General features: G+C 36.3%; 51 protein-coding genes (2 of these 51 cut by a window edge). 18 read left to right on the top strand and 33 right to left on the bottom strand.

The window, feature by feature from the left end:
* The 11 genes from BELBA_RS00550 to BELBA_RS00500 all read right to left on the bottom strand — a co-directional run.
* A protein-coding gene (locus tag BELBA_RS00550; RefSeq protein WP_014770801.1) for an NADP-dependent malic enzyme crosses the window boundary here: on the bottom strand, positions 1-2170 show its 5' portion. It extends 95 nt beyond the left edge of the window; the window shows 2170 of its 2265 coding nt (coding positions 1-2170); its start codon is at positions 2168-2170; its stop codon lies off the left edge, out of view.
* 19 nt (positions 2171-2189) lie between these two features.
* Positions 2190-3299, bottom strand: a complete 1110-nt coding sequence (locus BELBA_RS00545; protein ID WP_014770800.1) for a DUF4837 family protein — start codon at positions 3297-3299, stop codon at positions 2190-2192.
* Positions 3300-3375: 76 nt separating this feature from the next.
* A complete protein-coding gene (locus BELBA_RS00540; protein ID WP_014770799.1) occupies positions 3376-4779 on the bottom strand; it encodes a transglycosylase SLT domain-containing protein in 1404 nt (467 codons plus the stop codon).
* 12 nt (positions 4780-4791) lie between these two features.
* Positions 4792-6222, bottom strand: a complete 1431-nt coding sequence (gene gatA / locus BELBA_RS00535) for an Asp-tRNA(Asn)/Glu-tRNA(Gln) amidotransferase subunit GatA (protein WP_014770798.1) — start codon at positions 6220-6222, stop codon at positions 4792-4794.
* Positions 6223-6234: 12 nt separating this feature from the next.
* Positions 6235-6441 (bottom strand): twin-arginine translocase TatA/TatE family subunit, encoded by a 207-nt coding sequence (tatA, locus tag BELBA_RS00530; RefSeq protein WP_014770797.1) that lies wholly within the window; start codon positions 6439-6441, stop codon positions 6235-6237.
* 114 nt (positions 6442-6555) lie between these two features.
* Complete coding sequence (locus BELBA_RS00525) at positions 6556-7803, bottom strand: murein hydrolase activator EnvC family protein (protein ID WP_014770796.1); 1248 nt, start codon at positions 7801-7803, stop codon at positions 6556-6558.
* Positions 7804-7807: 4 nt separating this feature from the next.
* On the bottom strand, positions 7808-8545 hold the full coding sequence (gene lolB1, locus BELBA_RS00520; protein WP_014770795.1) for a lipoprotein insertase outer membrane protein LolB1: 738 nt from the start codon (positions 8543-8545) through the stop codon (positions 7808-7810).
* The gene (locus BELBA_RS00515) at positions 8538-10268 is read right to left on the bottom strand and encodes a tetratricopeptide repeat protein (RefSeq protein ID WP_014770794.1); all 1731 of its coding nucleotides are present in this window, start codon (positions 10266-10268) and stop codon (positions 8538-8540) included. Before BELBA_RS00515 ends, lolB1 begins: the two co-directional genes overlap by 8 nt.
* Before the next feature lie 195 nt (positions 10269-10463).
* Positions 10464-10898, bottom strand: a complete 435-nt coding sequence (gene dut, locus BELBA_RS00510) for a dUTP diphosphatase (RefSeq protein WP_014770793.1) — start codon at positions 10896-10898, stop codon at positions 10464-10466.
* A gap of 28 nt (positions 10899-10926) precedes the next feature.
* Positions 10927-12444: a lipopolysaccharide biosynthesis protein gene (locus BELBA_RS00505; protein WP_014770792.1), complete on the bottom strand. Its 1518-nt coding sequence runs from the start codon at positions 12442-12444 to the stop codon at positions 10927-10929.
* 23 nt (positions 12445-12467) lie between these two features.
* Positions 12468-13253, bottom strand: coding sequence for an enoyl-CoA hydratase/isomerase family protein (locus tag BELBA_RS00500; RefSeq protein WP_014770791.1), 786 nt, complete (start codon positions 13251-13253; stop codon positions 12468-12470).
* A gap of 224 nt (positions 13254-13477) precedes the next feature.
* On the opposite strand from BELBA_RS00500, the gene BELBA_RS00495 reads away from it, so the two are divergent.
* From BELBA_RS00495 to BELBA_RS00460, 8 genes are all read left to right on the top strand, one after another.
* Positions 13478-14932 (top strand): NADP-dependent isocitrate dehydrogenase, encoded by a 1455-nt coding sequence (locus BELBA_RS00495; RefSeq protein WP_014770790.1) that lies wholly within the window; start codon positions 13478-13480, stop codon positions 14930-14932.
* A 373-nt stretch (positions 14933-15305) separates the two neighbouring features.
* A complete protein-coding gene (locus BELBA_RS00490; protein WP_014770789.1) occupies positions 15306-16880 on the top strand; it encodes a type I restriction-modification system subunit M in 1575 nt (524 codons plus the stop codon).
* A 28-nt stretch (positions 16881-16908) separates the two neighbouring features.
* Positions 16909-17292, top strand: a complete 384-nt coding sequence (locus BELBA_RS00485; protein WP_014770788.1) for a GxxExxY protein — start codon at positions 16909-16911, stop codon at positions 17290-17292.
* Positions 17293-17312: 20 nt separating this feature from the next.
* Positions 17313-18488, top strand: coding sequence for a restriction endonuclease subunit S (locus BELBA_RS00480; RefSeq protein WP_014770787.1), 1176 nt, complete (start codon positions 17313-17315; stop codon positions 18486-18488).
* A gap of 5 nt (positions 18489-18493) precedes the next feature.
* Complete coding sequence (locus BELBA_RS00475) at positions 18494-19918, top strand: AAA family ATPase (RefSeq protein WP_014770786.1); 1425 nt, start codon at positions 18494-18496, stop codon at positions 19916-19918.
* Between the two features lie 3 nt (positions 19919-19921).
* Entirely contained in the window at positions 19922-20929 is a 1008-nt protein-coding gene (locus tag BELBA_RS00470; RefSeq protein WP_014770785.1) for a virulence RhuM family protein, read from the top strand.
* Entirely contained in the window at positions 20926-24144 is a 3219-nt protein-coding gene (locus BELBA_RS00465) for a type I restriction endonuclease subunit R (RefSeq protein WP_014770784.1), read from the top strand. The genes BELBA_RS00470 and BELBA_RS00465 overlap by 4 nt, the downstream gene beginning before the upstream one ends.
* Positions 24145-24409: 265 nt before the next feature.
* Positions 24410-24880 (top strand): hypothetical protein, encoded by a 471-nt coding sequence (locus tag BELBA_RS00460; RefSeq protein WP_014770783.1) that lies wholly within the window; start codon positions 24410-24412, stop codon positions 24878-24880.
* A gap of 90 nt (positions 24881-24970) precedes the next feature.
* Here BELBA_RS00460 and BELBA_RS00455 read toward each other — a convergent pair whose 3' ends face one another.
* Positions 24971-25441: an NUDIX domain-containing protein gene (locus tag BELBA_RS00455; RefSeq protein ID WP_014770782.1), complete on the bottom strand. Its 471-nt coding sequence runs from the start codon at positions 25439-25441 to the stop codon at positions 24971-24973.
* 184 nt (positions 25442-25625) lie between these two features.
* On the opposite strand from BELBA_RS00455, the gene BELBA_RS00450 reads away from it, so the two are divergent.
* The 5 genes from BELBA_RS00450 (at position 25626) to BELBA_RS00430 (ending at position 28882) form a co-directional block, all read left to right on the top strand.
* The gene (locus BELBA_RS00450; RefSeq protein WP_014770781.1) at positions 25626-25808 is read left to right on the top strand and encodes a DUF3784 domain-containing protein; all 183 of its coding nucleotides are present in this window, start codon (positions 25626-25628) and stop codon (positions 25806-25808) included.
* 24 nt (positions 25809-25832) lie between these two features.
* Positions 25833-26348 (top strand): GRAM domain-containing protein, encoded by a 516-nt coding sequence (locus BELBA_RS18955; RefSeq protein WP_014770780.1) that lies wholly within the window; start codon positions 25833-25835, stop codon positions 26346-26348.
* 71 nt (positions 26349-26419) lie between these two features.
* Entirely contained in the window at positions 26420-26887 is a 468-nt protein-coding gene (locus BELBA_RS20295) for a DUF4221 family protein (RefSeq protein WP_014770779.1), read from the top strand.
* Positions 26868-27593: a DUF4221 family protein gene (locus tag BELBA_RS20290; protein WP_041779163.1), complete on the top strand. Its 726-nt coding sequence runs from the start codon at positions 26868-26870 to the stop codon at positions 27591-27593. The genes BELBA_RS20295 and BELBA_RS20290 overlap by 20 nt, the downstream gene beginning before the upstream one ends.
* Positions 27594-27676: 83 nt before the next feature.
* A complete protein-coding gene (locus tag BELBA_RS00430) occupies positions 27677-28882 on the top strand; it encodes an ATP-binding protein (RefSeq protein ID WP_041779449.1) in 1206 nt (401 codons plus the stop codon).
* Between the two features lie 431 nt (positions 28883-29313).
* Here the strand turns inward: BELBA_RS00430 and typA are convergent, their stop codons facing one another.
* The 6 genes from typA to BELBA_RS00400 all read right to left on the bottom strand — a co-directional run bounded on the left by typA (position 29314) and on the right by BELBA_RS00400 (position 34624).
* A complete protein-coding gene (gene typA, locus BELBA_RS00425) occupies positions 29314-31119 on the bottom strand; it encodes a translational GTPase TypA (RefSeq protein ID WP_014770775.1) in 1806 nt (601 codons plus the stop codon).
* Positions 31120-31439: 320 nt separating this feature from the next.
* Positions 31440-32129 carry a hypothetical protein gene (locus BELBA_RS00420; protein ID WP_014770774.1) on the bottom strand — a complete coding sequence of 230 codons (690 nt, stop codon included), beginning with the start codon at positions 32127-32129 and terminating at the stop codon, positions 31440-31442.
* Positions 32126-32797 (bottom strand): hypothetical protein, encoded by a 672-nt coding sequence (locus BELBA_RS00415; RefSeq protein WP_014770773.1) that lies wholly within the window; start codon positions 32795-32797, stop codon positions 32126-32128. The genes BELBA_RS00420 and BELBA_RS00415 overlap by 4 nt, the downstream gene beginning before the upstream one ends.
* Positions 32794-33504 (bottom strand): hypothetical protein, encoded by a 711-nt coding sequence (locus BELBA_RS00410; RefSeq protein ID WP_014770772.1) that lies wholly within the window; start codon positions 33502-33504, stop codon positions 32794-32796. The genes BELBA_RS00415 and BELBA_RS00410 overlap by 4 nt, the downstream gene beginning before the upstream one ends.
* On the bottom strand, positions 33501-34184 hold the full coding sequence (locus BELBA_RS00405) for a hypothetical protein (protein WP_041779162.1): 684 nt from the start codon (positions 34182-34184) through the stop codon (positions 33501-33503). Before BELBA_RS00405 ends, BELBA_RS00410 begins: the two co-directional genes overlap by 4 nt.
* 95 nt (positions 34185-34279) lie before the next feature.
* Entirely contained in the window at positions 34280-34624 is a 345-nt protein-coding gene (locus BELBA_RS00400) for a PadR family transcriptional regulator (protein WP_014770770.1), read from the bottom strand.
* 207 nt (positions 34625-34831) lie between these two features.
* Here BELBA_RS00400 and BELBA_RS00395 point away from each other — a divergent pair, with 207 nt between their 5' ends.
* A complete protein-coding gene (locus tag BELBA_RS00395; RefSeq protein WP_014770769.1) occupies positions 34832-35746 on the top strand; it encodes a glutaminase in 915 nt (304 codons plus the stop codon).
* 62 nt (positions 35747-35808) lie between these two features.
* On the opposite strand, the gene BELBA_RS00390 is transcribed toward BELBA_RS00395, so the two are convergent.
* The 3 genes from BELBA_RS00390 to BELBA_RS00380 all read right to left on the bottom strand — a co-directional run bounded on the left by BELBA_RS00390 (position 35809) and on the right by BELBA_RS00380 (position 40060).
* On the bottom strand, positions 35809-38397 hold the full coding sequence (locus tag BELBA_RS00390) for an OmpA family protein (protein ID WP_014770768.1): 2589 nt from the start codon (positions 38395-38397) through the stop codon (positions 35809-35811).
* A gap of 4 nt (positions 38398-38401) precedes the next feature.
* Positions 38402-39562, bottom strand: coding sequence for a hypothetical protein (locus tag BELBA_RS00385; protein ID WP_014770767.1), 1161 nt, complete (start codon positions 39560-39562; stop codon positions 38402-38404).
* 195 nt (positions 39563-39757) lie between these two features.
* The gene (locus BELBA_RS00380; protein ID WP_014770766.1) at positions 39758-40060 is read right to left on the bottom strand and encodes a thiamine-binding protein; all 303 of its coding nucleotides are present in this window, start codon (positions 40058-40060) and stop codon (positions 39758-39760) included.
* Between the two features lie 273 nt (positions 40061-40333).
* Here BELBA_RS00380 and BELBA_RS00375 point away from each other — a divergent pair, with 273 nt between their 5' ends.
* Positions 40334-41359 carry a DUF4407 domain-containing protein gene (locus BELBA_RS00375; RefSeq protein ID WP_014770765.1) on the top strand — a complete coding sequence of 342 codons (1026 nt, stop codon included), beginning with the start codon at positions 40334-40336 and terminating at the stop codon, positions 41357-41359.
* 64 nt (positions 41360-41423) lie between these two features.
* Here BELBA_RS00375 and BELBA_RS00370 read toward each other — a convergent pair whose 3' ends face one another.
* Genes BELBA_RS00370 through BELBA_RS00360 form a run of 3 tightly spaced genes read right to left on the bottom strand, consistent with a single transcriptional unit; the run spans position 41424 to position 43370 of the window.
* Positions 41424-42176, bottom strand: a complete 753-nt coding sequence (locus tag BELBA_RS00370) for a DUF5995 family protein (protein ID WP_014770764.1) — start codon at positions 42174-42176, stop codon at positions 41424-41426.
* 4 nt (positions 42177-42180) lie between these two features.
* On the bottom strand, positions 42181-42903 hold the full coding sequence (locus BELBA_RS00365) for a VIT1/CCC1 transporter family protein (RefSeq protein WP_014770763.1): 723 nt from the start codon (positions 42901-42903) through the stop codon (positions 42181-42183).
* A 38-nt stretch (positions 42904-42941) separates the two neighbouring features.
* A complete protein-coding gene (locus BELBA_RS00360; protein WP_014770762.1) occupies positions 42942-43370 on the bottom strand; it encodes a nuclear transport factor 2 family protein in 429 nt (142 codons plus the stop codon).
* A gap of 102 nt (positions 43371-43472) precedes the next feature.
* Between BELBA_RS00360 and BELBA_RS00355 the strand changes: the two genes are divergently transcribed.
* Complete coding sequence (locus BELBA_RS00355; RefSeq protein WP_014770761.1) at positions 43473-43700, top strand: hypothetical protein; 228 nt, start codon at positions 43473-43475, stop codon at positions 43698-43700.
* Between the two features lie 3 nt (positions 43701-43703).
* On the opposite strand, the gene BELBA_RS00350 is transcribed toward BELBA_RS00355, so the two are convergent.
* Together BELBA_RS00350 and BELBA_RS00345 are read right to left on the bottom strand one after the other, a co-directional pair.
* The gene (locus BELBA_RS00350) at positions 43704-44120 is read right to left on the bottom strand and encodes a DUF779 domain-containing protein (protein WP_014770760.1); all 417 of its coding nucleotides are present in this window, start codon (positions 44118-44120) and stop codon (positions 43704-43706) included.
* Between the two features lie 277 nt (positions 44121-44397).
* The gene (locus tag BELBA_RS00345; RefSeq protein ID WP_041779160.1) at positions 44398-45924 is read right to left on the bottom strand and encodes an aldehyde dehydrogenase family protein; all 1527 of its coding nucleotides are present in this window, start codon (positions 45922-45924) and stop codon (positions 44398-44400) included.
* A 206-nt stretch (positions 45925-46130) separates the two neighbouring features.
* Here BELBA_RS00345 and BELBA_RS00340 point away from each other — a divergent pair, with 206 nt between their 5' ends.
* Positions 46131-47051 carry an AraC family transcriptional regulator gene (locus BELBA_RS00340; RefSeq protein WP_014770758.1) on the top strand — a complete coding sequence of 307 codons (921 nt, stop codon included), beginning with the start codon at positions 46131-46133 and terminating at the stop codon, positions 47049-47051.
* A gap of 601 nt (positions 47052-47652) precedes the next feature.
* On the opposite strand, the gene BELBA_RS00335 is transcribed toward BELBA_RS00340, so the two are convergent.
* The 7 genes from BELBA_RS00335 to BELBA_RS00305 all read right to left on the bottom strand — a co-directional run bounded on the left by BELBA_RS00335 (position 47653) and on the right by BELBA_RS00305 (position 55719).
* Positions 47653-48480: a ZIP family metal transporter gene (locus tag BELBA_RS00335; RefSeq protein WP_014770757.1), complete on the bottom strand. Its 828-nt coding sequence runs from the start codon at positions 48478-48480 to the stop codon at positions 47653-47655.
* Between the two features lie 253 nt (positions 48481-48733).
* Complete coding sequence (locus BELBA_RS00330; RefSeq protein ID WP_052307652.1) at positions 48734-51151, bottom strand: TonB-dependent receptor; 2418 nt, start codon at positions 51149-51151, stop codon at positions 48734-48736.
* A gap of 128 nt (positions 51152-51279) precedes the next feature.
* Entirely contained in the window at positions 51280-52542 is a 1263-nt protein-coding gene (locus BELBA_RS00325) for an NAD(P)/FAD-dependent oxidoreductase (RefSeq protein ID WP_014770755.1), read from the bottom strand.
* 132 nt (positions 52543-52674) lie between these two features.
* Complete coding sequence (locus BELBA_RS00320; protein WP_014770754.1) at positions 52675-53211, bottom strand: hypothetical protein; 537 nt, start codon at positions 53209-53211, stop codon at positions 52675-52677.
* A gap of 18 nt (positions 53212-53229) precedes the next feature.
* The gene (locus BELBA_RS00315) at positions 53230-53706 is read right to left on the bottom strand and encodes a nucleoside deaminase (protein ID WP_041779159.1); all 477 of its coding nucleotides are present in this window, start codon (positions 53704-53706) and stop codon (positions 53230-53232) included.
* 211 nt (positions 53707-53917) lie between these two features.
* Positions 53918-54646: a LytR/AlgR family response regulator transcription factor gene (locus tag BELBA_RS00310; protein WP_014770752.1), complete on the bottom strand. Its 729-nt coding sequence runs from the start codon at positions 54644-54646 to the stop codon at positions 53918-53920.
* Positions 54646-55719, bottom strand: a complete 1074-nt coding sequence (locus tag BELBA_RS00305) for a sensor histidine kinase (RefSeq protein WP_014770751.1) — start codon at positions 55717-55719, stop codon at positions 54646-54648. The genes BELBA_RS00310 and BELBA_RS00305 overlap by 1 nt, the downstream gene beginning before the upstream one ends.
* Before the next feature lie 358 nt (positions 55720-56077).
* On the opposite strand from BELBA_RS00305, the gene BELBA_RS00300 reads away from it, so the two are divergent.
* On the top strand, positions 56078-57671 hold the 5' portion of the coding sequence (locus BELBA_RS00300) for a TonB-dependent receptor (protein ID WP_014770750.1). The gene runs 920 nt beyond the window's last position; 1594 of the gene's 2514 nt are visible here — the first part of the coding sequence; the start codon lies at positions 56078-56080; its stop codon lies beyond the right edge, outside the window.

Below are 57671 nucleotides of genomic sequence, written 5' to 3'. Positions count from 1 at the left end.
TCATTCCCAAAAGAACAGGGCCAATTGCTTCAGCATTTCCTATTTCGGAAAGCAATTTGTAAGCGATATTTCCAGAGCTCAAGTCAGGGAAAATTAAGGTGTTTGCTTTTTTGCCGATCAAAGAACTAAACGGATAATTTTCTTTTTGAATCTCTTCATTCAAAGCAACATTGGCTTGCATTTCACCTTCGATGATTAGCTCAGGATATTTTTTCTTCGCAAGCATGGCTGCTTTGGCTGTTTTTGTGGCCGTTTCTCCTTTCGCCGATCCGAAATTGGAGTAAGATAGTACGGCCACTCTAGGTTCAATATCAAAGAATTTCACGCCATTTGCGGTCAATCCTATAATTTCCACTAACTCATCTGCTGTTGGATCAAGATTTACAGTAGTGTCAGCAAAGAAATAAGGACCTTTATCGGTATTCATGATATACATCCCCGCTACTCTATCAATACCTGGCTTGACACCAATTACATGTAATGAAGGCAAGATGGTTTTTGGGTAGTCTTTGGTTAATCCTGAAATTAATGCATCAGCTTCACCAAGTTCTACCATCATGGCTCCAAAATAATTTCTATCTCTCATCAAGCGAACAGCTTCTTTTGGAGTGATGCCTTTTCTTTGTCGTTTTTGATAAAGTACAGCACCGTATTCTTGCAATTTATCAAAGCTTTTGTAAGTGTCAATTATGGTTGCTCCATTGAGATCTAGCTTATTTTCCTCAATTAATGCCATGATTTTGTCTTCGTTACCCAAAAGGATTGGAATAGCGATTTTCTCATCACGAATCATTTGTGCGGCCTTAAGTATTTTGACATTGTCAGCTTCAGCAAAGACAACACGTTTTGGGTCTTTTTTCGCTCTAGAGATAACTCTTGACATTAACCTTTGGTCGATTCCGATTCTTTCTTGAAGCTCTAGCTCATAAGCATCCCAATCCGTGATCATGGTTTTTGCAACCCCAGACTCCATAGCAGCTTTTGCAACAGCAGGAGCAATTGTTGTGATCAATCTTGGGTCAAATGGTTTTGGAATAAGGTAAGTAGGCCCAAAAGCTAGTTTGTTGTCTCCATAAGCTTTATTCACAATTTCAGGCACAGGTTCTTTTGCTAATTTAGCGATTGCTTTAGCTGCAGCCAATTTCATTTCTTCATTGATTGCAGTTGCTCTGACATCTAATGCTCCTCTAAAAATGTAAGGGAACCCAAGTACATTGTTTACTTGGTTAGGGTAATCAGATCTGCCGGTAGCCATGATAATGTCTTCTCTGGCTGCTTTAGCCATTTCATAAGGAATCTCAGGGTCTGGATTGGCAAGCGCAAATACAATTGGATTTGGTGCCATTACTTTGATTTGATCACCTGAAACAATATTTCCGGCTGATAAACCTAAAAATACGTCTGCTCCAGATAAGGCGTCTGTGAGAGTTCGGATATCTCGGTGCGTAGCAAATTCACTTTTAATATCATCTAGGTCAGGTCTGTCCATGCGGATTGCACCTTCTTTGTCGCACATGACAATATTCTCTCTCTTAACTCCTAGAATCATGTAGAATCTAGTACAAGAGACAGCTGAAGCACCTGCGCCATTTACGACAAGTTTGATGTCTTCTATATTTTTTCCAACAACTTCAAGTGCATTTAATAATGCTGCTCCAGAAATAATAGCCGTCCCATGTTGGTCATCATGCATGACAGGGATTCTCATTTCTTTCTTGAGTGTGGTTTCAATCTCAAAACATTCTGGAGCTTTGATGTCTTCTAAATTAATTCCACCAAAAGTTGGCTCTAAGGATTTTATTATCTGTATTAATTTTTTTGGGTCTTTCTCGTCAATCTCGATATCAAAGACATCAATACCCGCAAATTTCTTAAAAAGCACTCCTTTACCTTCCATCACAGGTTTGGAAGCCTCTGGCCCTATATCACCTAAACCCAAAACAGCTGTTCCATTAGATATTACTGCTACTAAATTCCCTTTAGCAGTGTATTTATAGACATTTTCTTTATCGGCTTCAATTTCCTTACATGGTTCTGCAACTCCTGGTGAATAAGCTAGCGCCAGATCCAATTGACTTGATAAAGGTTTGGTCGGAATGACTTCAATTTTCCCCGGCTTTCCCTGAGTGTGGTAATTTAAAGCGTCCTCTTTTCTGATTTTAATCGGCATAAAGGTTTATAGTTTGGTCTTAATTAACTTGTAGCGATTGCTCTGGTAAAATATCTGTTGCCAAAAGTAGCGTTTCAATTTCTCTAATCGCTTCTCTATGACCTTGGTTTGGAAAGTATACAAAACCCTCCATGTAATAGAGTTTTCCTCTTTTTGCATCTACGATTACGTAAGCAAGAAATGACCCTCCCATTGAAATGTTGGCAGTTTTCCATCCCCCGCGAATTTCAACCGCAAAGTTATCATTTATATTGAAGTTATTGAATACCGGTGTAGGATCTACTTTTTCGATTACCAAATAAGAGTCTTTGTTATCGGGATCTCCAAAAATATGTTTTTGAGTGATTTGATCTCGTAGTTTGATTACATTTTCTGGGAAAACTTGCTCTTCAGAGGTGTAATCTGTTTCGTAAAAGAAAAGACTAATGTCTGCTCGATCTGTCCTTGGTGTTGGCTGTCTTAACCATAAAAAATCATCCTCAGCTTTTGCAATTTGATAAGATGCAGGAACATTGATCGCTAGTCCCAATTTTTCTCCAGCAACTCTAGCTACTGAGCTTTTTCTATTTAAGATATTCTTTTCAAGTCGACCTCTTTCTCTTACTTGAAAAAGATTTTGAAGCTTATTTTTATTCTGTTTTAAATTTTTGATCAATTCTTCTTCATTATTCCCGAAAAGGTAGATCAACTCCTGACCGACTGCAAATTCATCTTCACTTCGTAGCATGTAGAGGTTTGGATCTTCTGCTGCTTTTTCTTTGGCTTCTTTACTGAATATTTTGTTAATATTTTGACTTCCAGCTTTTTTGTCATCGAAAGTGGTGACATACACGATGTTAGTTGCCATCTTTAGAATTCTTGTCATCGCACGAGGATCTACACGTTTGATCGAAAACATGCTTTCATCTCGAATTAAACCTTCTACATCTTCTAAAAAAACATCTTGCAGAGCATCGCCAACGGGACCTTGCCACTTGGTAGAATCTATCGCTAAAATAATTTCTCCAATTGCTCCTCTTGCTTTTGGTTTAGTGGAGTTTGAATCTTTGCCGTAGTCATCACAAGACCAAATTGTACCTGCTGATATTAAAATGATTACTATCGATAATAGATTTGTCAATGATTTCATAATATTTATGGGGTTGTATAGGGCTAATTTAAATAATTAGTTGAATAATGAAAAAGATTTTTACTATTTAATTAGTTTATCCTATAATTAATTTTTGACCTGGCTTTATCTGATTTGAATTAAGATTATTTAATTTCTTAATTTGATCTATTGATATCCCACTCAATTTTTTAGAAATAAGCCATAAAGAGTCTCCAGGCTGTACAGTATAAACTTTTGATCCGCTATCATTAGTCGCAATGGCTTTTTCTACATTGGAAACCGATGCGTTGGAATTATTAGAATAAATTTGGAGGGATTGTCCAATCCTGATTGTGTTTGAGCTCAGGTTATTCCAGTTTTTGATATTGGTAACAGTTGTACCATGTCGTTGAGCAATGCTACCCAAAACATCTCCTGATCTCACTTTGTAGCTTACAAGTGTACCGGGACTTGCGCTATTACTGGAGCCTGACTCTTCAATTTTTGCAGTTCTTAAAGCAACTATTCTTTCGTTTGTAAGTGCCACATCTTCTTTAAAAGACTGGAAGTTCTCTGCAAGCAATGCTGCTTTTGCAACTGGGACTTTCAAGGAAATATGTTTGTGAGAGGAAGGAATTAATCTGTTTTTGATTGAAGGATTTAGCTGTTCTAAATCTTCGACACAAATACCTGCTACAGCCGCCAACTGCTCCAAATCTAATTCCTGATTGAATTTGATTTTTTCATAATTCATCGCATAGGTTGGCTCTTCTAAATACAAATTGTGTTCGTGTGTATTTCGAAGGATATACATCATTGCTTGGAATTGTGGGACATAACTTCTTGTCTCACGTGGCAAATAATCATAAACTCCCCAGAAGGTTTTTTTTCCACCGGATCTACGTATAGCTTTTCTGACATTTCCAGGACCGCAATTATAAGCCGCTAAAGCTAATTCCCAATTTCCAAACATGTTGTAAAGGGATTTTAGATATTTTGCTGCTGCATCTGTTGATAATTCAGGGTCCATTCGGTCATCTATATCAAGATTTGCTTGGAGATTGTACATTCTGCCAGTAGCTGGCATGAATTGCCATAGTCCCATCGCACCCACTCTTGATTTTGCTCTTGGATTCAAACCTGATTCTATGATTGCCAAATATTTAATATCGTCTGGCATATTGTGCTCAGCTAAGACTTTTTCAAAAAGTGGAAAATAGATTGCCTCACGTTCCATCACCATCCTTGCATAATCTCGATTTCTCACAACAAAGTAATTGATAAAAGAAAAAATTCGATCATTGAGTTCAAAAGGCATCTCAGTTTCCATTTCTTTGATTCGCTCTGCGACCTGATCGTAAGTGAAATCAGGGATGTAGTCAAATTGATAAATAGCCTGAATAGTTTCCTCTTGGATACCTTGTTCACTAATTCCAAAAAGTTCTTGACCATGAAGCATAGAATAGCTAAACAAAACCGTCATTATGGTAAGGGAAATGTATGCGATTGTATTTTTCATAGTCAAGTTATTTTATTGGCTGCTTGTTGTATTTAAATAATTGGCGAAAGCATAAAGCTCTGCTTCTTTGAATGAATTCGCCATTATTTGTAATCCAATCGGCAATCCTTTACTGTCAACACCGTTTGGTATTGATAAAGCAGGTACGCCTGAGACAGAAGCTTGTACTGTGAAAAGATCTTCAAGATACATGGCTACTGGATCATTACTATGCTCACCAAACTTAAACGCTGTCGAAGGTGTAGTCGGCATAATAATGTAGTCATATTTGTTTAATAAATCCTCTGTAAATTCTTTAATTAGTCTTCGGACTTTTTGAGCCTTAGTGAAATAAGCATCATAATAGCTTGCACTTAAGACAAAAGTTCCAAGCATAATTCTCCTTTTTACCTCCTCACCAAACCCCTCTGTTCGGGTCATTTTGTACATGCTTTCAAGATTATGTGCATTCGGAGTTCTGTATCCATATTTTACACCATCAAATCGAGACAAGTTTGAGCTCGCTTCTGCAGTTGTTAAGATGTAATAAGTAGGTAGGATATATTTGAGTAAAGGGAAATTCACCTCATCTACTTGATGTCCTTCATTCTTCAATCGATCTAAAACTCCAAGAGTATTTTCTTTAATTTCAGCTTGCAAAGCAGGAGATTCGATTGTTTCCTTCAAGTAAGCTACTTTTACTCTTTTATCAAAATGCAATAATTCGCTGTAGTGAGGAACTGGCTTTTTGGAAACTGTACTGTCAAAATCATCAGATCCAGCCATGATTTCCATCACCAAAGCATTGTCAGGGACATTTTTTGAAAAAACTCCAATAGTGTCAAAAGATGAAGCATAAGCAATCAATCCCCATCTAGATACTCTGGAATAAGTTGGTTTGATACCAACCAAACCTGTGAAAGCAGCGGGTTGTCTCACTGATCCGCCAGTATCAGTTCCAAGAGATACGGTACATAAATTAGCTTGAACTGCAACAGCGGATCCACCAGAAGATCCTCCTGGTACACGACTTTCATCAGCTGCATTGAGCACTTTTCCATGAACAGAGTTTTCATTAGAGCTGCCCATTCCAAATTCATCACAATTCAGTCTCCCAATAATAATTGCATCTTCATCAATTAATCTTTGGACAGCTGTGGAGGTAAACTGTGATTCAAAGCGCTCAAGAATTTTGCTTGATGCATTTACCGTATGTCCTTGGTAGCAGAGTACATCTTTGATACCAATGACCATTCCAGCTAATCTACCAGCACTCCCGGAAGAGATTTTTTCGTCAACCTTGGAGGCTTGAGCCAAAGCAGAATCTGTATAAACTTCAACGAAGGCGTTTAAGTGCGCCTTCGTCTGAATGTTATTGAGATAATAATTAACTATCGCTTTACAGTCGGTTTCCCTGTTTGCTAGCGACTTTTTTATTTCGTCAAATGAAAGGAATTTTTCCAATGTTTGATTTTTTTAGTCTTTCTTCTTTTTGTCATCCTTCAGACCATCTTCTAGGTCGTTTTGGATTTCTTTTGTTGCGTCCTTGAATTCTCTAATACCTCTACCCAATCCTCTCGCTAATTCAGGGATTCTTTTGGCACCGAAGAATAATACAATTACCAAGATGATTAGAATCATAGATCCTGGACTCATTCCTCCGATAAAACCTAATGCTGTCATGATCTTATTATTTAGATTTTGAATATGATACAAAGATATAACAGTACTACGCTAACACAAAGTATTAGCGTCCTGTTATTCTTCTTTTTTTATAAATATACAAATAATTATTGTCTATTGTCCAGCAAGCCAGGTGGACGGATTCATTGGTTGCAAGCCTTTCCACGTTTCAAAATGTACTTCAGCTACACCATCTTTGTTGGTATATACTTGGCCAAGGACTTGTTTTGCTTTTATCTTATCGCCTGTTTTGATTGAAATCACTTTCAACTTGCTATACATTGTGTAATATTCACCATGTTTGACTACGATAGTACCACCATAGCCTGGGATAGTTCCTACTTTGATGACTTCACCATCGAAAACTGATCTGACATTAGAATTTGGAGCGGTTTGAATATCTACACCGTCGTTGTCTTCAACTATTCCTTTTAAAGTAGGGTGTGGATGTGTACCAAATTTTTTAGAAATGAACCCAGTCTCTACTGGCCAAGGTAATTTGCCTTTATTTCCTGCAAATGAACTTGATAAAGCTGCCGCCTCAGGTGTTAATGGTATGCTACTTCCGGACGCTTTGGTAGCTGTAGAATTTGATTTTTTAGCCTCTGCCTCAGCCCTTTTTATCTCATCTTCAATAGCCCTTTTAATCAAATTGTTTAGGTTTTCTTGTTGTCTTTTAGCTTGAACTATCTTTTTTCTAAGGTCGATTTCTTGACGGTTCAAAGAGCTTACAATGGTTTGCTGTTCTACTCTAGCTTGTGCAAGCTGTCTTCGTTGCTCTTCTTCTTTATTGATTACCTGTTGCTTTTCCAGTCTTTTTTCTTCCAAGCGTACTCTTTGACTTGCTAAATCTTCTGAGACTATTTTTATTTGTTCTACCTGTTTTTTTCGAGCATCTGTGTATTGCTTGAGATACTTCAAGCGCATATAAAATTGCTTAAATGTACTTGAACTAAAAATAAATGTAGTGATAGTCATCCCTTGGTTCATTTTGGATGAAGTGTAAACCATATTGGAATACTCTATTTTTAAGTTACTCAGATCATTTTCAAGTGATTTTATTCTTTTCTCAGTTTCGGCTATTTCTGTATCAATCAAAGTCACTTCTCTACTCAATGTTCTGATGTAAGTTACCCGAGTTTCTAATTGCTTATTGACAACACTCAACTGTCCTAAAGATGTTTTTTTTGAAGCTGCAGTTTGTTTTAGAATCTTATCAAATTCCAAAAGCTTCTTTTGCACTTCTGCTCTTTCCTTTTCCAGCTGCTCTCTCGATTTTTTTGTTTGAGCAAACGCATCACTCAAAAAGCTGGAATAAAAAATCCCAAGAATCATAAAAAGAAGAAATGCAGTTTTTTTCATTTACTTAAAACTGAAATGGGAAAGTTATTGGTGTATCTGATACGCTAATATTGGAAAGGTCAATATGAATTATTGAGTTTTGCATTTCTCCGTCAATGGAAAATGAAATTTTGTAAAGAGATGCATTTGGAAAAGGTTGATTGTTTACATCTTGAAAACTTGCATAATTTGCCAACAAAGCGCCCTTTTCATCCATAGAATTGCTCGTAAGCTCTTCTACTTTCCCGTGCTTTGTACTGACTTTTGAGTGATAACGTATATTTTCTCTAGTTTGGGTAAGTTCGAAGAATTGTCCAATTCTGATTAATCTGTCTCTATAGCTAAATTCCTCAGGTACATTTGCATAAAGCAAATTTTGAAATAGGCTTAAAGACAGATTTAGTCCGAATCGATTTTCAAACTCCACATAACTCATGTTGATGTCTTGCCCGTTGATTCTGTCTTTGATGCGAATCTTATCCTTAGTGATGATTCCTCTAAGTGCCTCGATTCCTAGTCCTGGGGTTACACTAAACCAAATCACACTGTCTCGTTTAGCACGAAGATTTAAAGTACCCCTTGTGGTCTTGCCACTTGGTTCTTCGATGACAATTCTTGCACGAGCATTCATGTAAGAAAAATTAAAGTAAGCAGGTTCAAATTCCTGCATGACTTCGTCTGAGATATAAAGATTTGGTTTTTTTGCACAACCAGAAGCTAGTAGAAAAAGAAGGATAAAACTTCCTAAAAGTATCCTAGTCATAATATCTTTGATCCTTTATTTTTTTGAATAGTAAATCTGTGGTTTCCTCTCCACCCTCTGCTTTTTTCCAAAAGCTAATTGCTTCATTTCTATTGCCTAAATGATAGAGAATATCACCATAGTGCTCTAACATGATCCCACTAGGAGAGGCTTCAGTTTTTAAAGCTTTTTCCATAAAAATTTTAGCATTTTCATAATCCTGCAATTGGAAAAGAACCCATGCATGTGTGTCGAGATAAGTGGCATTATCAGGATAAATCTTGACTAATTTTTCTGACATGGATTTTGCTTTTTCAAGGTCTTTTTTTGAAAGAGAAAGGAAGTAAGCATAATTATTTAACACATGTTCGTCATTAGGTCTTTCTTTCAGGACTTTTTCATAAGACTCATACGCTTCTTCTTTTTTGTCCAAGCTGTGATATACATCGCCTAATTGTCCATATATCAATAATTCAAGCTGTTTATTTTTACTTTGATTGAGTTTGAGAGATTCATTGAGCGATTCTGCAGCTTCTGTGCCTTTTTCTAAAGCAGATTTGGCTGTTCCATCAAAATACCAGAACTCTGGTCTTTCTGGAAATTCATCAACAGCTATGATGGTGTACTTTTCTATTTCTTCAAAATCACTACCAGTTTCAAACATGATGGTAATTATTCCCTGAAGCACTTGAGCATTGTTTGGATTGATTGCCGCAGATTTTTTATAGTACTCTAAAGCAGCAATTTTATCTTCATTGAAAAGTCTTCTGTCACCAATTACGGTCAAAACATTGGGATCATTGGGATTACTTTTTAACATGCTTGCCTCAAGTTCGTCTAAGAGGCTTTCTCTTTTTTCTGTTTTTATTTCTTGAAGCACATCTGAGAATGCTTGTGCTTTGACTAATCCATCTAAATCAGGGTTTGAGAATGCTTCCAGCATTAAACTCTCTGCAGTTTGTAGCTCCCCCAAATCTTTGTAAAGAGCATAAGCACCCATTTGTAAATCGGGCTGATTTGGATAAGTTTCAAGTGAAGTTTCGATTACTTTAATAGCATCTCTGGTCTTCCCATTGTTGAAAAGAATTTCTACTAACGCTAATACATAATTTGAATTTCCAGGATTTGATGAAATCAATTTTTCACCTTCTTCGATCGCTTTTTGAAGGTTGTTTTTTCGAAGGTAAATCCTTTGTTTTTGTGTCACAAGTTGCTCTACCACACCATAATATTCTTCTGCCCGATCCAAAGCGTCAAGGGCTAAGTCAAATTCATTTGCACTAAGATATAGAGAGGCTAATTCTAAGATGTAATTTTGATTTTCACCAGAGCTTTCCATTAAACTCTCAATGATTTCAGCTGCCTTGAGTGGTTGATTTTGCTTGCTGAAACCTTCTGCCATGAGGAGATTGTAGTACTTATTGTCCGGTTCAGCTTCTACAGCTTGCATTCCGTATTCTAAAGCATTCTCAACCTGATTTGCCTTAAGAAGGATTTCTGCAATTTTGAAATTGATCGCAGGTTCTTCAGGAGCTATTTCTCTTGCCTTTTGAAAGTAAAAATATGCCTTATCATAATCTTCCAACATCAAAAATTTCTGACCCTCAATAAATAGCCGAGTTGTTTTAGTTTCTTCTATGATTTGCTTTCTTTCTTTTTTAGATAATCTCTTTTGAGCCGTCGCTGTATTGAACAGGATGAAGCAGGAGAGGATGAAAAGAAATATTGACTTTTGTGAATTCACGCGATCTGATTTAATATGTGAGAAAGATTCAGTTACGAAGGCTGAAAATCTCTTGTTTCTTTTGAAAGTGAATGGGTTTTATTTAGTCTGTGGAACCTTATAACTTACAAACATAATGCCTTTTATTCACTCAGACAATTTGTCAAAATCTTAAACGTAAATATGGAAGAAATGGTGCGTTTGAAAGGATTTGAATTATAATTTGCCGGTACTTCCGTATCCGCCTGCACCTCTTTCGGTATCAGAAAGGCTTTCGGTTGACTCCCAAGAAATCTGCTCGTGTTTGGCGACGATCATTTGGGCGACTCTTTCTCCATCTTCAATGGTAAATGGCTCTTTAGATAAATTCACCAAAAGTACTTTTATCTCTCCTCTGTAATCGGCATCGATTGTTCCGGGACTATTGAGCACTGTCAACCCATATTTGAAAGCCAGTCCTGAACGTGGCCGAATCTGTGCTTCAAATCCCTCAGGTAATTCAATATATAAACCTGTTCCGATCAATTTCCTTTCCAAATAACCCAAAGTAATTGGCTCTTCTATATTTGCTCTTAGGTCAAGACCTGCGGATTGTGGGGTTTGATATTCAGGTAAAGAATGCTTGGAATTATTGATGACTTTTACTTTCATAGATAATTTGGATAAGTATGGAAGGAGGCTATTTTGATTTTCTTTTTAATAGAATAGCTCGAATATCTTTTTTTTCAAAAAGTAAAATTAGAACAAGAAAAGGAACAGCCATCAAATTTCTAAAGATAAATTGTAAAATGCTGTAATCGGATTTAATATAAAAACCCGCATAACTCAAGCCAGTTGCCAAAAGAATATAAAATAGAGCTTTCCCAGTTTTATAAGGTATAGGGAAAAACTTTTGACCAAAGAAATAGCAAACTGCGGACATGATGGAGTAGCAAAATAACGTGCTCAGTGCTGCTCCCATATACCCTATTTTTGGAACAAGCAATAAGATGGTCAAAATGGTAACAATAGCTCCCAAAAGTGTGAAATAGAAACTGTATTTAGTATGATCAGTGAGTTTGAACCAAATACTAAGATTAAAGTAGATTCCTAAAAATAAATATCCTAATAGCAGTACAGGAACAATATACATCACGTCCATATATTCCTTTTCTACTAAAATAATTTTCCCAATGATATCTAAATTTACGGATACGAGAATCATCAATGTAGAACAAAATACCACGAAAGCATGCATTACTTTTGCAAATAGCTCAGGGCTATTTTTGTCAGCTGCTTGATTGAAAAAAAATGGTTCTGCCGCAAATTTGAATGCTTGAATAATTAAGCTCATAAAGATTGCTAACCTGAAATTAGCACCAAATATACCTCCAGCCTCCCTCGAGCTAAGGCTTGGGTAGAAGTTCTCGGGAATTACATATTCGAATAGCCATCTAGAAAATACCTCATTTGTCACTCCAGCCAGCCCCATAAAAAGTAGAGGAATGGAATATTTCCACATTGGGGAGAGAAATTTCAAGTCTAATTGAAGCTTGAATGTTCCTGAGAAGTAGAAAAGCAATGGGATCATCAGTGCATTGGCAAATAAATTGGCAAGTAAGATATATTCAAAGCCCCAATCTGGGTGATAATACTTACTTACAAATTCCTGCAAGCCATTCAAATAATCTCCATTCCAAATATGAAATCCAACGGCAATAAATACAATATTGAATCCAACATTTAGAAGTATATTTCCCAGCTTAGACAGCGCGAAGGTTAAGGCTTTATTTTCAACTCGAAGCTTAGCGTAAGGAATTGCTAGGATAGCATCTATTGTTAGGATGCCAGCTACCCATTGAAAAAGGTAATGTTTTCCAGGGTAATCTAGCCATATACTTAGTTGCTCGGCAGACAAAAATATAATCAAGCCTAATGTCAGAGAGCTAATGATCAATAGGGTCTGTACTTGAGCATAAACTTTTTTCTGATCAAGGCCTTTGCCTGTATAAAAGCGGAAAAACGTCGTTTCCATACCGTAGGTAAACACGACGTTAAAAAAAGCAATTAATGCATAAATGTTAGTAAATGACCCTAATGCCTCTTTGTCAAGATAAATGATATAGAGAGGAAGAAGTAAAAAATTAACAGTTCTACCAAGGATGCTACTGATTCCGTAGATGGCTGTCTGTCCAGCGAGTTTTTTCAGTTGACCCATTCTAGAAAAATAAAAAAGGGGAATTATTCCCCTTTGAATATTGGTTTTCTTTTTTCGAGGAATGCTGAGGTTCCTTCTTTATAATCTCCAGATTTAACGCATCTTGCGAAGCTATTAGCTTCAGTTTGGTAGCCGTTTTCCTCAGGAATGAAAACTGAGTTCACACAATCTACAATCATTCCGATCGCTAAAGGTGCTTTGGTCATAATTTTTTTCAAGATTTCTTCAGCCTTGTTCATTGCTTCTTCTTTTGTAGCTAGAACATGATTGACAAGTCCAAGATTTTTGGCTTCTTCGGCACCGATCATATCACCAGTCATCATCAACTCGTTAGCTTTTCCTCTACCGATGAGATAAGTGAGTCTTTGAGTGCCACCGTAGCCTGGAATAATTCCAAGATTAACTTCTGGTTGACCGAATTTAGCATTTGCTGCGGCAATTCTCATGTGACATGCCATTGCCAATTCACATCCACCACCGAGAGCAAATCCATTGACAACAGCGATGACTGGCTTGTGGCAGTTTTCTATCAATCCGAAAACATCTTGTCCGTTTTCAGCAAATTTGCGAGCATTGAGCTCGTTCAATTCAGCTATTTCACTGATGTCTGCACCAGCTATAAAAGCTTTTTCTCCTGATCCAGTGATAATTACACCTTTGATTTCTTTATTATCAACGACTTCGTTAAAAATATTCCTAATTTCTTCAAGGGTGGCAAAATTCAAGGCGTTAAGCTTGGATTCTCTGTTAACTGTAAGGTAAAGAAGACCTTCCTTTTCTTCAGACAGAATATTAAGTGTTTCAGCCATTTGTTTCGGTGAATGTTGAGCATCAAATATACAAGTAGGACTAGCATTCCCCAAGTATTTGTATGGAAAATCGAATATTCGACAATTGAAATTTAGAGAAACTAAAAACCGTTCTTCAAATTACCTTCTGATTATGCTAATTTAAAATACTTTTATCCCACCGCTTCTACCTTTTTTTTCTATTTTTGTGTCTGTCAGAATGTAAAACTAAATCAACTTTATATATGTCATCAAAAACAAAAATTACTGTCGCTTATGGCGATGGAATCGGACCGGAGATTATGAAAGCCACGCTAAATATTCTTGAGGCTGCTGGCGCACAATTAGAGTACGATGTCATTGAAATCGGTGAACAGGTATATTTAAAGGGAATAAGCTCAGGAATGGAGCCTAAGGCTTTTGACTCTTTGAGAGAGACCAAAGTATTTTTGAAATCACCAATTACTACTCCGCAAGGTGGAGGGTTCAAGAGTTTGAATGTGACAACAAGAAAATCATTTGGACTTTTTGCTAATGTTAGACCCTGTAAGGCTTACTCCCCTTTTGTAAAAACACATTTTCCTAAGACAGATATGGTGATCATTCGTGAAAACGAAGAGGATCTTTATGCGGGGATTGAACATAGGCAAACACAAGAGGTGTATCAATGTCTAAAATTAATTTCACAACCTGGTTCTGAGAAGATTATTAGATATGCGTTTGAATATGCAAAGAAATATAACAGGAAAAAAGTAACCTGTATGACTAAAGACAACATCATGAAGTTGGCTGACGGTCTTTTCCACAAAACTTTTGATGAGATCGCAAAAGAATATCCTGAAATCGAAACAGATCATAAAATCATCGATATTGGATCTGCTTTGATCGCTGAGAGACCAGAGATTTTTGATGTAATTGTGACACTGAACTTGTATGGAGATATCATTTCTGATATCGCAGCTCAAGTAACAGGTTCTGTAGGTCTAGGAGGTTCTGCCAATGTCGGTGCTGAGGTAGCTATGTTTGAAGCGATCCATGGTTCTGCGCCTGATATCGCAGGAAAAGACATGGCTAATCCTTCGGGCTTGCTCAATGGAGCTGTAATGATGCTAGTACATATCGGACAGCCTGAGATTGCTGAGAAAATAGCGAATGCTTGGATGAAGACTTTGGAAGATGGGATTCATACAGGAGATATCTATCAAGAAGGTTTGTCTTCTAAGAAGGTTGGGACACAAGAATTTGCAAAGGCAGTTATAGAAAGATTAGGTCAGTTACCAGTGAATATGGTTCCGGCTGTATTTGATAAATCAAGTACAGATCCAATTAATATCAAGCTTGCACCAGTGACTAAGTCTGAAAAGAAATTGATTGGTGTAGATGTTTTTATAGACTGGGACAAAGACGGAAGAGATCCGAACTCTATTGGTGATACTTTGAGAAAGGCAGACGCTAATGGTCTAGTTCTTCAGCTCATAACGAATAGAGGGATTAAGGTATATCCTGGAGGAATGAAAGAAACATTCTGTACAGATCACTGGAGGTGTAGGTTCCAAAAGGCTGATCAATCACCTGTCACACATGCTGAAGTTCTTGACTTGATGGATCAGGTAGCCAAATTAGGTTTTGACTTTATCAAAACTGAAAATCTCTATTCCTTTGATGGTGTCAGAGCGTATAGCTTGGCTCAAGGTGAATAAAATGAAAGGATGAAGGAGGAATTCTGAAGGATAAATTTCAAATAAAATTAAAAACCGGGTAAAGATGCTCGGTTTTTTTATTTTGAAAAGGATGGGATTATTTGAGTGTTAGTAAAAAAGTTGTAGTTTTAATAAATCCTGAAGAATAAAGTTAAAAAATCAGGCTTAGCTAAGTATAGAAGTGTAGGTAAGCCTGAATTTTATCAGGGATATATAAAAGTTGAACCATACAAGAAAAGTCAACCGCACAAACAGCACATTTGGTTTTTGCCGACACGAAAGCCAACGCTGAAAAAACCAAAAGAGCTGTTTTTTGCCAACGCTCGGACAGAATACACGAAATTTGAAAACGATAAAAAAGAACTTAAAATAAATGGCCAAACAGAAAGTAAAGGAAAAAGCGATTGAAGAAACCTTGTGGCAATCTTGCGACAAGTTAAGAGGTTCGGTAGAACCTGCTGAATACAAACACGTAGTACTCGGTCTGATTTTCCTGAAATTCGCCAGCGACAAATTTGAGCAACGCAGAAAAGAACTGATTGCCGAAGGCAAAGAAAAATACGTGGAAATGAAAGATTTCTACGCTATGAAAAATGTGTTCTACTTGGAGGAAATATCTCGGTGGAGCTACATCATCAAAAATGCCAAGCAAAACGACATTTCCCTAAAAATTGATACGGCACTCAACACCATTGAGAAAAACAACCCTGCCCTGAAAGGTGCTTTGCCCGACAATTATTTTTCTCGTTTGGCATTGGACAAAACCAAACTTGCTTCCCTACTCGACACCATCAACGATATTGACACACTCAAAGACAACGGACAAGATGTGATTGGACGTGTGTATGAATATTTCTTGGGCAAGTTTGCCCTGAAAGAAAGCAGCGGAAAAGGCAAAGGCGAATTCTATACGCCCAAAACCATTGTGAACTTGATGGCGGAATTGATAGAGCCCTACAAAGGAATCATTTATGACCCTTGCTGCGGAACAGGCGGAATGTTTGTGCAGTCTATCAAGTTTATTGAAGCCCACCAGGGAAGCAAAAAGGAAGTTTCCATTTACGGACAGGAAAACACGCCAACGACATACAAATTGGCGAAAATGAATTTGGCAATCCGTGGTATTGCTGCCAACCTTGGCGACAAACACGCAGACACTTTTTCCAACGACCAGCACAAAGACCTGAAAGCCGATTACATTATGGCAAATCCGCCATTTAACCTGAAAGATTGGCGGGGCGAAAACGAACTCTTGGACGACCCACGTTGGATGGGCTATGAAGTGCCACCCAAAAGCAACGCCAACTACGGTTGGATTTTGAATATGGTGAGCAAACTTTCTGAAAATGGCGTAGCAGGTTTCATTCTTGCCAATGGTGCACTTTCGGGCAGTGGCGAAGAATACAAAATCCGTAGAAAGTTGATTGAAAATGATTTGGTGGAAGCCATTATCATCATTCCACGTAATACGTTTTATACTACCGACATCAGCGTAACGCTTTGGATTTTGAACAAAAACAAAAATCAACGCACGGATAACACCAAAGAGAAACCCAAAAACTACCGAGACCGCACAGGCGAAATCCTGTTTATGGATTTGAGGCGTTGGGGCAGCGAGTACGAGAAAAAATATATTGAACTCACTGAAGACGACATACAGCAAGTTGCACTAAATTTTCACAATTGGCAGCAAGCCGATTATGAAACCACCTACAAAGACATACCCGAATATTGCAAATCTGCCAGTTTTGAAGATTTGGAAGCCAACGATTTTTCATTGGTGCCAAGCAAATACATTGAGTTTGTAGACAAAGACAGCGGCATCGACTTTGACACGGAAATGAAACGCATACAGCAAGATTTCAAGACCCTGCTACAAGAAGAAAAAGAATCGCAGGAACAATTGATAAACGCTTTTAAAACTTTGGGATACAGTCTTGAACCATGATTATAAAGGATTATAGGATTACTTGATTATGAAGCATGAGGATTTGACATATAAAATTATAGGTTGTGCCATGGAAGTGCATAAGCATTTAGGAAATGGATTTCAGGAAGTTGTTTATCAGAGAGCTTTAGCTATTGAGATGCAAATGAAAGGAATAGCATTTAGTCGTGAACATGAAATGCCTTTGCAGTACAAAGGACATAATATTGGCACAAGAAGAGTAGATTTTTTTGTGGAGGATAAAATTATGGTAGAAATAAAGGCGATAATCAATTTAGAGGATGTGCATTTGGCACAGGCAATGAATTATGTGGAGGCTTATAACCTTGAAATCGGATTGCTAATCAATTTTGGTGCAAAAAGCCTTCAACACAAACGAGTACACAACAATAAAGTCTTAAACCGTGATTAATAAGGATTGAAAATATTACCATGATTAAAGAACAGGAAAAATCAAGTCATCAAGAAAATCTTGTAAAATCAAGGTTCAGACGCTTGGGCGATTACATACAATTGGTTGACAACCGCAACAAGGATTTGAAAGTGACAAATCTCTTGGGCATCAACATTACCAAAAACTTTATGCCTTCTGTTGCCAATGTTTCAGGCACTGACTTGTCCAAATATAAAATCATACAAAAAGGGCAATTTGCCTATTCTGCAATGCAAGTTGGTAGAGATGAAACTATTCGACTTGCACTTTACACAGATGATGAACCTGCGATTATTTCACCAGCTTACTTGGTGATTGAAAGCAAGGATGAAGACGAATTGATTCCTGAATATATGATGATGTGGTTTCAACGTCCTGAATCTGACAGATACGGTTGGTTTATTAGTGATAGCAGCGTAAGAGCGAGTTTGGATTGGGAACGTTTTTGCGAAATTGAAATCCCCATACCCGACATTTCCGAACAACGCAAATATGTAGCCCTGTACAAAGGCTTGCTCACCAACCAAAAAACCTACGAAAACAGTTTGGAGGATTTGCAGCTGATTTGTAATTCGTTTATGGACACTTTAAAGGAGAAGCATTTAAAACCGATTGGTAGCTTGGTTAGCTTAGTAGATAAAAGAAATAGTGACGGCAGAATAACAAATCTACTCGGAATTAACGTAGATAAGGTTTTTATGCCATCAAAGGCTAAAACCACAAAAGAAAATCTTGTTAAATATAAGGTAGTTCAAAAAGGGGAATTCGCATATTCTGCAATGCAAGTTGGAAGAGATGAAACAGTGAGAGTGGTTTTATACACTTTTGATGAACCTGCAATTATTTCACCAGCATATCAAGTCTTTAAAGTAAATGACGAAAAGGAAATACTGCCTGAATTTTTAATGCTTTGGTTTTATCGCCCAGAGTTTAATCGTTTTGGTTGGTTTATTAGTGATAGTAGTGTTCGAGCGAGTTTGGAGTGGGAAAGGTTTCAAGAAATCGAAATTCCTGTGCCAGATATTGAAGTGCAAGAAGCCATAGTCACCATTTACCACACCTTACAAACCCGCAAACGCATCAACGAGCAGTTAAAAGAAAGCATCAAACCGCTTTGCCCTGTGCTGATGAAAGGGGTTGTGGAGAGTATGGAAGTTGAAACAGTAGAAAGTTAGGAATTATGTTTATAAAAAGTATCCAAATAAAAAACTATAAGCTCTTTTCACCAGATGAGTTCTTTGAGATTAATGATTTAAACGTTCCTGATAATCAAAACAATGGTTCAGGATTGACGATTTTTGTTGGCGAAAATGGTTGTGGGAAATCGACTCTTTTGGATGCTTTTGCAATGCCCTATGTTTCTTACAAAACTGATTCATTTAATTTATCTGACATTAATAACCCCAACGAAAAAGTTGAAATAAATATTCTTACGAATGAAGTTTATTCCTACAAAGGAACTATGCCAAAAATTGAGTTTAAAGGTAAAGGTTTTGTCTTTAAAGGAGGCGTAAGAAATAGAGGTAACAAAGACTTTTTGTCTTCAATGGTTGTAACAGACCAACAGTATATTAAAGCAGATGGCGAAACGAAACCAAAGGATAACACGCCTGATTTAAGACTATCTGTCAACAATCCTTGGAGTGGCTCAAGGTTCAATGATATTGAATACCTAATTCTTGACAAAAACAGAACATTTCAAACACGAAAAGGCACATATAATGATACTCGCTTTGACAGGATAATGGAGGATTTGAATTATCAATATGTTCAAAAAGAAGGTAATCCATTAGATTGTAATGACACTTTAAAAGACGTTAAAAATATTGAAAGCAAAGGAGTAATTGCAGGTATTAGCGAGGCAATTGCTAAATTTTCTGAGATAAGTGGAAATCAATTAAAACTGAAATTAATTGATAATTGGAAACCTTTCGCAAATGCCTTTTTTGGAACTGATAAGGAGAATTTACAGTCCATTCATCTCAATCAACTAGGTTCAGGGTATGAAATGATATTTTCCTTGATCTACGCATACTATCTTTCAAAGAAAGGAAATAAGAAACTAATAGTCTTGATTGACGAACCAGAACTTCATCTACATCCAAAGCTCCAATCTGACTTTATTGATTTATTGTTAGAGTTTTCCAAAGATTCTCAAATCATATTAACTACTCATTCACCGCTGTTCATTAAGCAAGCTATGAGTAATAACAATGTTCAAGTTAGAATCTTAACGAAAACAGAAAATTCTGTATCGGTCGCAAGTCCCGAATTAGCTGTATTACCATATGTGTCTTCTAATGAAGTTAATTTTATTGCATTCAAACTTGCTACGGAAGAATATCACAATGAACTCTATGAAAGACTTATGCAGTTAAAAGCAACGAGTAATAGAATAAAGGACTTTGATATTTCTTTTTTTCAAACTAAAAAAGGAGAGCCAAAAGACTCACCTTGGATGGGGCATCAAAATGAGGTTACTATTCATACTTACATAAGAAATCAAATACACCATCGGGCAGATAATGGAGTGGCGGATTACAAGAATTTAGAGTCTTCAATTGAACAAATGAGACAGTACTTAATAGAAATTGCAGAAGAATAAAATATGACCAGCGACATCCTTATATACCAAAACCAAGAAGGGAATATCAAAATAGATGTACGCTTGCAGGAAGAAACCGTTTGGCTTACGCAGTCGCAAATGGGGCATTTGTTTGGCAAGGACAAACGCACCATCAGTGAGCATATCAGCAATATTTTCAGTGAGGGCGAATTGGAAAAAAGTTCAACTGTCCGGAAATTCCGGACAGTTCAAACCGAAGGTAATCGGGAGGTGGAAAGAGAGCTTGACCACTATAATTTAGATGTTATCATTTCGGTTGGGTATCGGGTAAAGTCGGTTCAGGGTACACAATTTCGTATATGGGCAACACAGCGGTTAAAGGAGTACATCATAAAAGGTTTTACGCTCAATGATGACCGCTTTAAGTCGGGCAGCTCAATGAACTATTTTAACGAACTGCAAGAGCGCATTCGGGAGATTCGCCTTTCGGAGAAGTTTTTCTACCAAAAAATCAAAGACATCTACGCCACCAGTATCGACTATGACCCGAAAGACGAAAAAACCATTGAGTTTTTCAAAATAGTGCAAAACAAATTGCTTTGGGCAATCAGTGAGCAAACCGCAGCCGAATTGGTGTACAGGCGTGTGGATGCCGGCTTGCCCTTAATGGGAATGCTATCCTACGACAAAAAACAAGTGGCGTCCATAAAAAAAGCCGAGGTAAGCATTGCCAAAAATTACTTGAATGAAGATGAAATGAGGCTTTTAGGCTTGTTGGTGGAGCAATATTTGGCATTTGCCGAAACAATGGCACAACAGCAAACACCAATGTATATGAAAGATTGGATTGAGCGATTGGACACCATTTTGCAATTGAACGGCAGGGAATTGTTGACCCACGCAGGAAAAATTTCGCATAAAATGGCATTGGAGAAATCAGGAGAAGAATATGAGAAGTTCAAGCAACAGCAAAAAGCCATTGAAAAAGAAGCCAGTTTGAAAGAGTTAGAGGAAGATATTAAAAAATTGAAGAAACCACCGAGAAAGTGAAGTTTACAGAAGCGAAATTAGAGCAAGCATTTATAGAGCTTTTAGGAAATGAAGGCTACCCACAATTTGTAGGCAGTAGTTTGGTGCGAACAGATGAAAGCGAAGTAATCATTGAAGAAGACCTAAAAACCTACTTACTCACTCGCTATCAAAATGCCAATCTCACCGAGGTAGAAGCGCAATCCATTATTCTGCAACTCAAAACGCTTTCTTCGGCAGACCTTTACGAAAGTAACAAAAAAATAATGCAGTGGTTGGCAGACGGTTTTATCCTAAAAAGAGAAGACCGAACCCAAAAAGACATACATATTTCGCTTATAGATTTTGCAGGCTTAGACCGTCAGCGACAAAGTAAAAATTTAGACATCATTGCCGCTGAACCCGAATTACAATATCCACCTGACACCAATATTTACAAGTTTGTCAATCAATTAGAAATTGTCGGCACGGAAAGGCGTATTCCAGACGGCATTTTATACATCAATGGTTTGCCTGTGGTGGTTTTTGAATTTAAAACAGCCATTCAGGAGAATACAACCATTCACAATGCTTTTGTTCAACTGACTACTCGCTATAAAAGAGATATCCCCGAATTATTTAAATACAATGCCTTTTGCATCATCAGTGATGGCGTGAACAACAAAGCAGGTTCATTTTTTGCCCCTTACGAATTTTACTACGCTTGGCGAAGAATTGCAGGTCTAGCTAAGGATGTAGATGGTATAGACAGTATGTTCACTTTGGTTCAGGGAATGCTGCATAAAAACCGCTTGCGGGATATTATTCAGAACTTCATTTACATTCCCGATTCATCCAAAAAAGACGAGAAAATCGTTTGTCGCTATCCGCAGTATTACGCAGCTCGCAGTTTATACGAAAACATCAAAAAAGCAGAGAAACCAGACGGAGACGGAAAAGGCGGTACTTACTTTGGAGCAACAGGTAGTGGCAAGAGTTTTACAATGCTTTATCTCACCCGTTTGTTGATGAAAAGCAAGCATTTTGAAAGTCCGACCATAGTTCTCATTACCGACAGAACCGACTTAGACGACCAACTTTCAGGGCAATTTACCAACGCCAAGCAATTTATAGGAGACAATGCGGTGGAAAGTGTAGAAAGCAGAGCAGATTTGAGAAGCAAAATGCAAGGTAGAAACAGCGGTGGCGTATTCTTAACCACTATTCACAAGTTTACAGAAGACACCGAACTGCTCACCGAAAGAACCAATGTGATTTGTATTTCGGATGAAGCCCACAGAAGCCAAACCAATCTCGACCAAAAAGTAAAAGTCACCAAAGATGGCGTGAAGAAAACCTACGGTTTTGCAAAATATCTGCACGATTCTTTACCTAACGCCACTTTTGTAGGCTTCACAGGAACACCAATAGATGCAACTTTAGACGTGTTCGGAAAAGTTGTTGATGCCTATACAATGACAGAATCGGTACGAGATGAAATCACGGTTCGTATTGTGTATGAAGGCAGAGCAGCCAAAGTTGCCTTGCACAATAGTGAATTAGAGAAGATTGAAAAATATTACGAAGAAGCAGCCGAAGCAGGTGCCAACGAATACCAAATAGAAGAAAGCAAAAAGGCAACGGCAACAATGAACGCCATTTTAGGCGACCCGGATCGTTTGAAAGCATTGGCAGAGGATTTTGTAAAACACTACGAAAACAGGGTAAACGAAGGAGCGACTGTAAAAGGCAAAGCAATGTTTGTTTGCAGTAGCCGTGAAATTGGCTACGAGTTTTACAAAAATGTAATCGCTTTAAGACCTGAATGGGCTGAAATTCGAATTGCCGAAGAAGGAGCTGTTTTAACAGACAAGGACAAAAGGGAAATCAAACCGATGGAGCGTATCAAAATGATAATGACCAGAGGAAAAGACGACCCAAAAGAAATGTATGACCTGCTTGGCACAAAAGAATACCGCAAGGAATTGGACAGGCAGTTTAAAAATGAAAAATCCAATTTCAAGATTGCCATTGTGGTAGATATGTGGCTCACAGGTTTTGACGTGCCATTTTTGGATTCCATTTACATTGACAAGCCTATTCAGCAACACAATTTAATTCAGACCATTTCAAGAGTTAACCGAAAATTTGAAGGCAAAAACAAAGGCTTGGTTGTCGATTACATTGGCATCAAGAAGGCTATGAATATGGCTCTTGCCAAATACAACAAAGGCGAAAGAGAAAACTTTGAAGACATTCAAGAATCGCTCATTGTGGTAAGAAACCATTTAGACCTTTTGGCAAAAGTCTTCCATAAGTTCGACAGCTCAAAATATTTCGGTGGTGCAGCATTGGAGCAGTTGAACACGTTGAATATGGCAGCTGAATATGTGCAGTTGACCAAAGACTTGGAAACCCGATTTATGGGCTTGGTAAAACGATTGAAAGCCGCTTATGATATTTGTGCAGGAAGTGAACATTTAACCCAGAAAGAAAGAGATTATACTCACTTCTATTTAGCTGTTAGGTCAATCGTTTTCAAACTGACCAAAGGCAGTGCACCCGACACGGCTCAAATGAACGCCAGAGTTCGGGAAATGATAAAAGACGCTTTGGAAAGTGACGGAGTTCAGGAAATCTTCAAACTTGGAGATGAAACCCAAAGCGAACAAGACCTTTTTTCAGAAGACTATTTGGCAAAGATTGACAAAATCAAGCTACCACACACCAAAATCAAATTGCTTCAACAACTTTTAGCCAAAGCCATTGGAGAGATGAAGAAAGTCAACAAAGTAAAAGGTATAGACTTCTCTAAGAAAATGCAAGCGTTGGTAGAACGCTACAACGAGCGAAAGGAAGATGACGTTTTACGAAGCGAAGTGTACGAAGAAATGGCAGAGCATTTGACTAACTTGATTTGGGAAGTACAAAAGGAGTTTTCCGCAGGAGACGAATTAGGAATTGACTTTGAAGAAAAAGCCTTTTACGACATTTTGAAAGACTTGTGCATCAAGTATGACTTCAAATATCCCGAAGACAAACTAATTGTATTAGCCCAGGCAGTTAAAGACTTGGTGGACTCACAAGCGAAATATCCAGATTGGAGCAAAAGAGAAGACATAAAATCTGCTTTAAAAGTCGGACTGATAATTCTCTTGGACGAACACGGTTATCCACCTGTAGAAAGAGACGAAGTATATAAAGACATCTTTGAACAAGCGGAGAATTTTAAGAAAAACAGAGTAATGACGAAATAATGCCAACGCTCAACAGCCACACACATTGCCAAGCCGCACCAGCCCACGCTGCAACCAAAAATTGCAAAAGAGTATGTCTTTGCCAACGCTGACAGACGACCGAAAAAAAAGTACGACCGCACAACATTGTATAAGCGTAATGTGGGCGAAAGTGGTGATATGAAAGTAATTACATTAAATAAACTAACTGCTAAACGGAAAGTGAAGTGCCTTGAAATCCCGCACTACGCTTATACTTGACCATTAGAGAAAATTGAAAAAAACCATGGAAAGCAATAATCTATATCACCACTTTTTTAAATATCTGTTTTTTGGCTTGGAAATAATAATGTTAAATACATCCATTTTGTCTTGGTTCTTTCCGGAGTTATTCTGGGTAAATGGTGAGAAAATGGAACAAAGCATCGTTACCACGTTAGTTTTTGGAATGATAGGAATAGTTTGCTTTATAATATTTATTGCTATTAAGGATAAATTTGTGATAGTAAAATTAGGAGGCCAAATTGTTACAATAAAAAATGGCAAGAACGAAAGAAAAATAAATTGGATGGAAGTGGAATCCCTTTCTCTCATACAGTTTGTTTACCCTCCTTTGTATAAATTGAAAGTTAAAGAGGATAATAAAGTCTATTGGTTTAACACGGAAAACAAATTTATCATGGCATCAGGATTTATTAAAGATTTAGAAAATGCACTTCTAGAACATATCATCAGTTCAGGAATTGGAAAAGGGTAGAAGAATACCCATAAAATAGCCAATGAATATATCCTTTTAAAATCTCACTAAAAACATTAATTCAGATAGTGTACATCAGAAATATTCTTTTTACTTATACCTTCTAAAAGCCTGCAAAGCACACATTGTTCCTTGATCCCATTGTAACTCTTTGTTGTCAAGCATTTTTTGAAACTCTGTTTCGTTTACCCATTTGACATCGGTAATATAATCCTCATCAGGATTTTCTGGTGGGTTTTCCATGATGGCAGGGTTCTCAGCAATAAAGTAATGAATTGGTCTGTTGCCAAAAACCCGTTCCGATGAGTACAGGTGATAAAAATTGCTAGACTCCATTGATACTTCTTCTGCAAGTTCTTCTATCGCATGCGTCAGGATATCTTTATCTATTTTGTCCACACCACCGCTGACAAATTTCCAGAATTTTCTTGCGTAGCTGTGGATATATTCTTGAATCAAAAAAATCTCTTTCGTCTCAGTATTGAAAGGATAAATAATGACAACCTCACGATCTTTTCTGCTCGGAATCTCTTGTAGCTTTGTTTGTAGTGTTGCTAACATATATAAAAATATGATCCTAAAATGATAGTGAATTGTCAATCACGAGCGCAAAAGTAAAGAGAAAATTTATGTAAAAGAAATTGAAATCCTAGATGGTGAGTAGGATTGTAAAATCATGTTGCCAGCTCTTTTTTATAGATTGGCAACTAATATTTACTGTTTTTAAATGAAATCAATTTACAATATGTCAGCAATTTACACTGGATTATTTTTAATTGGGCTTGGGTTTTTGGTAAAAGCCTTTCCAAATCTGATAGCAGGTTACAATACGATGTCTCAGAAGCAAAAAGAAAATGTAGATATCGAAGGCTTAGCTACTTTTATGAGAAACGCTCTTTTGTTTTTGAGACTTCAGTTTTTCAATTAAAATTTATTTCGGATTAGTTACAAAATGAAAAGATTGTTTTTATTGATAGTATTGATTTCGATCACTTTTTTTACTGAAGCTCAAGATGTCAGTGTAGAAAAGTCCACCGAAGAGTTGGTTTTTATGGGGATTTTCTTTGGAGGAGTATTTGGTGTTGGTTTTCCGTTTTTGATGGAGAGGTTAGGTGCCCCGATGATCGAGAAGCTCGTAGATTCAATCACACCAGCACTTGAGATGGATGAGGAAATAGCCTACGTACAAGCGGCAAATTTATTTCGTGGGATTGAAGGAGTAGGAGGGCAAGTGTTTCTGACAAATAAAAGGCTCATTTTCAAAGGACATAAATTCAATATTCAAAGCGGTCAAAAGAATTTCCCTTATGAGGATATACTTAGATGTGAACCTAGAAAGACTGGGGGGCTTATAGATAATGGAATGAGACTCCACACCAAGAGCGGAGAGCAGCATGATTTTGTGATCAATGAAAGGGATGGATTTATAGCAAGACTGAGACAGAGAGTCGAAGAAACAAAGAGTTAATGAAGTAAATAGTTGTTTTTTACCTTTTTACATAGCAACTTAGTTGATTGTTCCATTAATCAACTAAGTTTATGAGAAAGATCTTACTTCTAATCGTAATCGCTTTTTTTATTTCTTGTTCGGAAAAAGGAGCTCAATCAGAAAAGCGAACTTATACGAATGATTTCATTGAAGTTGGACAAGTCAAACTGGAGATAGACTCTTTGTCGGATTTTAATTTCCCAGAGTTTCAGGTGATCCAAGAAGATGAACAGGAAATGTTATTGGTAATGAATAGAGTTAATTTTTCCTTTGACTTTTATGATTTGGAATCTGATAAAAAAGTAAAAAGAACAGCTATTCAAAAAGATGATAGATTTCCAATAAGAGCATTATATGGCTTTTGGTATCATAATGTAGATTCGATTTTCTTATTTCGACAAATGTCATTGAATGAGATTTCATTGATCGATAGAAATGGAGAAATAGTAACTCAATATAATCCTCAGGAAATTGATAGGACTAGTCAGTCCTCAAGCCATGATGAAAAGTATGGTTAATCATTATTCGAGAGTCACCAATCCAACTATTTATGAAAATGGGAAACTGTATTTTTCTGACTTGACTTTAAATGGATTTTTGAATTCTGTTGAATCTATGGAATCTTTTCGTCCTGCTATAGAAGTTGATTTGATTGAAAATAAGGTGACTTTAATTGAAAAAATAAAAGTGCCGGATTTTTATAAGGAGAAAACTTGGCAAGCCTACTGGGGTAATTTTTCTAGGATAAAAAATGACGATTTATGGATATACTCTTGGAAGGCAATGGACTCTTTATTGATTTTTGACGAAAACATGAATCTACTCAAATCAGTGAATGCTAAAAGTGAATTCGCCAAACCACTCAATACTTCTTCAGGAGATCAAACTGTAGAAGTTCAATTTCAAGAGTCAATTACTCAAACATCATATACATCTATTTTGTATGATCCTTACAGGGAAGTTTATTATCGATTTGTTTTAATAGGAAGAGCTTTGGATGATTCTTATTTGGAAGATCAGTTTCCAACTTTGAAAAATGACTTTAGCATCATTGTATTGGATAAGGACTTCAATATTTTGACCGAAAAGAGATTCCCCAGCAAAATCCATTACCCTTATAAGTCATTTGTTGGGAAAAAAGGGCTTTACCTTTCCCGTACCAATCCATTTTACGAAGACATCAATGAAGATGAGGTTGTTTTTGATGTTTATGAATTTACATGATTTCATTATTAATGTTGTTTAGTAAACAATAATATTGTTGTTTAGTAATTGATAATATGCTACCTTTGGAGAAAGTTATCTTTATGATATCCAAAGATTTGCTTAGAGAAGTTGCCAATAACCAAAAGAGTGATTTGCAACGTAATGCCTCAGTACTAGAGAGGTCCGAAATAAAGGATTTGCCTTTGCTTCGAAGTCATGCTCTGATCATATCAGGGATACGTCGATGCGGGAAAAGTACGCTTTTGGTTCAATTGTTAAAAGAGAGCTTTCCTGAGGCATTTTATTTAAATTTTGAAGATCCAAGACTATATGGTTTTGAAGTTGTAGATTTTCAAAAAATAGACAAAATCATAGAGGAATACGAGGTGAAGGATATTTTTTTTGATGAGGTTCAAGTGGTAGAAGGGTGGGAGAGATATGTGAGGCAAAAACTAGATCAAGGCGATTTTCAAATGGTCATCACAGGGTCTAATGCTTCTTTACTCAGTCGGGAATTAGGGACAAAGCTTACTGGCAGGCATGTGACAAGAGAATTATTTCCTTTTTCATTTGCTCAATTTTGTGCTTTTTCAGAGCTTAAAATGTCTTCTGAAAGCACATTGGACTATTTGAGCTTAGGCGGATTTCCAGAGTATCTCAAAAGTAGAAAGCAGGAATTGCTCCATCAGTTTTTGGATGACTTACTATTAAGGGATATAGCTGTCCGATATGGTGTGAGGGATATAAAATCCCTTCAAAATCTAGCTGTATATCTTATTTCTAATGTCGCCAAATCAGTGTCAGGGAACAACCTCAGGAAAACACTTGAAATCAAGGCTACTAGTACAATAATGGAGTATTTTTCCTATTTGGAAGAAAGTTGGTTGTTCTTTTTTGTACCAAAATTCTCTTATTCACAGAGAAAGCAGTTGATAAATGCAAAGAAAGTCTATGCTATAGATACAGGTTTGGTTACTGCAAATTCAAGGTCGTTTTCAGAAGATCTTGGGAGAAGATTTGAGAACATGGTTTTCTTGCATTTCAGGAGATTGTATCCTGAGATCTATTATTTCACCGAAAAGGGTGAATGTGACTTAGTTGTTTTTGACAGGAATGGATTGGTAGAGTTGGTGCAAGTTTGCTATGAGCTCAATCCAGATAATCTTAAAAGAGAGTTGAACGGACTCTGGGAAGCCATGAAGTATTTTGATAAAAAAGAAGCGATTTTGGTCACATTATCCCAAGAAGATGAATTTGAAAAAGATGGATATAGGATAAAGGTAGTGCCATTTCATAGCCTAGCTTAATTGGAGATTTTATGATAAATTCAATTGAAACCTATGTGTTTAAACCAAACTCAAAAGCCGGATTTTTGGAAGAGCGATTTAATTTGATAGGCTGGATCATTTTGCTCATCAGTATTCTCTTTTTAATAATTGAGATTTCGCATATCAACTGAAAGTGATTCTCGTAGATTAATTGTATTTAAAGAAAAATGGAAGTTGTAATCCTGTTTTTACGAGTTTTTAGTGAAAATTGAGAGACCAAGGCTACCTAAAAAAGACCTGTCAGGTTTTCAAAACCTGACAGGTCTGGTCTCCTGATAAAATAAAGAATCTTCGAGGTTTTTTGATTCCGATAGCTATCGTAACCCAAAGGTCAAAAAAAAGACCCCAAAAGTCTTTCAACTTCTGGGGTCTCTGTCTTGGTACTTTGTACTTTGTACTTGGTACAACAATTAAGAATCTTTCTTAGCCATTCTTGCTCTTTCGTTCTCGTCCAAATAGATTTTTCTCATTCGGATAGACTTAGGCGTTATTTCAAGATACTCATCTTTTTGGATATATTCCATGGCTTCTTCTAAAGAGAATTTCTTTGGAGGGGCAATTCTGGTGTTGTCATCAGAACCTGAAGCACGCATGTTGGTCAATTTCTTACCTTTCTGAACATTGACTACAATGTCATTTTCACGGGAATTTTCACCAATTACTTGTCCTGTATAAAGCTCATCTCCAGGCTCAATAAAGAAAGTGCCTCTATCCTGAAGTTTGTCAATTGCATAAGCAGTACAAGGGCCACCTTCCATAGAAATCAATGAACCATTGTTTCTTTCAGGGATATTACCTTTGAATGGTTCGTAGGAAGAAAATCTGTGGTTCATGATCGCTTCACCTTGTGTAGCTGTCAAGACATTGTTTCTCAAACCAATCAATCCTCTTGAAGGAATTCTGAACTCAAGGTGTTGAAGATCGCCTTTTGGTTCCATGACAAGAAGTTCGCCTTTTCTCTGCGTAGCTAGCTCGATTACTTTTCCAGCAGTAGTTTCAGGAACATCTACAACGAGTACCTCAATTGGTTCATTTTTGACACCATCGATTTCTTTGAAAATCACCTGTGGTTGACCTACTTGAAGTTCATAACCTTCTCTTCTCATGGTCTCGATCAAGACTGACAAATGAAGAATACCACGTCCATATACCAAGAATTTGTCTTCAGAGTCAGTTGATTCAACTCTCAAAGCCAAGTTCTTTTCCATCTCTTTCATCAATCTGTCTCTCAAGTGACGAGAAGTCACAAATTTTCCTTCTTTACCGAAGAAAGGAGAGTTATTGATCGTGAAGAGCATGTTCATGGTAGGCTCGTCGATAGCAATTCTTGGTAGTGCTTCTGGATTCTCAAGATCAGCTAAAGTGTCGCCGATTTCAAAATCTTCGATTCCAGTGACCGCACAGATATCACCTGCAACAACTTCTGATACTTTATTTTTGCCAAGACCTTCGAAAACATGAAGTTCCTTAACTTTTACTTTTTTGAAAACACCATCAGCTTTACATAAAGTTAATTGAGAGCCTTCTTTGATCGTTCCTCTTTTGACCCTACCGATTGCGATACGACCGACAAAGTTGGAATAATCAAGAGAAGTGATTTGCATCTGAAGTGTTCCTTCGTCAATTTTTGGTGCAGGAATATGCTCCAAGATCGCGTCTAAAAGTGGTAGGATAGAGTCAGTCTGAGTTTTCCAGTCAGGACCCATCCAGTTGTTTTTGGCAGAGCCATAAAGAGTTTGGAATTCTAATTGTTCTTCGGTAGCGTCCAAGTTGAACATCAATTCAAAAACAGATTCCTGAACTTCATCAGGTCTACAGTTTTCTTTATCTACTTTGTTGACTACAACGATAGGAGTCAAGCCAAGAGCAAGGGCTTTGCCCAATACGAATCTTGTTTGTGGCATAGGGCCTTCAAAAGCATCCACCAAAAGGATTACTCCATCAGCCATTTTCAATACCCTTTCTACTTCACCACCAAAGTCGGCGTGACCAGGAGTATCGATGATATTGATTTTATGATCTTTATATCTTACGGATACATTTTTGGAAAGAATGGTAATACCTCTTTCTCTCTCCAAGTCATTGTTATCCAGGATTAAATCGTCAAACTGTTGATTCTCACGAAAGATTTTAGAAGCATGGATAATTTTGTCCACGAGGGTCGTCTTGCCGTGGTCAACGTGTGCGATAATCGCGATATTCCGAATATTTTGCATTGTAAAATTGAATTAGGGTGCAAAGGTAAGAATAATATTTGGTTAAAATCTGATGAACGATGAAAGTCTCAGAGATTTAAAGATTTATTCATTTTGAATTGCTTTCAATTAAATTCATTATTTCTCTTTTGTTGTTTTATAAAAGGTATATCTTTCGTCCCTACGAGACTTTTGGGAGAAGCTGTTTTGGATTCCCCTTCCATGGATTGAAATCCACGGGTAAGATGTCGGTCGTGCCCGCCCGGATGGGCCGCTAGCACTGGGGGTAAGATACGTAGGAGCGACCAATGTCTTAACAACGGGTTTTATTTGGTTGGGAATTACTCCCCATATACCTGGATCAAAGCCTCTGTATCAGCTACGCTTTTCTCTACAATCCTAGGAAGGATAAAAATGCTTACAAACAAAAAGCATAAACAGATCAAAAGTATACTTTGAAAAACAGAAGGAAATACTCCCTCTTGACTTGCTGCTTGTCTATAAACAAAAATATAAGAATGTGTACATGTCATTAATCCAAATTGGATATACTGGAAAAAATTGTTAGATGCGATGTAGGAGGCATAGTGCTTGTATTTTTTGTGTTTGCGCCAGTATCGAATGACAATGCTAAAGAAAGTGATTAATATAAAACCTATTATCATCGCTATCCATGATTTGGAATCTTCAAACCAAGTTGAGGATTGAAATAAAGTCAACAAAACAAGTATAGGATAGATAATTCTATAGCTGGTCAATAAGCTTTTGAGTTCCTCCCAATAATATCCTCTCAGCCTCTTTTCAATCATACCTTTGTAAGACTCCTCTAATCCCGCAAACCCAAAAACCCCAAAAGAAGCATGGACTTTTCGGAAAGCATCTGACAAGCTGAGTGTCGGATTTTCTTCCATCAATTCTTCAACTCTACAAGCTACATGGTCTAAGATTTCATATTGCACATCGATTTCTGTGTAGCCTTTGTAAGAAATCAGTTTTTTGAGTTGCTCGATTTGGTCTTTATCTAGCTTCATGATTTGATCAACTTGAAGGTTTTTAGATTGATTGAACTATAAAGAGAGAGTGAATAAAGATTCAAAATAGTCGAGTATATAAGCATCATAAGCATAGCCCAGTTTTGGAGTCCGTTGTTATTCAAAATGATTGAGGATGACATGAAGAAAAAGTTACTGAAATTTAAAACTAGTTGATATCTACCCAAAGCAGCCTGTAAAATCACATTTCTTGGTCGGTGATAATTAGGGTCAATGTTGAAAGAAAAATAATTACCTGAGTGATAAAGTAAGGCTGTTATAACCCCAAATACTGGCAAAAAAGCAAAAGCCATCATCACATCAAGGCTTATCGTTTTATAAACAACAATCAATAAAACTGTGTAAGTGAAAATCCCAAAAACTCTCCAAAAATCCATTTTCCAGAATTTCAGTGATTCTAATTGAGAGTTTTTTAACTCACTGCTGACTGAGTTTAGCAGCTGTTTTTCCATTTCTCTTACTACTGACCAAGCGAATTCCTCATCTAGTAATTCTTTTCTTTGATCAAATTCCTCCGGTTCCACTTGTTCTAATGCCGTGACATAATGATCCAAGAGCTCATCATATATTTCTACATAAGCAATCAAGCATCGATCAAGTCGGTCTTTGATGGTTTGGATTTCTATTTCAGAAAGGGTTCTCTTCATCGGATTATCGGTTTGATTCTATCTCTTGAAACCTCAAAACTGGCGATCTGGAAAAGTATCATTAAAGCAGTAAGGATGCATATGCCATAGATGTATGGAGGAGTGAATAAGAATCCAATTTCTGAACCTGTGAAATCTCCTAAATAAAAGACAAGTAAAGGAAAAAGAAGTAGGATATAAGTCAAAGCAGGAAAGATCCCCCAGCCTTTTAAAGAACGACTTTGAATTCTAGCAAAAGTGGGTTTATCATCTATATGTTTTCTATATTGATGTTTAATAGGTCTTTTGGGATAAGAAAATTGGATCATAAATGATTCAAAAGACATCAATGAAAGAAAAAAAGCATTTAATAAATGAACGAGTTTCCCAGGCTGTGGGAACAACTGTGGAATAGATATACCTGCAATTAAAATTAAAAAAGTGAATGGTATTCTTTTCAAGCTAAACATCTGAAAAATTTTATTTTTTAATAAAGATGGGTATTCAGACCTCAATTCATGGATGTAATTCTTAGCAATTTCTTTACAATACCCTATGGTAAATGTTTGGTCTAAATCCTTTAATACCTCCTCCATCGTTTTTTCATCTTCATGTTCCAAAGCAGTCTGATAATGATCCAACACTTCATCTCTTACTTCAATGTAAGGGATCAATTTGGCATTTATATGATGATGTAGTTTTGTGATGTCGTTTTCTCTTAATTTCATACCAAAGCAGTTTTTGATTTTATTTTCCAGACTTCCAATAATGAAACTGTATAAAGTGTAAGCAATATTGTGATCATAGCCGCTCCAGCGGGTAAATAGGGGAATAAATCAATTTGGGAGAAAATTAATTTTGGAACATAGACAAAAAGTTGCGCCATCAAAATGGGAAAATACATGCGTTCAGTGATTGGTAGCGCCAAGGAAGAATTGATCGGGATTCCTATGTTTTTAAATGTTTTTTTGATAGGTCTAAGCTTTCTGAAATTTTGATATCCGAAAGCAATGTTAGCTAGTAGCAATAGAATCATGGGGGATAACAAAAGAACTCCCAATTCTTTTTCACTTCTTGCTTGAGTAGCTACATAAAATACCAAAGCCATTATCCCTGCTAAATAGAACCACCTTGATGTACAAAAGTATTTTCTTATCACCATCCATTGGGTTTGGTGGATATCTTCTTTGGCTTTTTTATTGAATTTATACTGCAAAGCATGGCAGTATCCATAAGTGAATTTCTGATCCAGTTCAAAAAGTTGTTCATGGAATTCCGCTTCAGAAAACTCCTGCAAATGGCTGATATAATGGTCATAGATCTCCATAAGAATTTCAGCTGAGGAGATTTCTTTCCTCATAATGCTTCTCCTGATTTCCTGTAGTTCTATTTCTGTAAGTTTACGCATTCTTTTGTTTTTTTCCTTGGGTTGAAACCCAAGGTTAATATATCGGACGTGCCTATGGCACATGTTTTAGGATCTAATTGTCATAATGAAAGTTTTTAAGCCAAGCCCGGCTTCCATTCTGGGTCTAGGATTCTTTGGAGATTGCCCACGAAACTTTGTAGTTCTGTCATTTTTGCGCTGACTTCCTTTTGGCCATTTTTGGTGAGGCTGTAGTATTTTCGTACCCTATTGTCCACTTGTTGGATTTCTGTGGTTAGCATTCCTTCTGCTTCGAGCTTGTGCAGGGCAGGGTAGAGGGCTCCTTCGGTGATTTTGATTTCACCTTCGGTAAGTTCCTTGACCCTTTGGGTTATTTCATAGCCATACATTTTATCATTTTCCTCAAGGAGTTTGAGGATGATGGTCTGAAGGCTTCCTTTGATTAAGTTGTTATTGGACATAATGATTTTGATACATCAGTAAGTCAAATATATAAAAAAATTATATACATAAGAAAATTGGGTATGTAATTTTATATCTGAGTGATAAGAAAAAGGATGATTTTTAATTGTTGCACATTTTAACCTTTCGATAAAAGTGAATGGTAGTGAAACTGATAAACTTTCATAAAATTTTGATCTGACTGATATAATTATCATTTTGACCCTATGGATTATCAGCAAATCATAGAAGAAGTATATCAGGAAGTGCAGGAAGAAAATCAGCGGGGGAAAGTGGCCACTTATATCCCAGAATTAGCCAGTGTCAATCCCGATCAATTTGGGATTGCTTTGGTTGATTTGAAAGGGAATGTGTTTGGAGTTGGGGATTATCAGGTGCCTTTTTCCATCCAAAGTATCAGCAAGGTCCATACACTGACAATGGTCTTTCATGTCTTCAATTCCAAACTTTTCACTAGAGTAAATGTCGAGCCAAGTGGTAATCCATTTAATTCGATTGCGCAGCTGGAATTTGAAAAAGGAATTCCTAGGAATCCTTTTATCAATGCTGGGGCTTTGGTGATTACAGACGCACTTTGCAGCAAGTTTCAAAAACCAATAGAGCAGATTTCTGATTTTATCAATGAAATATCAGGGAAAAATTGTGTGAGTTTCAATGAGAGTGTCAAAAAATCAGAGCAAAATCATGGGGAGCGAAATACTGCTTTGGCCTATTTTCTAAAGTCCTACAAGAATTTTAACAACAATATTGATGAGGTGTTGGATGTCTATTTTTCCCAATGTGCCATTGAAATGAATTGTGTAGACTTGGCAAAATCTTTCTCTTATTTGGCAAATGATGGTTTTTCTATCTTTGCTAATAGGGAAATCTTATCGGAAAGTCATGCAAGAAGGGTGAACGCACTGATGTTAACTTGTGGATTTTATGATGAAGCAGGAGAATTTGCATTTCGAGTAGGCCTACCCGGAAAAAGTGGAGTAGGTGGTGGTGTAGCTGCAGTGATGCCTCACAAATTTAGTATCGCTGTCTGGAGTCCCGAACTCAATGAAAAAGGGAACTCAGTAAAAGCTATCAAAGCATTGGAGCTTTTGACTGATAAATTGTCTTTTTCTCTTTTTTAAAAAATAAAGGCTTTGGAATTCAATCTTCCAAAGCCTTTTCTATGTTTCATAATCAAAATTCATCAATTCTTTCTTTCAATCCTTACTTCTACTTTTCGGTCTTGGTCATTGCTAGATCGCTGGAATCCTCTAATCACTTGACCGCCTGATTCAAGAGTGATATTATCCTCTGAAATTCCAAATTGCTGAATCAGTGCTTCGCTAATTGCTTTTGTTCTTTCTTCTGCTAGTTTCAGGTTGTAATTGATATTTCCTGTATTATCAGCATAGCCTGTCAATGTTAGCTGGTAGTCTTCATTTTCCTTTATAAAATCTACCAAGTTTGCCAATTTTTTGAGTTCTTCTTCGGCTGGGACCCTTTGGTTGATATCGAAATAGATAATTTCTTTATACCTGAGTAATCTCACTAAAGGATCACTTTCTAAAAAAACTGTATCTCTCAATATCTCTCTTGGTAAGCTGTCTATTTTGGCAATTTTCTCAGATAATTCTTGCTGTGATCTTCTTTCTAGTTCTCGTGACTGATTGCTTATTCTCATCTTAAGCGAATCTTCATTAACAATGCTTTCTTCCAATCGTAAATTAGCAAGACTATCGATGGAAGTAAGGCTATCTGGAGCAATAATCGGTTCTTCAAGCGAGGTCCTGACAGTGTCTAGTTCAATTGTTGTAGTTTCTTTAGGAAGGTCGGGTTGAATTGATCTTGATACTGCTGCGCCACCAAAGAAGGCGCCGATTGATCGGAATAGATTTCGGTCTTTTTCTGGGTTAACTTCCTTGATTTCAGTTTCTATTACTTTTTCTCGTATGATAGTTTCTTTTTCAACTGAACCATTTCCTTCACTAGCTTTAGTGCCCTTACTTCTATCGGGTAGGGAAGGTGCCATACTTCTGCTTCGCATGTAGATAACCTCTCTTGGTAGCCTGCTTAAACTATCTCTTTCAGATTGCAATCTTCTCGATTCAGTTTCCAATCGGCTAATCCTATCTTCTTGTTCCTTTATCTTATTGAGATTATCTTGTTCCCAAATAGGATTTGTTTTTTGAGTTGAATCAACTTTTCTTTCCATTATCCTTCCTTCCACAGCTCCTTCTTTAATCAATCTTTCCATTGGAATCTCTTTGCCCACAGAATCTATCCTAGAAGCTGCATTTGTCTCAATGACAATATCTCCTTCAGAGGTTATTCTCGAAATTGAGGCCATTGATCGTGAAATGTTCGTTGGACTTATGAGGCTATCTAATGAAGTGTTATCAGTTCTCGGTTGAATTTTATAATCATTTCTAAGTTTAGAAATGCTATCTATTTCAGTCTCAAATTGAGTTTTTCTATTTTGAATGCTGTCAAGACTGGATTTTATTTTTGAAAGAGAACTTTCAGTCACACTCAAAAGAGAATCTTTTTTGGCTTTAACCAATACTGTGTCTGTTTTTAGGTTTTCGAACTGATCATTGACCTGATTTTGGATATCAAGATAGTTTCTTTCATCAATTCTACTTTGCAATATTCTCTCTCTTCGATCAGCGATCTGTTGCTCCCAAGTCAATATTTGCGTTCGGTAACTCAAACTATCAAGTCTAAGTTGATCGACAAGTTGAATATTGGTGTAATAATTATAAGTGTCTCCAACTTTTGCCACTTCCATAGAATCAGATTCTGAAGCTGTCTTTTCTTCGGGTAAAGTTTTTTCTTCAATAGCCTTAGTTCCATAGTCAGGATAGTAGGTACTCAATGTTGGAGCTTGGAAGGATTTTTTGCTAGCTCCAAAATTGAATTTTAGTCCTACTCCGTGATAAATCACCCAATCGTTGTTACCACTATTCTCACCTCTATTTCGTGTAGCAGGATCAATTGTGTTGGGTCCTGGTTTTGCGGCGTAAGCTTGAAAATCGTTGTCATAACTTTCTCTGTAAGTGCCATCCACATCATCGAGGTATCCTGTAAAACTGTGAATAAAGTCACTTTGAGCGAATATTTCCAATCTTTGTCCTAATCTCAATCTTATTCCGAGACCAAGATTAGCATAAAAAGCCCATAGATCATAGCCATCAGAAAGTTCCGTTCTCAGTGGAGGTAATTCTGTTTCGTAGCTGCCATTCCCAACTGTTGTAGGATTGGTGTAATCGTATCTGTTTCCATTATCATCCAATAAATCACCACTGATATCAAAATCTAAAAGACCAAACCCTAAAGTGAAGTAGGGAGCGAGTAATGATTTGGATGATAATAATTTGTCGTTGTCTGCTTTGAATACAAAAGAAACTCCCATATCTCTGGTGTTATTCTGGAAATTCAAGGCGCGATCAAAATTTCTTCCTGAAGTAAGCAATTCTCCATTTCTTCGAATGTACCGATCGCTCATCGAGAACTGATATTGACCATAGCTAAACTGAAGCCCAACGGTAGGACTTAATTTTCTCTCAAGAGAAATTTTGAAGGAGTATTGGTCAAAATAGTTTTCGTTGAAGTATAACAAATGATGGATTGCATCGAAGTTAGAAAAACCACGAATTCTATAAGGAGTGAGGTCACCATAATAATTGGAATAGCCACCACTGACTCCGAGTCTCCAATCATATTCCTTTTGCTGGGCAAAGAGGAAAGGGATGGAAAGGAAACTTGCGAGGATTATAAGTATCAGCTTTTTCATCAAATTACCTCCTGTTGTTTAGCCCAACCCACAAGTTGAATTCTAAGCTTAACCCGACATAGGGCTGGATGTAATTTGTGTTGCTACCTGAATTGACTTCTTCCATATTGATCATCACTGCACCTGCATTGAATCGCATCACATTGAATATTTTATAGCCCAATCCAGCGTAAATTGGAAGGTTGACCAAAGGGCCAGAAATTTGATTGCCTGATTTAGACTCGAAATTCTGCAAAAATACTCCAGTTGAAATAGAGGCATTTCCTAAGAATTTCCGGAAAGTTTTATTTCCCAAGGGAAATGAAAGGCCTAAGTATGGACCATTGAAATATTCTGTTGAAGACAATGTTCTTTTGACGGCAAATGATCCATAACCAAAATTCAATGGCAGCGTATGTGGTTTCTTTTCTGTAGGATAGGCATTTACCGTTCTTTCGTCTACCAAAGCCAAAAGGCTTCTTGATAAAAATTGGTCTACTTCATTTTGAACTGTCCCTACTAATTCATCAATGTATGCGTTGGCATAAACTGCTTTTTCATTATCCTCTTCATTTCTTCCGAGAATATTGAACCTAGCTCTTCTGAGTTTAAGCTTGTCTTTTTGATCCAGTTTTTGCTTGACTAAATCACTAAATCCTGGAAAATCTCTCCCCAAAAAATGTCTGTAATCCAATAAACCATTCTCAACAATCTGATTCATCTGTGCGATCATCACCTGATCATTGCTATAAGATTTTATTCCTCCAGAAGCGACTTCAAGATTGGCATTGATGTAGGATTCAAGATTTTTGTTCAAAGCAGACTTCACTTCATCCATCTGTTCTTCATCTGCTTTTTCAAAAAAGGAGAACTCAAGATTGTATTCAGTATTGCTTTTTAAAGGTGTTGCAATAAATAATTCATATTGGTTTACTTGAAAGTCAAATGCTGTTTTCCAAACATATTCCTCTGCTTGTTTATCATTTTTCCCAGGTCGATTAACTTTCACCCTTACAAATTCTATGTTTGTCGGTAAGGTTCCTTTGATATAAAATGGCTCCTCCGAAGGAAGGGGGACTCCAGAATTGATTTGATTAGAGATCACATCGTAATTCACAGATTTGATTTGCGCTGAAATTTGATTTGAAATAATAAGAGCTAGAATGATTGTAAGTATTTTTTTCATAACAATATGTTTCTTAGAAAATTCATAATTGATTAAAAACTAAAGTATGCCAAGCATCTCTTCCTTCAATATACTTAATTTAAACTAAATTTGGCCTTTTCTGTTCACATTTAAGTCGTTTATGTAGAAAGTGATTTTATATTCAACTTTCAGACTGTTTCATTTTTTAAATGATAAAAAGTGGAAGAAAATTGACTACGGGGTGTATTTTTCGATTTTATCCATAATCCAGACATCTTTGGTTTTTCGAATTTGCATTCGATAATAAACCAATACTTCATCTGCCCCTGCATTCAAGACAGCTTCTTGTGCTTTTTGCGCAATTTCCATCAGCTCTTTTTGTTCTCCTTCCATTACGGTTTCAAAAGGCGTAACCACGTATTTTACTCCAGATTTTTGGATTACTTCAATTGCTTTATCTACAAGATGATAGCTGTCCAGATTTTTGCTTTTAGGGACAATTTGAATACCCATGTTGATGATATGCTTATGATTCATATTTGAATTGTTTATATGGTTTGTTTTCGCTAAATGCTGATCGGTTTCGATCGTTAAATGTCCGATTTTGGTCAATTTGAGATTTTGCTTTTATAATGCTAAAGACAAATTCAAAGAATTTTCAAAATGCCTTAGCCCATAAAGAGCCTATTCTATCACATAGAGAGCTGCTTTTGTCACCTATTTTTTAAAATTACGATATCCTCATATATAATTGTATGATTTAGATCGTTTTTTGATTGATAATCTCCCAATTTACTTAGATGAAAAATAATGAAGAAAATTAATCAGTTTTTCTGGTTTTGTAGTGGAGCAAATTTTAACATCCTAAAAAGAGCCCCAACTGAAAATAATAAATATTTTGGAATAGGAGGGGCTATTTTTTTTACGGGTATCTTGGCTACTATATCTGCTGCCTATGCCCTATTTACAATTTTTCAATCCATTTGGTTTGCCCTAGCATTTGGGGTGATTTGGGGTTTGATGATTTTTAATTTAGACCGATTTATTGTTTCAAGTATGCGTAAAAGAAATCATGCTTGGTCAGAATGGAAAATGGCACTTCCAAGATTAACGATGGCAATCATTTTAGCTTTGGTGATTTCGAAGCCTTTGGAATTGAAAATATTTGAACGAGAAATCAATCGAAAATTGGATGAACAAAAAACGTTGATGATAGCAGAAAGTAAAGAAGCTCTCAAAACGGGTTTCACAGAAATCGATGATTTGGAAATCCAGAAAGACAGTTTGAAGTCTGAAGTAAATAAAGCAAAAGATTATCGAGATAAGCTTCAGCAAGAATATGACTTAGAGCGTTTTGGTACAAAGACTGATGGGACGAGTGGAATTGTTGGTTTAGGATCTAATGCAAAAAAGAAGGAACAGCAGCTTGATGCAGCACAAAACAATCTATCTGAGTTGAGTTCAAAAACTCAAGAGAAAATAGATGAACTCGACGAAGAGATCAAAAGAATTGTGATGTTGAGAGCGGCAGAATTCGAAAAAATTCAGCCAAATATTGATGGGTTTGATGGATTGGCTGCTAGAATTGATGCTTTAGCAGTCCTGACATCAGAAAGTAAAGCTTTAAGATTAGCCAATTTAATGATCATTTTACTTTTTATCGCTGTAGAAACAGCACCTATTTTTGTCAAAATAATTTCTCCTAGAGGGCCTTATGATGAGCTTTTAGACCTTGCTGAAAAGGGGGTAGAGGTCTATGCGAATGAAAAAACCGTAAAGTTGGTAAGCGAGAGCGAGGAAAGGTTGAAAGAAATGAAAGTGAAATATGAAATTTAAGAGCCAAGAAGTAAGAATCAAGAGCTAAGAAATGAGATGAAATTGATTAAGGCTCTAATATTTTCTAGCTGAGTTTGGTGATTTGATTGAGTTGGTCCATGGTATTGCTGACTGATTTCCATTCGGTAAAGCTAATTATCTTAATAATTCTACTTAGTCTTTTACCTGGGTTGATCATACTTTCAGCAAGGCCTGTTATGATTTGATCTCTATGAAGAATACATTCTTTTTTATTGGTATGAAGAAGGTATTCATTTGCAAATTTCCAAGCACCGTCTCTTGCAAGTTTGATGCTGAAATTGACCAAGACTTCATCTTTACCTTTGGCAAAATGAATGAGGAACTTAAAAAGGGGAGAAATTTTTCCGATATTATTTTTAACCCCATCTACCAATTCTGACAAGATTTCATTGATCTTATTGAAGTTATTCAGGATAGAATGAATATTTTGGCCATTTACAGATTCGACAGCAGCGATGCCTAAATCTAAATTGATGTGAGCATTAATGCCTAAAAGTAAATGTTGTAAGACGATGTGAGAAGTGCTTTTGCTTGAATCAAAAGCAAGTTTCCAACTCTGTGTTAATGTTGTTCCAGCGTGATAGGACTCGTATGCATCAATAAATCTTTTCGCAAATATGACATCTAGTTTTTCCATTCTAGGATTGTCTTCGAACTCTTGATTATTAATACCTTCTTTGATCCGAATTGTAACTTGACGGTAGAGAATCGCAAAGTATCCTATTCTTGACTCTTTTAGTGTACATTCGGATACTATTTGATCCATTCTCAAGATGACATCATCAATTGTTTTCACAAGTTTATTGAATTAAAGTTTCCAAAAAATCCCCCACATAATAGGCAACTAAGGCAGCAAGAAATCCTAATGCTAATGTCTCTCCAATGCTTTTGAAAATATTAGTTTGATTGACAAAGCTCTTCAGCCACCCAACTACTGCAAAGGCAATTCCTGTGAAAATGCTTGTCCATAAAAACACATTGAAAGTGGTCTCTTGAAAGAAATCATAGACATAGATCATCAGCGGGATAAAACCAATCGTAATAAAAGATATCAAAGTAGCTAAGCCAATTTTGAATGGGCTTTTGGTTTCTTCCATCATATTGAGCTCATCCTTCATCATTTCATTTACCCATCGGTCTTTGTCAGCTGTAATGACATTGACCACTTGCTGCAATAATTCGCCTTCAAAGCCTTTTTCTCGATAGATTTCTTCGATTTCATGGCGTTCTTTTTCTGGCAAATTATCTACTTCCCAATATTCAACAGCTTTGTGTTTGTCGTAATTTTCCTGATCGGACTTGGAAGAAAGATAGGCCCCAACAGACATGGAAAAACCATCAGCAAGTAGATTTGCAAAGCCTAAAATGATGATAATGGCAGGATCTAAGTTTGCTCCTACAGCTCCTGCAACCACTGCAAAAGTCGTCACTGCTCCATCTATTCCACCATAGACAAATTCCCTAAGGTAATTCTGTAAGCCTCCGGCAATCGCGATTTCTTGGTGTAGTTTGTCTTCTTTCATTTTAATTCTGATTTTTAAAAATTACGAATTTTCATTTATCAATCCTCTCTTTTTTCTTCATACCAAGTTTTATGGACGATTTTCCATTTACCATCGATTTTGATTAAGGTCAAGTAATCGAAATAATAGATACCCGGCCAAAAAAGCTCTGTTTTGGCTATGGCGGTGTAGCCTTTACGCTCAATTTGGAGAATTTTATTGGTGAATAAGGCTGGATTTCTTGGTTCTCCTTTAGCCGTCCCTGATGCCCAATCTTCATAAGGTGTTACCGTAAAATTTTCTCCTCGATAGCCAATCAATCGTGCCGAAGGATCAAAGGCATGATCCAATTTGTCTCTGTTTCGCTCCATCATGCCTTCAAAATAGAGGCTGATTGTTTTGCTAATCTCTTGCTCTTCGGAAGTAGTTTGTGCAAAAGCTTGCACGGCGAAGATTGAAATGATAAAAAGAATCAGATTTGCTTTCATACTTTTAATTTAAGTAAAAAAGTAATTTTTCTGCTATAGGACATTAAAAATACCGTAATTTGGAATACGTCTTAGTCTAATGACATCTTAATTTAATTGGAAATGATAAAAGTGAAAAATATAATCATCAACACCCTTCTGATATTTATCGGGATCGTATTGGTCGATTTTTTAATCGAAGTCTTGTATAGAGGTACTGATTACCAAACTTGGTTAGTTTATATTACGGACTTAAGAGTTTGGCTGACACGATTGCTGATTTCTATTGCATTAGCTTTTTATAATCTATTTAGAAAGAAAAAAAGGGAAGAAATTCAAAAAGCAGATTAACACTTATTTCAATTCATTTTCTTCCAATACCTCCTCACCAGTTTTTGTTGGAATTAGGTTTTCCAATTCTTCAGTTGTAAACAAACGGGAGCGAATCATAAACCGGATTCCCATTGGGATTTCTATTGAAAAACTACTCCCTCTACCAGGAGTCACGTCCAAAGTGAGTTGTGTATGCTTCCAGTATTCAAATTGATCTTGATTCATGAAAAAATCACAACCATAGACCTCACCAAGCCAAATATCACTAGCTCCGACTTTGAAATCGCCTTTTTCAAAACACATGGGAGAAGAACCATCACAACAGCCTCCGCTTTGATGAAACATTAAGTCGTTGCCAAAGCGATTTCGAAGTGTATCTATTGTTTCAATTGCAGCTTCTGATAGAATTACTCGGGGGATATATTTTTTATCTGTCATATTGATTGAGGGTTTTCAAAAGGGTTAACATGTTGTAAAGTAGGAAGGTCGTAAAGTTTTTCAAATAGCGAGACGTTTTGTTAAAAACTAGAGTTTTCTAATTGTATGCCGCTAGCCTCTAATTGAAGTAAATTATCAGCCTATTTCAACATTTTTTCTCATACCATTCAATTTAAACTTTTTGAAGCTTAATGTAAAAACAAGAAGCAAGATATTTCTACCGTGCTTCTTGCAACTTATGTCTTGATTTTTAAGTCTCAAGTCTTACATCTTTCTACTAAAAGAATCCAAGTTTATTTTTATCATAAGAAATCAACATATTCTTGGTTTGACGGTAATGGTCAAGCATCATCAAGTGGTTTTCTCTACCAAATCCAGATTTCTTATATCCACCAAACGGCGCATGTGCAGGGTAGTTATGATAGCAATTTACCCAAACACGGCCTGCTTTGATTGCTCTAGGGACTTGATAAAGTTCATGAGCATCTCTGGACCAAAGTCCTGCACCGAGACCGTACATGGTATCATTTGCGATAGCTATGGCTTCCTCAGTTGTTTTAAAGGTAGTGACAGACACTACTGGGCCAAAGATTTCTTCTTGGAAAATCCTCATTTTGTTATTTCCCTTGAAGATCGTGGGTTGAATGTAATAACCTGTTTCTAAACCAGAGTTTAGACTTGCTTTATCACCTCCGCAAAGTACCTCTGCACCTTCTTGCTTTCCAATGTCCATGTATGAGAGGATTTTTTCATACTGATCATTTGAAGCCTGTGCTCCCATCATGGTGTCTTCCGCTAGCGGATGACCCATTTTGATTGCCTTGGTTCTTTCTACGACTTTTTCCATAAACACATCATAGATATCCTCATGAACTAAGATTCTTGAGGGGCAAGTACAGATTTCACCTTGGTTGAGTGCAAACATTACTGCGCCTTCAACTGCCTTATCAAAAAATTCGTCATCAGCATCAGCGACAGATTTCATAAAGATATTTGGAGATTTACCACCAAGTTCCATCGTTACTGGGATTAAGTTTTCAGAGGCATATTGCATAATCAATCTACCTGTGGTTGTCTCTCCCGTAAAGGAAACTTTTGCTACACGTGGAGAAGAGGCGAGAGGCTTACCTGCTTCTGGACCGAAACCTGTAACTACATTTAATACGCCTGGAGGCAATACATCAGCAATCAATTCCATCAATACCATGATACTTGTTGGTGTCTGCTCGGCAGGTTTTACCACAGTACAACATCCTGCAGCTAATGCTGGTGCAATTTTCCATGTAGCCATCAGAAGTGGGAAATTCCAAGGGATAATCTGTCCGACAACTCCAAGAGGTTCGTGGAGTGCGATACTTACTGTGTGTTCATCATGTTCTGAAATTGTACTTTCATCTGCTCGAATCACACCGGCAAAGTATCTAAAATGATCAATTACCAATGGTAAATCAGCTGCTCTAGTTTCTCTAAGTGCTTTGCCATTATCGATAGTTTCTACTCTTGCTAGCATTTCTAGATTTTCTTCAATAATGTCAGCAATTTTATTGAGAAGTTTACTTCTTAGAGCAGGTGTTGTTATAGACCAAGAAGGGAAGGCTTCATGTGCAGCATCAAGTGCCAAATCAATATCAGCTTTATTTCCTCTAGCAGCTTTTGAAAAAGCCTTACCATCGATTGGGGAAATGTTATCAAAATATTCTCCAGAAGATGGGGCTACAAATTTACCGCCTATAAAATGATCATACTTTTCTTTGATTTTCGGCCTTTCAACAGGCTTTGATTGAGATAATGTTAATGTTGACATATATTTTTTATTTTGGGTTTTTCTCAAATGTCTTTAATTTATTCTTCAAAAAACCAACTTATTCTATCATAGAATCCACCTCTGTTGATTTTTTGATTATTTAGTATGGAAAACATGGTTTGAAGTCTGATTTGGAGTTTTAAGGTGATTAATTTCTATAAATCGTTCTTTATTAATAACTTTAAGAAAAATCCAAAATAATTAGCATGCATAAAAATTTCATATCGGGCGTACCTTGGAGGGCGGAGAGAGATCTGAAGACGCTAGTAGAAAACAGGACTACTTACACTTTGGATGAGTGTGAACTGAATATTTTTGAGACACATCAAGAAGCAAAGGATGTTAATTTAGTTTTTGGAGACTTGGTATTGACCACTATGCTAAAAGGTAAAAAGATCATGCATCTTTTTGATAAACCAGGTTTTGATTATTTGCCAGGAGAGTCTGTGATTGTACCTCCCAATGAGTTGATGAAAATTGATTTTCCAGAAGCAAATTTTGAAAACCCGACCCAATGTATCGCACTATCAATCTCAAAGGAGATGATTGATAATACTTTTAATTTACTCAATGAAAGATTTCCAGATAAAATGCTTACACAAGAATGGGGTCTAGATTTGTCTAATTTTCATTTGATCAATACACAAGATTTGTCTGAAATCATCAACAGATTTATCAAAATAGGTGTAAAAGAAAGATCAAAAGAAAAAGATGTGATTGCTACACTAGCTTTAAAAGAATTATTGATAAGATTGACTCAGACGCAAGCAAGAGAAATATTGCAGAAAACATATAAGCAACTTTCATCGAATAATAGATTGGCCCATGTAGTTGATTTTATAAAATCAAATATTCGAGAAAACTTATCCTTGGATCAGTTGGCTTCGAAGGCCTGTATGAGTAAAGCCCATTTCTCAAGGTCATTTAAAAATGAATTAGGTCAATCTCCAATGGAATTTATTTTAAAGGAAAGACTTCATTTAGCAAAGAATTATTTACGAATGGCCAACTATCAGATCCAAGAAGTGTGCTTTATGGCGGGGTTTAATAATATCACATATTTCATTCGTGCTTTTAAATCAGAGTTTGGAATTACACCAAAGGCTTTCCAAAATTCTCTTCAATAGACCAAGTTATCTATTCAGAAAGGTCTTATTCAAAAAAATATTTTAGAAGTTTTATTGCTATTTATTATGTTTTTGTTATGTTTAGGGAAATTTGGTAGTGAAAAAACAATAAATGTTAAAGATTTACCAAATGAAATATGGCTGCGGTCAGTTACAAATAAACCCACTCAAGGAGTCTTTTACATAGACTCCTTTTTTTATGGTTAAAATTTTAAGCTGGTTTTATTGATTTGTTGTAATTTTTTTAAAAATGGGTTGTTTTTATACCCTAATTATTGAAATAAGGTATTTTCGCAAGTAAGTTAGTGAGAAATCGACCTCTTATGCTTCAAATTAAAGATATTTTGATGCATTAACACGAAATTAACCTTCATTGTTACAGGGGCCAAAAGAATAAGATTAAGGGGATTGCTCCAATTGTGATTAAAATAGAAATTGGGAGACCCATTTTGAAATAATCCTTGAATGCGTATCCCCCAGGTCCCATCACGAGTGTATTGGATTGATGACCTATACTCCGAAGACAATTATTTCTTGCATTGTGTTATTTTGAATTAATTCTAGTTAAAAAGAAAATAGACCAATCACAAATAGAAAATTATTAGCCTAAAGCAACATCCAAAATCATCATGATCGTAAATCCAGCCATAAAACCCAGAACTGCTAGATCTGTATATTTATCTCTTTGAGTTTCAGGAATTACTTCTTCTACTACAACGAATATCATGGCGCCTGCAGCAAATGACAGTGCATAGGGCAAAATGTCTTGCATATAAATCACTGCTACTGCTCCAATAACTCCAGCAATAGGCTCAACTATGGCAGAAAGCTGACCATACCAAAAACTTTTTCTTCTACTAACTCCATGTCTTCTTAGGGGCATAGCAACTGCCATACCCTCCGGGAAATTTTGTATTCCTATCCCTATAGCAAGCGCTATGGCAGCCGAGATGCTCGCACCTTCCATCCCCATCGAAGCTGCTCCGAAAAGAATTCCTACAGCTAATCCTTCAGGAATATTATGTAAGGTGATCGCCAAAAGTAACAATGTGGATTTATGCCATTTTGTAGCAAGTCCTTCTGTTTCGTCCTTATTGAAATTGATGTGGAGGTGAGGCATAAATTTATCCAAAGCAAAAATAAAGAGACCTCCTGTCAAGAATCCTACAGCAGCAGGAATCCAAGGTGCTGAAGGGAATAACTCCTCTGAATGCTTAATGCTTGGTGCTAATAATGACCAAAAACTAGCCGCAATCATTACTCCGCCAGTAAATCCAAGTAAGGTGTCAAAAACAGACCTTTTTATTTCTTTGAAAAAGAATACCAAAGAAGCTCCAAGCGCAGTGACAATCCATGTAAATGTCGTTGCTAAAAAAGCAGATTTAACTGGACCAATTTCCTCTGCAAAAATTTCAAGTGATTCTAACATAGGTATAGGTTTTTACAAAAGTATCTAATTTTTGAATCAAAATCAATGGATATCCTATTTTGTCGAATTTCTAGTATCATTTAGTGCCTTAAATACGGCAAATTCTTTTTATGATAATGTGCAAGGATAAAAGTATTTGAAAATTTTATTTAGAATCTTGTGGATAATTATCAACAGCTAACGGTTCATGGCACATCAAATAGAGTATTTAGATTACTTAAAGTGGCTACTGATGTAAAAGCAGATATACATATTATTTCAAATTACCTGTGATTGAAAAAACGAAATTTCTACCGGGAGCAGCCAAGCCTGAGCTATAAGTTCTGTAACGAACATCAGCGATATTTTCAACACCGAAGTTTAAAAAAAATGAATCGGATAATTGATACTTCCCTTTGATATTTAAAGTTGCCCATGAAGGAGAGTATGGATTTCCATTTTGGTCATTAGCATAGAGCTCAGGTTTACCAATTTCTTCCAATGGAAGATCTTCAAATTTCATTTGTCTTGCATATTCAGCATAAATCTGACCTGACCATTTGTTTTTTCTATAACTAAATCTAGTAACTCCATATGCTGGTGGTGCATGTCTAGATGGGCTGATTTGACCATCATCAGTTTCCTCTTCGCCTTTTTGAATATTGTATCGAGAAGATAAAGAAAAATTATAAGGAAGCTTAATTTCAATCGCAGCCTGAACCCCGAAAATTGTTGCTTTCGCAGCATTTTGTAAAGCGTAAATCCTGCTGACCTCTCCATCATAAATTAGGCTATCTTGACCATTCAAAGTAAAATCTCTCCTCACAATGGCGTTTTCAAGCAAGGTATAATAGGCAGAAAAATCCAACATCAAGTTTTCGCCTAGAACTTTACTTAACCCAACTTCAATATTATAAGCATATTCAGCATCTAAATTTGGGTTGGGGATCAAAACTGTTCCGGGTTCAGAATCGAAAATCTTTCCAATGTCATCTACATTTGGAGCTCTGAATCCTGTAGAAGCATTGACATGAATAGCATAGCTATCAGAAGGAGTTAAGACTAATCCCATATTACCTGTCAGGGCTGTATTCCTTAGCTCAGCGTCATCAAATGGGAGCGGGTAAAAGTCTAAATTGTTGCTAAAATCTGCATCTAAAGAGAAGTTGTTTACCCTCAAGCCAGATTGAAACAAAAGGTTTTTATTTATTTTATTTTGAAAACTAATATAAGCAGCGCTTGAGGCCCAAGTCGCCATTGGATATCTTGATGGTCCGACGGAAGTTTCTTCAGACTCTATATTTTCATTGATTCCTGTAGAATTAACATCATTTAGAATCCATTCTATGCCATAGAAAAGCTTAGATGAGGAGCTTAAGTTTTTATAAAAATCTAAATTTGCAGACCAAGCTGCAACTTTTTCAGTTCTAGTTCTTCTAATGGGATCGTTGAAATTCCTGTCTATTCTACTTTCTTCAAAATGTTGTAAAGCTAAGCGTATTGAAGCTTCATCGAAGAGTTTGTTTTTTTCAAGATATGTGGCTTGTAGATTACTCATCATCCATATTTGAGGACCATAATCCCATTCTCCACTTCTAGGCTGACCATTTGGTCTAAAACGAATGTGCCTGTCAAACCGAGAAAAGTCAGAGGTTTCCGAATAATGAAATCCATATTGGAAATCCCATTTTTGATTTGGTTTAAATAGGATCTTTTGCATCAAGTTTGTTTGGGAGAAGCCACTTGGTTTTTGTACCCTTGGATCAGGGTTTGTTAATATTTGATCTTGGTCATTGATTCTGATGACATAAGTTTGTTTTAGGTATTCATTTGGACCGTACTTACCCATTTTCAAATCGCCATAATTGCTTCTTGTGAAACTTGTAATTGAAGCCCATTTTTTACTACTTAATCCTATATGTAGATGTGCAGTTTGCTCTTGATTCGCTGTGGATGTCCTCAAGGTACCGCTTCCAGTGAATTCAAGATTGTCTGAATTGGCCAATTTTGGAGTTAAAGTGCTGAAACTCATCACTGCGCCTATCGCATCACTGCCATAAATAATCGATCCAGGTCCAAATAGCACTTCGGTGCTTTCTGTCGCAAACGCATCGAGTGAAATTACATTTTGTAAATTCCCACTCCGAAAAATTGCTGTATTCATTCGCACTCCGTCAACAGTATACAGTAATCTATTTGCGGAAAACCCGCGAATCATCGGACTTCCACCTCCTTGCTGACTTTTTTGTATAAAAACTTCCCCAGAAATCCCAAGTAAATCTGCGGCTGTTTGGGGGTTGAGTAATTCCACACTTTCCTTGTTTATGCTACTTATCTTAGCAGGGATTTCTTGTCTTGATTGGCTCCATCGTGTGGCAGAGACTACAGATTGCTGTAAAGTGATTGAAGATGGTTTTAATAAAACAAGAAAGTCTTGATCTTCAAGTTGCTTGTACGAAAGAGTTTGGCTGTTATAGCCGAAAAGTCTGATTTGAATCTTTTCTACTCCTTTTAGTCTGGAAATATCTGCTTTACCATCAGAGTTGGTATTGATCAATATTTTCATCTCTTGATTAAAAATCGAAACGAAGTCTAAGCGCTCACCTGACTCTTTGTCTTTTATAGTTAAAGTTTGAGCCAGAGAGGTAAATAGAACAGAGAAAAAAACTATCAGTAAGCTTAATTTTTTCATTTTTGCTGCTTTCAAAATCGAAAGTACAGTAAAGCAGTGATTTTTATTAGATGTTTCATACGAGCGGATGAAATTTAACATGTGAAGCAAAAAAGCTAGACAGAGTCTAGCTTTTTTGCGAAGTAAAATTATGCTCTTCCTTTGAGCATTAAGTCCCAATACATAAAAGGAAGACCATATTTTTTCAAAAGCCACATGCTATATTGTTCTTTTGTGGTATCTACAAATTTGCTGATAAGTGGATCACTGTCTCGAATATTATTGTATTTGAATTCAGCCAAAACCATTTTACTATACCCTGTCACCAAAGGACAAGAAGAATAGCCTTCATAAATTTCCTGATCCAATTCGCCGTTTTTTATCAAATGATATAAATTTCCACTGACTATAGGTGCTTGTTTCCGTATAGCAGCTCCAGTTTTAGCTGTTGGAAGAGCTGCTACATCGCCTAAAGAAAATATATTTGGGAATCTTTTGTGCCTTAAGGTATTGATATCGACATCTACCCAGCCTTTGTTAGGGCCTTCTTGAAGTGAGACTGCTGAATTTCTTACAAAATCAGGGGCCTGCTGTGGAGGTGCAATATGAAGCATATCATATTTTATCTTGATTTCTGTATCTCCATTCAACTCTTCCCCAATGGCTGGTTTTAGATTTTTCGCACATTCTTGGATATTGCTATTGACATATTTGAAAGTGATTTCTTGTTTTTCACTATCAATTTTAATTGGAGCGTAGTACGTTTTTAAAATTATATCTCTCTCAGCTATTATTTTATTCAATGTTTTCGCAAATTCTGGAACTCCAAAGATTACAGTACCAGGAGTGGCGAAGATTACATTTGTTTTTTCTCTCACTTTTATATTTCTGAAATGCTCTTCAGCCATATACATGATTTTTTGTGGAGCACCGCCACATTTGATTGGAGTCGTTGGTTGTGTAAAAATGGCATTACCTCCTTTGAAATTCTGAAGAATTCCCCAAGTTTTTTTTGGATCTATGTAGTTGCTACAAACATTGTCTTTTTTAAGGGCTTCAGAAAGTCCAGGTAGTAACTCTGGAGCCATGACCAAACCAGGTGCAAGAACTAAATAGTCGTATGTTATATCTCCCGAAAACTCAGTTTTTACTAAATTATCAAAAGGAACGACATCTGTCGCTTTGTCTTTGATCCATTTTACTCCTTCTGGGATATATTTCGCTTCTTTTCTTTCTGTATCTTCAAACCTAAATGCTCCTGCACCTACAAGTGTCCAGGCGGGTTGATAATAATGCTTTTCAGAAGGTTCAAGAATGGTAATTTGAAGCTTTTTGTCTTTTTTGCGAAGCTGTGCAGCTACTGTGATACCTGCTGTGCCTCCACCTATAATCAAAATTTGAGTGTGGTTCATGACTAGTTTTCTTTTGATATTCGTCACAAAATAGACTTATTTAAAGCAAAAAAAAGGTGATGATAGTCACACAAAGCATAAAAAAACCTAACCAAAAAAGCTGGTTAGGTTTTTAATTTGATCGTTTTCAGATTACATATTGTCGTCTGGAGCTTCGATTTCTATATCAAAATTGATCAACTCTGGTTCGATTTCTAAAAGGTCTGGAGCATCTTCGTCCGAAATAGCTCCTCTTTCGACAAGTTCAGCGATCATATCTATTTGTAAGGACATATCAATACCTTCATCATGACTCTTTTGAAATTTTTCCATCAACTCTTCATTAGAAAGTTCCGCGTATCTGTCTCTTCTCGCTTGTTTTAATTTTTCTTTTTTCTCTTCAAGGAGTTTTTGCTCTCTTGCTGCCATATTTTCTTTCCACTCAGAGATGTATTCATTAGAAAGTGTAGTTCCGAAAAATGGTGTTTCATCCACTGGAATTGTTTCTTGACTACCATCTTCATGTATTATTAAAAATTCTTGATCACTTTCTTCCAATAAATATTCATCGCCAGTTTCTATATCAACAATTTTATCTTCTTCATAAATATATCTCTCTTCAATAGATTTTTCTTGTTTACAAGAAAATAAGATAGAAGTACTCAATAATGCTATAATTAACTTTTTCATTTCTTGAATATATTTTGATTAGTATAAAGTTTTATTTTCTTTTTTAAGCCAATTTTCAAATACGATTTTTGCTTCATCGGCTAATATTTGTTTAAAAGGGATTTTTCTTTGATGATAAGGTAAATCTAATTCATCATAGATAAACTGATCATCAAATCCAGCCTTTGCGGCATCTTTTTTTGAGTTGGCGTAAAATACTCTTGCTGGTCTCGCCCAGTAAATGGCTCCTAAACACATTGGGCATGGTTCGCAGGAAGTATAAATGTCGCAGTCTTCAAGTTGAAAATTATTTAAATTTTTACATGCGTCTCGAATGGCCATCACTTCAGCATGAGCTGTAGGGTCGTTTGTTGAAGATACTGAATTTGATCCTTTTCCTATCACTTCTCCATTTCGCACAATAATACAGCCAAAAGGACCTCCTTTACCTAAATCCATTCCTTTTTGGGATAATTCTATGGCCATTTTCATAAAAATTTTTTGCTGTTCTGTCATCTTTTGTGAGTTGAATTCTGATTTTTTATGTAAAACAATCATAGCATTGTACGGAATTTTTATCAACTGGTTACTTTATTTCAGTTGAATAGTAAGAAAAAGCAAGAAAAATGAAAGAATATTCTGAGAAGAGCGGTTTGAATTTATCAATTTTAAAAATAAAGTTTCTAAGAGGGTTTTAAAAAATGTAGGGAATAGGGTGTTTTAGCAATTATGCTATCCATTTATTCAAGAATTGCAAAAAATTATCTTTGTAATTGTCACTTACTGTAATGGTGGTGTTTCCAATATTTACAGCATTTCTTGCGATCGAGTCAATATGATCCAATGAAATAATAAAGGATCGATGAATTCGCATAAATTTTTCTGATGGTAGCATTTCCTCCATCGTTTTAAGGCTCGTGAGTGACAGAATTGGGTTAGGTTTGTCGATAAGGTATACTTTAACATAATCTTTGTAAGCTTCCACATAGGTGATTTCTTTGAGCATGATCTTCACCAATTGATATTCCACTTTCAAAAATATATAGTCTGCATTTGCAGGAGAATGTGGCTTTGCATTTTTCTCCTCAAAATATTGATAAGCTTTCGTGGAAGATTTTAGAAATTCTTCATAGCTGAATGGCTTCAATAGGTAATCCAAAGCATCAACTTTGTATCCCTCAATGGCAAATTGGTTGTATGCCGTTGTGAAAATAATTCGTGGCTTGCTATCACCTTTTTTTCCATCTATGATTCTGGCAAACTCCATTCCTGACAAATCAGGCATTTGAATGTCTAAAAAAATCAAATCAATTTCATTCGAATTTACATAGCCTAAAGCTTCAATTGCATTGTCGAAAGTAGCATCAAGGTCAAGGAAAGATGTTTGCTTGATGAATTTGGCTACCAATTGTAAGGCTAAAGGTTCATCGTCTATTGCAATGCATTTGATTTTCATTAGAGATTTATTTTAAGATTCACATGATATTCATTTTCAGGATTTTCGTCCAAGATATCAAGTTCATAATTATTGCCATACAGCAAATCTAACCTTCTTTTTGTGTTTTGAAGTCCAATCCCACTAGCGTTTCCTTCAGGTGTATTTTCATTTGATTTGAAAATACCATTTTTTGTAGTTAAGATCAATTTCTTTTGATCGACATGGAGCGATATACTGATTTTGCTTTCCATTTGTGAGCTAATTCCATGTTTAAAGCAGTTTTCAATAAATGGCAAAATCAACATTGGTGCAATTGAGGCATCTTCAAATTTTTCAGGGATTTCTATTTCTAAATTTACCTTAGACGAAAGTCTCAAGCGCATTAATTCTATGAAATCTTTTATGAAGTCAATTTCTTTAGAAAGAAGAGTGTGTGTTTTTTCTGTTTCGTAAAGCACATAGCGCATCATTCTACTAAGTTTCAACAAAGCTGTTTTGGCTTTTTCTACGTCAATATTGGTCAAGGAATAAATGTTATTCAGTGTATTGAAGAAAAAGTGTGGATTGATTTGAGCTTTCAAATACGTCAATTCAGAGTTGATTTGTTGTTGCTTTTGTTCAATTCTCAACTCTTCTTCAGATTGCCATTTTTGAACCGAAGCAATACTTGTACTAATACCCACTGCCATGTAAAATATGAGAAGTTGCGAAATGTCCCAATAGTAATTTCTAGGTCTTGGAGTATAAGGGACATCAGGTCTGAAGGCCTTGTGCATCAATTCTGGCATCTTAGTCCAATCGTCATAAGCAATTAATAATCCCACATAAGCTAGACCAGCAATTAGGTTGATAATTAAAAATAAGGGGATCTTATTTTTGAAAAGAACTTTGGGAATTAAATAGAAAAAGTTAATGTAAAAAATACTAATTAATAAAGAAAAATTGAGTGATTGCTTCAGCCAAAAGGCTATTGGACGCTCTACGCCAGCAGATAGTGGAGAAAGTACGAAGATGACCAATCCAAACAAAGCCCAACCAAGAATATGGATGATTATCGAGAGTTTTCGTTTGTAGTTACTGTTTTTGTTCATGCTTTAATTAGGCTTAATTCCTGTAAACTAAAATAAAATATTGTTTTTAACCTAATAAGATCTGCCAGCTTATTAATTTTCATGTCGAAATGGCGAAAACAGAAGATTAAACTTTTTTGAAATTGATTAAAATCCCTTCATCAGGTTAATTTTATTATTGGTCGATGAATAATACCTTTCAGTCTATTTGATTTTTTTTTGATTTTAAGTCAATGTTCCTTTGTTGTCGGAAACTGTATTTACAGCAGCGGAGAAAATAATTTAAACATTGTAAAGCCATTTGGACTTTATAAATATCTCAAAAATTATTTCTCTTTTTTCATAAGTAAGAATCTGAAATTCAATTTATAACAAGAAAATGAAATACCAACTCTTAATTTTAGCACTTTTAGTTTTTCTAACGCCTTACAAGGAATTGCAGGCGCAGTCTACCACAACAGAAAAGCCAGTTTACAGAATCAGTGGTAAAATCTTAGATGCTGAATCAGGCGAGCCTATTCCTTACGCGGCCGCAGCACTTTTGGATGCAGAAAGTATGCAAAACACCACTGGTGCAGTTGCAGACTTAGACGGAGAATTTGTAATCACAGGATTCAAAAACGGAAAGTATATACTACAATTGAGTAATTTAGGTTTTGAACCTTACAAAACTCAGGTTATTGAAATTACCACTGGAAATACGAATGTGAACCTTGGTGAGATCAAGTTGAAAGGTGAAGCAATTGGACTTCAGGAAGTGACTGTTCAAGGTCAAAGAGCATTGATAGAAGAGAAAGTAGATAGAACGATTTATAACGCTGAAAATGACAAAACCACTATTGGTGGTGATGCAAGTGATGTGTTGAGAAGAGTACCAATGCTTTCAGTAGATTTGGATGGTAATGTTTCGATGCGAGGTAGTTCAAATATATTGGTTTTGATAGATGGAAAGCAATCAGCAATCGTAGCAAATAATCTTGCAGATGCATTGAAGCAGATTCCAGCGGAAGAAATCAAATCTGTAGAAGTAATCACTTCGCCATCTGCTAAGTATGATGCAGAAGGTACAGGTGGTGTTTTGAATATCATCACAAAGAAAAATAATCTTCAAGGAGCATCTTTGAATATCAATAGCAGTGCAGGATTAAGAGGATCAAACCTTGGTTTGAATGCTAGTTTGAAAAGAGGGAAAATGGGATGGACGCTCGGTGGTTACGGCAGAAGCGGCTATAATATCTTGGGATCTTTTGAAAATACCCAAACGCTTCTTAATCCTAATGGAAGTGATGTGAGAATTCAGCAACAAGCTGAAACAAGAAATAATATGCTTTTTGGAAGGTATAATCTTGGTTGGGATTATGAATTGAACAAATATAATTTCTTAACAGCATCTGTAAGTGTTGGAGTTAGAAATATGAGAAATAGACAAGAAGGGCTTTTAACCAATACTTTTATTGAAGATGTTTTAGCGAATTCGTTGTTGAGAGACGTTAATGTTGACAACTTATCTAATAACGTAGATTTCAATTTTAATTACACCAAGACATTTGAGACTCCTCAAAAGGAATTCAGTTTATCAGGACTTTATAGCAGAAGTAATAACAACAATGATTTTGTGAATAGCCTTTACAATGGAACATTTACAGATATTGCTAGCAGAATAAAAAATGAAAATCTAGGCATAAATGAAGAATTTACTGTTCAGTTAGATTACGTAACTCCTGTGGGAAATTCAGGGACACAAATCTTGGAATATGGTGCTAAAAACATCTTAAGGAAAGCAATCAGTGATTTCGCATACTTTACAGCTGAAGGTTCTGAAGGAGAATTTCAGCAGGTAGATGACATTGCTTTCTCCAACGAATTCAATTATGATCAGAATGTCTCTGCAGCATATGCTTCTTATACACTTGGATTCTTAGAAAATTATACTGTAAAAGGCGGATTGAGATATGAATACACCAATATCAATG

The organism is Belliella baltica DSM 15883 (assembly GCF_000265405.1).
Taxonomy (GTDB): domain Bacteria; phylum Bacteroidota; class Bacteroidia; order Cytophagales; family Cyclobacteriaceae; genus Belliella; species Belliella baltica.
Note: the sequence above shows the minus strand (reverse complement) of the source record. Positions and strands in the feature narration are given on the sequence as shown.

Excerpts from the sequence above, each read along its gene's own strand:
- BELBA_RS00410 (WP_014770772.1), bottom strand. The coding sequence starts at position 33,504 with ATGAAATTAAGAGAAAACGACATCACAAAACTACATCATCATATAAAT.
- BELBA_RS00315 (WP_041779159.1), bottom strand. The coding sequence starts at position 53,706 with ATGACAGAACAGCAAAAAATTTTTATGAAAATGGCCATAGAATTATCC.
- tatA (WP_014770797.1), bottom strand. The coding sequence starts at position 6,441 with ATGACAGCATTAGGTTTTATCGGAGGAATGAGTCCAGGATCTATGATT.
- BELBA_RS00365 (WP_014770763.1), bottom strand. The coding sequence starts at position 42,903 with ATGAAAGAAGACAAACTACACCAAGAAATCGCGATTGCCGGAGGCTTA.
- BELBA_RS00545 (WP_014770800.1), bottom strand. The coding sequence starts at position 3,299 with ATGAAATCATTGACAAATCTATTATCGATAGTAATCATTTTAATATCA.
- BELBA_RS00375 (WP_014770765.1), top strand. The coding sequence starts at position 40,334 with ATGAAGAAAATTAATCAGTTTTTCTGGTTTTGTAGTGGAGCAAATTTT.
- BELBA_RS00390 (WP_014770768.1), bottom strand. The coding sequence starts at position 38,397 with ATGAAAAAGCTGATACTTATAATCCTCGCAAGTTTCCTTTCCATCCCT.
- BELBA_RS00500 (WP_014770791.1), bottom strand. The coding sequence starts at position 13,253 with ATGGCTGAAACACTTAATATTCTGTCTGAAGAAAAGGAAGGTCTTCTT.
- BELBA_RS00395 (WP_014770769.1), top strand. The coding sequence starts at position 34,832 with ATGGATTATCAGCAAATCATAGAAGAAGTATATCAGGAAGTGCAGGAA.
- BELBA_RS00305 (WP_014770751.1), bottom strand. The coding sequence starts at position 55,719 with ATGAACAAAAACAGTAACTACAAACGAAAACTCTCGATAATCATCCAT.
- lolB1 (WP_014770795.1), bottom strand. The coding sequence starts at position 8,545 with ATGACTAGGATACTTTTAGGAAGTTTTATCCTTCTTTTTCTACTAGCT.
- BELBA_RS00340 (WP_014770758.1), top strand. The coding sequence starts at position 46,131 with ATGCATAAAAATTTCATATCGGGCGTACCTTGGAGGGCGGAGAGAGAT.
- BELBA_RS00420 (WP_014770774.1), bottom strand. The coding sequence starts at position 32,129 with ATGAAGCTAGATAAAGACCAAATCGAGCAACTCAAAAAACTGATTTCT.
- BELBA_RS00310 (WP_014770752.1), bottom strand. The coding sequence starts at position 54,646 with ATGAAAATCAAATGCATTGCAATAGACGATGAACCTTTAGCCTTACAA.
- BELBA_RS00490 (WP_014770789.1), top strand. The coding sequence starts at position 15,306 with ATGGCCAAACAGAAAGTAAAGGAAAAAGCGATTGAAGAAACCTTGTGG.
- BELBA_RS00430 (WP_041779449.1), top strand. The coding sequence starts at position 27,677 with ATGATATCCAAAGATTTGCTTAGAGAAGTTGCCAATAACCAAAAGAGT.
- BELBA_RS00485 (WP_014770788.1), top strand. The coding sequence starts at position 16,909 with ATGAAGCATGAGGATTTGACATATAAAATTATAGGTTGTGCCATGGAA.
- BELBA_RS00385 (WP_014770767.1), bottom strand. The coding sequence starts at position 39,562 with ATGAAAAAAATACTTACAATCATTCTAGCTCTTATTATTTCAAATCAA.
- BELBA_RS00335 (WP_014770757.1), bottom strand. The coding sequence starts at position 48,480 with ATGTTAGAATCACTTGAAATTTTTGCAGAGGAAATTGGTCCAGTTAAA.
- BELBA_RS00345 (WP_041779160.1), bottom strand. The coding sequence starts at position 45,924 with ATGTCAACATTAACATTATCTCAATCAAAGCCTGTTGAAAGGCCGAAA.
- BELBA_RS00350 (WP_014770760.1), bottom strand. The coding sequence starts at position 44,120 with ATGACAGATAAAAAATATATCCCCCGAGTAATTCTATCAGAAGCTGCA.
- dut (WP_014770793.1), bottom strand. The coding sequence starts at position 10,898 with ATGAAAGTAAAAGTCATCAATAATTCCAAGCATTCTTTACCTGAATAT.
- typA (WP_014770775.1), bottom strand. The coding sequence starts at position 31,119 with ATGCAAAATATTCGGAATATCGCGATTATCGCACACGTTGACCACGGC.
- BELBA_RS00525 (WP_014770796.1), bottom strand. The coding sequence starts at position 7,803 with ATGAAAAAAACTGCATTTCTTCTTTTTATGATTCTTGGGATTTTTTAT.
- BELBA_RS00330 (WP_052307652.1), bottom strand. The coding sequence starts at position 51,151 with ATGAAAAAATTAAGCTTACTGATAGTTTTTTTCTCTGTTCTATTTACC.
- BELBA_RS00455 (WP_014770782.1), bottom strand. The coding sequence starts at position 25,441 with ATGTTAGCAACACTACAAACAAAGCTACAAGAGATTCCGAGCAGAAAA.
- BELBA_RS20290 (WP_041779163.1), top strand. The coding sequence starts at position 26,868 with ATGATGAAAAGTATGGTTAATCATTATTCGAGAGTCACCAATCCAACT.
- BELBA_RS00360 (WP_014770762.1), bottom strand. The coding sequence starts at position 43,370 with ATGAAAGCAAATCTGATTCTTTTTATCATTTCAATCTTCGCCGTGCAA.
- BELBA_RS00540 (WP_014770799.1), bottom strand. The coding sequence starts at position 4,779 with ATGAAAAATACAATCGCATACATTTCCCTTACCATAATGACGGTTTTG.
- BELBA_RS00405 (WP_041779162.1), bottom strand. The coding sequence starts at position 34,184 with ATGCGTAAACTTACAGAAATAGAACTACAGGAAATCAGGAGAAGCATT.
- BELBA_RS00415 (WP_014770773.1), bottom strand. The coding sequence starts at position 32,797 with ATGAAGAGAACCCTTTCTGAAATAGAAATCCAAACCATCAAAGACCGA.
- BELBA_RS00355 (WP_014770761.1), top strand. The coding sequence starts at position 43,473 with ATGATAAAAGTGAAAAATATAATCATCAACACCCTTCTGATATTTATC.
- BELBA_RS00380 (WP_014770766.1), bottom strand. The coding sequence starts at position 40,060 with ATGAATCATAAGCATATCATCAACATGGGTATTCAAATTGTCCCTAAA.
- BELBA_RS18955 (WP_014770780.1), top strand. The coding sequence starts at position 25,833 with ATGAAAAGATTGTTTTTATTGATAGTATTGATTTCGATCACTTTTTTT.
- BELBA_RS00325 (WP_014770755.1), bottom strand. The coding sequence starts at position 52,542 with ATGAACCACACTCAAATTTTGATTATAGGTGGAGGCACAGCAGGTATC.
- BELBA_RS00480 (WP_014770787.1), top strand. The coding sequence starts at position 17,313 with ATGATTAAAGAACAGGAAAAATCAAGTCATCAAGAAAATCTTGTAAAA.
- BELBA_RS00450 (WP_014770781.1), top strand. The coding sequence starts at position 25,626 with ATGTCAGCAATTTACACTGGATTATTTTTAATTGGGCTTGGGTTTTTG.
- BELBA_RS00470 (WP_014770785.1), top strand. The coding sequence starts at position 19,922 with ATGACCAGCGACATCCTTATATACCAAAACCAAGAAGGGAATATCAAA.
- BELBA_RS00320 (WP_014770754.1), bottom strand. The coding sequence starts at position 53,211 with ATGAAAAAGTTAATTATAGCATTATTGAGTACTTCTATCTTATTTTCT.
- BELBA_RS00495 (WP_014770790.1), top strand. The coding sequence starts at position 13,478 with ATGTCATCAAAAACAAAAATTACTGTCGCTTATGGCGATGGAATCGGA.
- BELBA_RS00505 (WP_014770792.1), bottom strand. The coding sequence starts at position 12,444 with ATGGGTCAACTGAAAAAACTCGCTGGACAGACAGCCATCTACGGAATC.
- BELBA_RS00460 (WP_014770783.1), top strand. The coding sequence starts at position 24,410 with ATGGAAAGCAATAATCTATATCACCACTTTTTTAAATATCTGTTTTTT.
- BELBA_RS20295 (WP_014770779.1), top strand. The coding sequence starts at position 26,420 with ATGAGAAAGATCTTACTTCTAATCGTAATCGCTTTTTTTATTTCTTGT.
- BELBA_RS00475 (WP_014770786.1), top strand. The coding sequence starts at position 18,494 with ATGTTTATAAAAAGTATCCAAATAAAAAACTATAAGCTCTTTTCACCA.
- BELBA_RS00400 (WP_014770770.1), bottom strand. The coding sequence starts at position 34,624 with ATGTCCAATAACAACTTAATCAAAGGAAGCCTTCAGACCATCATCCTC.